This is a genomic window from Helicobacter salomonis, assembly GCF_017979425.1.
Classification (GTDB): Bacteria; Campylobacterota; Campylobacteria; order Campylobacterales; family Helicobacteraceae; genus Helicobacter; species Helicobacter salomonis.
Window position 1 is genome coordinate 1 of record NZ_JAERIS010000002.1, and the last position, 56,959, is coordinate 56,959.

Here is a 56,959-nt window from a genome sequence, read left to right on the forward strand (position 1 = left end):
GCCAGTAATGGCGTGCTCTATCCTTATAAAAAGTTTTTCCAAAACCTACAAACAAAACTCACCAAAGCGCAAAGGAGATTGTCTAAAAAAATCAAAGGTTCTAGTAATAGAAAAAAACAAGCCAAGAAAGTGGCACAAATCCACGCCTCTATTAGGCATAGCAGAGAGGACTACTTGCATAAAATCAGTAGCGAGATAACCAATCAATACGATTTGATCGCAGTAGAAACCTTGAAAGTTAGGAATTTAGTCAAAAACCACAAACTAGCTAAGAGCATTGCCAATGCTAGCTGGTCTAGGCTCATTAGTCTATTAGAATATAAGGCTGGTTGGAAGGGTAAAACCCTTATCAAAATTAACCAATACTTCCCTAGCTCTCAAATCTGCTCGACCTGTGGGAGCAACACGGGTAAAAAGCCACTGCATATTAGAAATTTTATCTGTCCTTGTTGTCAAACACACCACCACAGAGACCTAAACGCCAGTATCAATATTAGAAATTATGCTTTGGGTATGCTAGATGAACGACACGCTATCAAGGTAGATAAAACTAGGGTGGGAAACCCCCGAAGTTACGCTTGTGGAGATTCCGCTAACGGGGCTGTAACCAAGTATGGCTACATACTAGATACTGCTAGTTATGGATCGTTGAAGCAAGAAGCCCACCCAGCAAATGCGTCGCATTTGTTTTAGCGGGTGGGTGATTCACAATTAGTGACACATTCCTTGGCGGAATAGGCGATTGTGTTAACACATCGTTAATGTAGATAATATTATAATCGTGCATATCCGAATTTAAATTATACGAGGAGATGTCTGATGATCAAAAAGCTTTTTTTGGTTGGTTTGTTGGCAGCACAAGTATTTGCTCTGACGCCCAAGGATACCATTGTCATTGGGATTGAGAACGAAACGACGCGTATCAATCCGCTTTTCGACGAAGATCATGATAGTGCCCTAGATTTTGTCTTTAGTGGCTTGACACGCTTTTCAGCAGATATGAAAGTTGAACCTGATTTAGCTAAAAGTTGGGAGGTGAGTGACGATGGGCTTGTTTGGACCTTTCACCTGAGGAAGGACGCGCTTTGGCATGACGGGCAGAAGTTCAGTGCTGAGGATGTGAAATTCACCATTGAGCAAGCTCTCAATGAAAAGCTCAACGCTCCAGCGCGAGCTAGTTTTGAAGAGGTAGAAAAAGTGGAAGTGCTCGATCCTCTCACCCTCAAAATTACCCTCAAAACCCCCTTCCCACCGCTCTTGGATGCACTCAGTATTGGTATGTTGCCCAAACATCTTTTGGAGGGCAAGGATTTAAACACCGATGCTTTCAACCAACACCCCATTGGGACAGGACCCTTTAAATTTGTCAAGTGGCAAAAGGGAAGCTATATCAGCTTTGCAGCTAATGAGAAATTCTATCGCGGCAAGCCCAAGGCGGAGAAAATGATTTTAAAAATCGTGCCTGATTACAATGTGCGCACCTATGAAATTAAGAATAACTCTTTAGACGTAGCTTTAGTAGAAGCCAATTTAGTAAAGAGTTTAGAACGCGATAAGCGCATCAAAATCATGGATATGAGCAGTGCAGATTACCGGGCTTTGATGTTTAACTTCCACAACGATCTCTTGAAATCTCAAGCAGTAAGACAGGCGATCAACTACGCGATCAATCGCTCCTTGATTGCCAATAAAATTTTGCATGGCTATGGCTTTGCAGCCAACAATCCTATTCAGGTGAGTTGGGCCAATGATAAGAATGCTAAGGGTTATCCCTATGATCCCAAAAAAGCCAAGGAAATTTTGGCCAAAGATGGTTGGAAACTCAAGGGAAAAGTTCTCTATAAAAATGGCAAGCCTTTAGAGTTTGATATTTACGCCTTCAATAACGATCCTCTCCGAGTGACTCTAGCCAATGTTCTACAGAGTGAACTAGCTAAAATTGGAATCAAGGCGCATGCCATTGCCAAGAATAGTGGGGCTTTTGAAATAGACAAGGTAGATAGCTTTATCATTGGTTGGGGTAGCCCACTCGATCCTGATGTGCAGACTTATCGGGTGTTTAGCTCTAAAATGGATGCGAGCACCAATGAGAATGGCTGGAATTACAATCATTATAGTAACAAAGATGTGGATGAAGCCTTATTGAAAGCCCGCACTACGGATAAGATTGAGCAGCGCAAATTTTGGTATGCCAAATTCATCAACGCTTTACACAAGGATCCTCCCTTTGCGTTCTTGGTGTATCTACGCTACCCCCTAGCCTACAATGTTAAGGTTCATGGTATTAAGCCCACTATTCTAGGCCACCATGGGGCACGCTTCACGCACAATGTTGAGGAATGGAGCAAGGAATGAGCTATAAGAGTTCTCTTGTGCGCAAATTATTGCTAGCTGCTTTGCTAGCTACCCATGTTTTCGCCGCCACACCCAAGGATACGATTGTGATTGGGGTGGAGAATGAAACCAAGCGCATCAATCCCCTATTTGATGGCGACCACGATCCTGCACTTTATTTTGTCTTTAGCGGATTGACCCGATTTGCCCCAGATATGAAAGTCGAACCGGATTTAGCTAAGAGCTGGGAAGTGAGCGAAGATGGGCTCAATTGGATTTTTCATTTGAGAGATGATGTGCTTTGGCATGATGGGCAGAAATTCAGCGCGGCAGATGTGGAATTCACCATCAGCCAAGTGCTCAATGACAAGATCAACACCCCTGCTCGGGCGAATTTTGAAGAGATCAAGGAAGTAAAGGTGGTGGACCCTCAAACCATTCAGATCGCGCTCAAAACCCCCTTTCCCTCGCTCTTAGATGTGCTCAGTCTTGGCATCTTACCCAAGCACCTATTGCAAGGTAAAGATGTGAGCACCGACCCCTTTAACCAACACCCTATTGGGACTGGACCTTTTCAACTTGTCCAGTGGCAAAAGGGTAGTCATATCAGCTTTGTAGCCAACCCTCATTTCTACCGGGGCAAGCCAAAGTCCCCTAAGATAATCCTAAAAATCGTCCCCGATCACAGCGTGCGCACCTACGAGATTAAAAACGGGTCGCTGGATGTGGCGTTAATCGAGCCTAATTTGGTGAAAAAGCTCAAGGATGATAAAAATATCAAGATTATGGATTTTAAAAGTGCAGATTATCGGGCTTTAATGTTCAACTTTCATAACCCCATTCTAAAGTCTTTGGCGGTGCGTCAAGCGATCGAATATGCCATCAACCGCAAGCTCATTGCCACTAAGGTGCTGCATGGTTATGGCTCTGTGGCAAACAACCCGATTCAAGTGAGTTGGGCAAATGACCCCCATGCTAAAACCTATCCCTACAACCCCAAAAAAGCCAAAGAAATCCTAGAAAAAGATGGCTGGAAGTTGCACAACAAGGTGTTTGTTAAGGATGGTAAACCCTTGGAATTTGACATTTACGCCCGTAGCCATAATCCAATCCGAGTAGCACTCGCCAATATCTTGCAAAGTGAGCTAAGCAAGGTAGGGATCAAAGCCCATGCTATTGCTAAGAATAATGGGGCATTTGAGATCAGCAAAGTAGATGCTTTTATCATCGGCTGGGGAAGTCCCCTTGATCCAGACATGCAAACCTATCGAGTGTTTAGCTCTAAAATGGACTCAAGCACCAATAAAGCGGGGTGGAATTACAGCCACTATAGCGATCCTAAGGTTGATGAGGCTTTGCTCAAGGCGAGAACGGCGACCAGTTTGGAAGAAAGAAAGACATGGTATGCCAAGTTTATCAATGCCTTGCACGATAACCCGCCCTTTGCATTTCTTGTCTATTTAAACTATCCACTAGCCTATAACACTAAAATCCATGGAATCAAGTCTACTATCTTAGGGCACCATGGGGCGCGTTTCACCCATAATGTCGAAGAATGGAGTAAGGATTAGTGCTTCTCTTTGCCACTAAACGAGTGGCGGGGGCTCTCTTGCTTCTTGTGATCTTTAGCTTTGTCATTTTTGTGCTCCTAGATATTTCCAGTGGGAGTGTTGTTTCTAGTATCTACGGAGATAGTATCCAGGCAGCCAATCCCATGGTTCAAGAGAGGGTTATGGCTAACTTAGGCTTGAATCGTCCCCTCATGGTGCGTTATGTAGAGTGGTTATGGCATGGCTTGCATGGAAACTGGGGTGAGAGTTTTGCCAGTGGAGAGAGGGTATTGGATATTATCAAGGAACGCTTACCCTATACTCTCATTTTAGGCCTCACGAGCTTTGTCCTAAGCTTTCTCTTGGCTCTCATTTTAGGGGGTTTGAGCGCTCTCTTTAAGGATTCTCTATGGGACAAGATGGTTATGATAACGACCTTGGGTTTCTTTAGCATTCCCTCCTTTTGGCTCAGTCTGATTTTTATCATGTTCTTCAGTGTGCTTTTAGGGTTTTTCCCCAGCTCTGGAGTCTATGATTTAGGCCATGAGAAGACTTTGGGAGATTTAGCCCACCACATGGCACTTCCCATAGCAGTGCTCACCCTCTCTCACCTGGCAATCTACACCCGCCTTGTGCGCAGTGTTGTATTAGAAACTCTCCAAGAGCCCTTTGTAACCAGCTATCGTTCTTGGGGTGTGGATGAGAAAACAATCCAGCTTAAATTAGTATTGCGTTATAGCCTATTGCCCATTGTGAGTTATTTTGGGGCCAATGTGGCAGGGATTTTGGGTGGGACTTATATTGTCGAGAGCGTGTTTTCCATCGGGGGGCTAGGTAGCACCACCATTAGTGCGCTGCTTGGCAAAGACTATCCTCTAGCACTTGCCATTATCTTGTTGAGCACGATCGTTGTCGTGGTGTTTAACCTCATCGTGGAAATTTTAGCAAAGGTTTTAAATCCCAAATGGCAGACTTAAAAAAAATCGGGTTGGGTGGCATTATTTTTTTGATCCTGCTTGTTTTATTGCCCTTATGTGCTCCTTTTGATCCTGCTCAAGTGGACTTAACCCAACTCAAACTCCCCCCCGACTCCGCGCATTTTTTAGGCACAGACTTCTTGGGGCGTGATGAATTATCCAGACTTTTATTTGCACTCAGAAACTCTGTCTTGATCGGACTTTTAAGTGGAATATTTGCCGTGCTGATTGCCCTGGGTTTTGCCTTCATCACCCTTAACGCCCCCAAGTTGATCCGATCTTCTTTACTGCGTTTTTTAGACGGCTTTTTATCCTTACCGAATTTATTGCTCATTTTGCTCTTCAGTGCATTCAGTCATCGAGGGTTTAATATCATCGCTTTGAGCTTACTCCTAGCCATTTTTTCCTGGGGGAGCATGGCCAAAGTCATTTACGACACTTTCTTAGATATTAGCACCCATGAATTTGTTGCCAATGAGAGGGCGTTAGGCGCTGGGCGTTTTGCGATCATGTTTGGCGAAATTTTGCCCGTAGCGCAACACAGCGTGTTTGTACTTTTTGTCAATATTTGCGCGCATGCCATCAGTACGGAAGCCTTGTTGAGTTTTTTTGGTCTGGGGTTGGCTGTGGGAGAGGCCAGTTTGGGCAATATGCTCAATGAAGCCTCGCAAGCGATCTTTACTGGGGCGTGGTGGCTTGTTTTGGTTCCGGGCTTGGCTGTTTTTAGCATTGTCTTTGCCCTCATGTTTCTGGGTGAAAAGGTGCAAGAGCGTGCTTAAGGTAGCTGATTTGAGTGTCTACACGCCCAAAAATCAGATTTTACATGGGGTGAGTTTTAGCACTTCTGCTCATTTGGCTATTTTAGGTAGCAGTGGCAGTGGGAAAAGCACGCTATGTAAAGCGATCTGTGGCATTTTACCTCCCAATCTCAAGGTCGTTTATACTGAGCTGTCTACACAGGGCCGTGCGGGCTATGTGTTTCAAGATTGCATTAGCTGTTTTTTTCCCTATCTGAAAATCCAAGATACCTTTAAAATGGTCTTAAAAGCCCAGCTAGAGAAAACTCTACCCATCTTCGAACAGCTCAATATCCCCTCTAAGGTGTGGAATCTCTACCCCTATGAATTGAGCCGTGGCATGGCTAGTCGGGTGCAAATCGCGCTCAACTTAGCCCTAGAAGCAAAAATCCTCTTATTAGACGAAGTGACAAGCTCCCTAGACGTAGCCAACACCAATAGCGTGATCGAATTACTCTTGCAACTCCAGACTCAAAGAATAGTCATCACCCATGATGAAGAGGTGGCTTTTAGACTTTGTGATAGTGTTTTAGTCCTAGAGAATGGGCATATGACTTACTTTGGAGACAAAGAGGGGTATTTCTCGTGAGCTTAGAAGTCGCTCATTTGCATAAATCCTATGGAGAACATTGCATTCTGCAAGATATTAACTTCTGCCTGCAAAGTGGGGAAAGCATAGCTCTCATGGGAACAAGCGGGAGTGGAAAAAGCACACTGGCCAAATGCATCGCTAGACTAGAGAGTTTTCAACAAGGACAAATTTTATACAACACAGAGGACATTTTAAGTATCAAAGAGCCTCACTTTAGAAAAACTATCCAATATGTCTTTCAAGACCAGCTTACTGCTCTTAACCCAGCTAAGCGGGTCAGAAGTCTTTTAAGCAGTGTGTGCAGGCGTTTTAAAAGTCACAGCGAATTAGAATCGATTTTGCAGAGTGCACGGATCAAACCCGCCCTCTTGGATAAGTTGCCCAGAGAATTAAGCGGAGGCGAGAGGCAGAGATTGGGGATTGCTAGAGCTATGTTGGTCAAGCCTCAAATTTTACTCTTAGATGAGATCACAAGTGCGCTGGATAAACGCTTGAAACATGAAATCATGGAAACCCTGATGGAGTATCAGGAAAATTTTCAAGTGAGCATGATCTGCATCACCCATGATAAAACCATCGCCCAGACCTATTTCTCCCGCCACTTACTGCTTGAAGCAGGCAGGTTAGTTCAAGATGAGAGACACTAATTGCAGGGATTGTTTTCATGCTGAATTGGCACCCATTTACCTATTTGCGCCATAAGGCGTATTTTGTGCTATAATGTCTTTCGTAGAGTGGGGGCATCCACTCTTGGAGTAGAAGTCGTAAGACCCGCTTGTGGGCAGACTTTGATGATACCAGAATCCCCTAGCTTTAGCTATGGGGAGTATGTCAAAATCTAACAAAATCGAGTAGCTTTAGTTAGAATACGCTAAACTGCTCTAATGAAAAACACCCTTCCTTTTGCAACCTTTATGCAGACCTTAAAAAAGACTAACCGCGCGTTGGATTTTTTTGTGGATTGGGATAAATGCTTGTTTCGGCGCGATCAGGTGCGCCTTTGCCTCCACCATCTCAACTTTCTATTAGGAGTCAAGGCGCAAGATTTGCCACAAAAAGTCGCCTTTTTATTCCAAGAATATCCTAAGGCGTTTCAGGTTTTACCCCTCTTGCTGGCCGTTAGAAACGCTCAAGAGATCGTTTTAACCCCCGCACAACAAGAAGTCTCTTTAGATAGTTACACCCAAAACCCAGAGGGTATTTGCGCTTTTCTCGCAGAAAGCGGATTATTAGCTATTTTAGCTCAGGGGCATATTAATGATCTCAATGACTTTGTGCTAGGGGTCGAGGTGGGATTGGACAGCAATGCGCGCAAAAATCGTAGCGGAACATTAATGGAGTCGCATTTAAGACAGGTTTTTAGTCAGGCAGGTTTGATTTTTAAAGAACAGGTGAGTGTTACAAGGTATCCCAACTTGCATGCCAAATTTGGCGCGGATATTAAGAAATTTGATTTTGTCATCACTGGCACGCACGCGACCTATTTTATTGAGTGTAATTTTTATAGTAGCGGAGGGAGCAAGCTTAATGAAGTGGCACGGGCTTATACGGAACTTGCCCTACATTTTGAAACTGAAATAAACCAATATTTTATTTGGATCACCGATGGACAAGGCTGGCTTGAGGCAAAAAACAAGCTCCAAGAGGCTTATAAAAGCGTCCGTCTCTATAATTTAAGCCAATTAGATTCCCTCATTAGCGAGATCACCCATGCCTAATTCTATCAGCCCTACTTTTGTGAGTGAGGATAGCAAATTCACGCTTTATCATCATGATTGTAGGGAGGTTTTGGCACGCATGGAGGGGTGTTTTGATTTGATCTTTGCCGATCCGCCTTATTTTCTCTCTAATGATGGTTTGACCATTGATAGTGGCAAAATTGTAAGCGTGAACAAGGGCACATGGGATCGCGCAGGGGGGATTGATGAAATCCATGCTTTTAACATGGAGTGGATCGCCCTAGCCAAACGCGCGCTCAAACCCCATGGGAGTGTTTTTATTAGTGCCACCCAACATAATCTCTTTTCCCTAGGACTGGCTTTACAAACTCTGGGTTTTAAGCTCTTAAACACAATCACATGGTATAAGAGCAACCCGCCTCCCAATTTTTCATGCCGCACACTTGTGCATGCGAGCGAACAGATTTTATGGGCTAGAAAAAGCCCTAAGCACGCCCACATTTTCAACTATGAGCGCATGAAGGAGTTGAATCAGGGTAAACAAATGCGCGATGTGTGGACCTTAAGTGCGATTGCCCCTTGGGAAAAGCATTTAGGCAAACACCCCACCCAAAAGCCCTTAGGCTTGTTATTGCGTTTGATTTTAATGGCTAGCCATCAAGATAGCTTGATCTGCGATCCTTTTAGTGGGTCGAGCACCACCGGGATTGCTGCCAACTTGCTGGGGCGATCCTTTATAGGCATTGAGCAGGAAAAAGAGTTTATTAATCTCTCCATCGCGCGTAAGCAGGATTTAGACGTGCGTTTTAGCGAATTTGCCAAACGCGCCCAAAAAATGGGAGTGATGGCTTGATGACAAAAATAAAAATCCCCTGTGTGATCTTAACTGGTGGCAAAAGCGCGCGCATGCGTGTGAAGGGGCAACAATGTGATAAGGCGTTGTTGCCCTTTGGCAATTATCCTAGCCTCCTAGCCTACCAGCACGCCAAAATGAGCGCGCTTTTTGAGCGGGTCTATATCAGTTGCAAAGAGTCCTATAACTTACAAGCGCATGCGTCCTATATTTTGGACTGCCGATCCGATTTTAGCCCCCTACTAGGCATCGTGCGCTCTTTGTATGCCCTCCAACAGACGATCTTTGTAATCCCTATAGACATGCCCTTAGTGTCTGCTCAAAGTATTTTAACACTCTGTAACCACGCCCAAGAGGCGGGGGTGGTGTATGCTAAGAGTTCCGAGTGTTTTTACTTGCTAGGGTGCTGGCAGATGGGCATGGCAGATGCCCTAGAGGACACTTTAGAGAGTGATGGCTCGGTAAGCTCCCTTTTAGAGGGAGGTTTGGCAATAGAGGTGCAGGAGGGCCCGGAGTTTAGTAATTGCAACACCTACAGGGCATACCAACGCACGTTGAAAATTTTAAATGGCTGAGGAAGAAAAGACCGAACTCCCCTCGGCTAAGAAGATCGAGAAAGCGCGCGAAGAGGGTAATGTCGCTAAAAGCTTAGAGGTGGTGGGGTTTTTGGGGCTGGTAGCAGGCTTTGGGGGGGTGATGGCTTTTTTTAGCATGTGGTTAGATCATTTTGAAAGCATTTTTAGGCAGAGTCTGCGCTGGATCGCCCTAGATTTCACGCCCCATAATCTCCACTTGCTCTCTTTACAATTACTTAAAGATGTGGCTTGGGTACTCTTGCCTTTTTTATTTCTCATGTTTGTGGTGGCGTTTTTGGCTAATGTGGTGCAATTTGGCTTGCTTTTCAGCCCGAAAGCGATTGTGCCTAAGTTTTCTAAGATCAACCCCATCAATGGGCTTAAAAATCTCTTCTCTCTTAAAAAGCTCTTAGATGGATTGCTCATCACGGCGAAGGTGTGTATCGCCTTTGTCTTGGGCTTTGTAGTGGTGAGTTTGTTTATCGGGGAGTTAGCCAAAATCGCGCGTGTTGAGATTAGAGATCAGGCGTTGTGGTTTGAACACAAGGCGTTAATTCTTATTGCAAGCTTGCTATTTCTCTTTTTGGTAGCCTCTTTATTAGATTTTCTGCTAAAACGCCGTCAATACATTAATTCGCTTAAAATGACTAAGCAAGAAGTTAAGGACGAATACAAACAACAAGAGGGTAACCCTGAAATCAAAGCCAAGATTAAACAACTCATGCTCAAAAACTCCATGAGCAAGATGATGGCGGCTATCCCTAGTGCGAATGTGGTTGTAACTAACCCTACCCATTACGCCGTTGCGCTCCGCTTTGAAGAAAAGGATGTCGCCCCTGTGGTGGTGGCTAAGGGGATCGAACACTTAGCGATTCGTATTAAGGCGATCGCCAGAGAACACGAGATTGAGATCATCGAAAACCCCAAGCTAGCGCGCGAGCTGTATAAAGAGGTGGATGTGGATGAGGTGATTCCTAAAATGCTCTTTGAAGCAGTGGCGATCGTTTTTGCCCAAGTGGCGCATATCGAGCAGATGAAAAACAAGCGTTAAAGGCCGCGCTGTTCCAGCCAAGCTAACAAAATCTGTAAGATCTCTTCTTTTTCGGGTTCTTCAAAGATTTTATGCCGTCCTTGCTCTAAGAGTTGTAAGGATACCTGTTTAAACCCTTGCGCGCGCAGGGCATTATAAGCCTTGATCACCCCCACTCCAAAACCTCCACACACATCTTCTAAACCACTCATGAGCAAGATAGGCAGGTTTTTATCCCCATAAGCATGCGCGCTAAAGACTAAATGCGCTCCCTCCAGCAGGCAGGCAAAGCTATTCATACTAAAGGTAAAACGGCTTGCTTTGTCTGCGTGGTAGCGTTTAAGGGCTTTGGGGTCTTTGCACAGCCACGCGCCCCTAAATCCAAAGGCGCGCACGCGCGGATGCAAGCTAAAAAGCACGCTCAAATTCCATCGAGGCGAGCAATGCAGAGTGCTTAGCCCTCTAGCAAGGCGCGCGCACCATTTTAAGCCCCTAAAGGGGCTGGGTGTGCCCGTGAGAATGAGCGCGTCTAGGGAGGTGTAACCATGTTGGATTAAACGGCGCGCTAGTAGTGAGCCCATGCTATGTCCTAATACGACCAACTTATGCCCCTTGCAAATCCCGCGCACCACGCGGATAAACTTGGCTAAGTCCAACACGGCATGCTCAAAACCATTTTCTCCCATCTCTCCCCAAGCAATCTCAGAGCTATCCTTTAACACGCTTTGTCCATGCCCTCTGTGATCGAGCACAAAGACATCATAACCGCATGCACACATACGCGAAGCTAGCCATGTGTAGTGTTTGCGGTGTTCCACCATGCCCGTAGCAATCACCACCCCCACGCCTTTAGGGCGATCGGGCACATAGTGATCGTAGTGTAAATCTAAATAACTGGGGTGATCTGAGCTAAAACGCGCGCTAACCATGGCTTTAAGAAAACCTGAGTTGGTGGTAACGCTCGGGGATGAGGTAATCTTGTGTGCGCAAAGGGGCGGGGTAAAGACCATGTTTAAAGCCTAGATCAAAAAGGGCATTGAGTCCTTGAATTTGTGCGTCATTTAGACTACTCGCATTAGCATAGAGATTTAAATAGGTAGCTAGATTTTGCTTTTGCACGCGCACCAGACCCCGCTCTAAAAGCATGGAAGAGAGCAGCTCCGAGTGGGCTAGGGCTAAGTCGATGGCTTGGGTTAATTTCTTCTCTAAAGTGATGGCTTGAAGCAGGGGGATAGAACGGCGTAGTACCATACCGCCCAAAGGCAGGGGCAATTCTGAGTTAGAGAGATCACACCACACCTCCCAAATCTCTTTTTCCACCACTAGATCGAGGTGAAAATCTAAAATACTCTCATGGATGAGCACCCCCGCATCTACCTCCCCACTCAATACCGCCCCTTCAATTTCTAAGAAGTTTTTATACACCACGCGCGCATGGGGGTAGTAAAGCCTAAAGAGTAGAGCATTAGTAGTGTAACGCCCACTTAGAGCGACTTTAAAATTCTTTTTAAGCTTTGTAGAGGCTTTGCGGATGAGCTTGGGTCCATACCCTTCTCCAAAGCTAGCCGCACAGCGCAGGAGGGCGTATTGATCAGCGATGAGGGGGTAGAGAGCAAAGGAGATCGCGCTGATGTCATGCACGCCCTGCAGGGCTTGGGTGTTGAGGGTTTCAATGTCTAAAGCATAGTGGCTGAAAGCTTTTGGCAAATCCACCCAGCCAAAGGCGATCGCATAGAACATAAAAATATCATCCGCATCTGGGCTATGGGCGATGCTTAACACGCAACTCCTAGTTTTTCTTGACTGAATCTCGTTTAACCAAGACTTATCTATTGCACTCGAGTAGTTAACTCTTCGAGAATGCTAACAAATACAATAAAAACTCTTAACTTTTGGCTACGGAGGTATTGGTATTTTCATTTGTATTGTGTGTTATAATGCCCGCCGTAGATTTGAAATGGGGGATATTCGCAAAGGGGGGTTATGCCGTTACCATTGATTGCTGTGGGTTTGGGATGTCTGTTGGTGGGAGGGTTGGTTGTCTTGGGGGTTAGGGAATTTCTTAGCTATATCCAAAAGCAGAGGGTAGCCAAAGAAAAACAACTACAACAAAAGCTCTCTGCCCAAATTAGAGGAATGCACCGCACAAAAGATTATGTGGAGGTGGATGTCGGTTTAAGGAGTAAAAGAGGGCGCGTGGTGCATACCCTACAATGCAAGGTCGATAAGAAAGACGCCAAACAGCTCCATCTAGGACAAGTGCTATGAAACAGGAAGTGCTGGTACTTGAAAATGCATTATTACAGGATGTAAATGGCACACTGTTAGAAAAATTTTGTGAGGAGGTGCGCGGGGTCTTAGCTCGAGAGGATTACGATTTTAGCGGGGTGCACGAACTGGCCTTATTTGTCGTATTGGATCACACAGGGACTAACCGCGTTGAAGTGAAAACATCTTACACTCCCACACACAGGGAGGAAGTGGGTATCTCTTTGCTGCTCTCACGCTTAAGACACCCCATCCAGCGTGCTATGCTCGAGGATAGGTTTTTGGGCATCAACGCGCGTTTTTACTTAGGGCTCAACTACACGCAGACCCTGCGTGCTTGGTTAAAAACCAAGTCAGGTGAACGCCAAAAAGCCTTGAAACAGGAGCAAGAAAACGCTCCGAACCTAAATCTCAAATTAGAAGAACCCCGCTATCATATGGCACAGATTGAGCTGGGCAAAAAGACAAAAAACGCCCTGCTTGAGACCATCTTGCTAGTGCAAAAACAAGCCCTCATTTATGAGGAATGGGGGTTTTATGAGGTCGATAGTGTAGTCAAAACGATCATCAATTTGCATGGCAAGCCAGGCACAGGCAAAACCATGAGCGCCCATATTATCGCTAAAGAATTGGGTAAGAAAATTATCCATAGCAATTACGCCGACATCGAATCGAAATTTGTCGGGGATGCGCCCAAGAATCTCGTAGCAGCCTTTGATTTAGCCCAACAGCATAGCGCGATTTTATTCTTCGATGAAGCCGATAGCTTCTTGGGCAAGCGCATTTCTAACATCACCCAAAGCGCGGATCAGGCGTTAAACTCGCTCAGGAGCGAACTTTTAAAGCTCTTGGAAGAACGCCCGGTCATTGTCATCTTTGCGACCAATTTGCTAGAAAATTACGATAAAGCTTTTCATAGCCGCATTTTGCGCTCGATTCACTTTGACTTGCCCAATAAAAAGCAACGCAGGGCGATTATTCTCAAACACATCCCTTCTAAACTTTACAGCCTAGGGATGCCCGAATTGAGCACAGAAGAACTGACACTTTTAAGCCGCCTTTCTAAAGGTTTTTCAGGACGTGAGATTAAAAATGCGATTTTGAATGGGCTCATCATGGGGGCTAAAGAGGAGAGCTTACCTTGTTTTAAACACTTCCAAAAAGCTTTTAAAGCGTCTAAAAAAGCCTTTATGCAAAACTATGCAGAGGGAAATCATCAACCTTTGAATCGACAGATCAAGAAGAACCTGAAGAAAGGGAATTTTAAAACCATCAGGAGGAAGAAAAATGGCCAATGAGGACAAATACGGCAAGAGAGAAAATAAAGTCGATGTGGATTGGTTGCTCAAACAAATCCAAGAGGACCCAGATTTAAGACAGCGGATCGAGAGCGTGCTGAACAAAAAGGCGCTTGAAATGGCGTGGAATCACGAAGAAGTGAAAAAACGCCAGTACACCTTTAAAGAGGCACTCGAGTGGATTCAGAAAAACTTTGATTCGCGCATCTATAGCGCGGCTAATATCATGCGCGAACAAATTGAAGAACATCAAATTGTGCTTTCTTGCTGTTTTTTAGATAAAAACGGGAATCCCTTGGTGGGTTCTGAAAATCCCTTTTTAAGGGTGGAAACTTCCGAGCTCGATCAGGATTTGGTGGAGAATTTCGGGGATGAAAATTTAATCGTCGTGAAGTGAAGGATGGACAATGATCGAGGATATACACGCGCTTTTTGAAAAGTTATGGGACTTTATTACTCACATTATTACAAAGATTCTCAATTTCTTTAAGCATATTGTCGAGTGGTTTCAAGACCCCTACAGACTTCAGAAATTGGAAAATGATCGCCACCTTGTCGCGGTGGCAATCAAAGAGAACTTGCGCACGGGGAGGTATCGGGTAATTGATTGTCTTTACAACAAACAAACCGGGGATGTTGTGGACCAACAGGCTAGAGGTGTGGAGAGCGAAGAACTCGATCGTGAGACCAAAAACCAGTTTGGCGGTAGGAATATGATTATCTTAAAATAAGGAAATCTATGGTGGAGAATGCAGACAACACGGTATGGATTGTCCTTGCCGCCCTCGTGATGCTTATAGGGCTAGGGGCGTTGTTATGGTTTAAGAAAAAATTTAGCACCGACCATCTCAAACCCATTGAACAAGAAGTGTTGAGCATGAAAGAGGTGCTCACCTTTTTTAAAGAGCCACAGGTTTCTGCTCTGCTCCAAGAAAATCAAGACCTAGTGTTGGTCGCCCTGCGCCAAAAGCACCATGACGGGCGAATCCGAATCGTGCTCACTCTCTATAACCACGAAAAAGAGAGCATTAGCAATTTTCCAGGAAGTCGCTTTTATCTTGTCAAGCGCATCGATGAGGACTTAAAGGCCACCTTTGGCGGTAAGGAAATGGTAATTTTAAAGTAATTACCGCTGCTGGGAGCTTCGTTGTTCTGATGCACTCTTTGGTGAAACCAATCTGATTTGCAATGACATCCTAGGGCCTACGGCGTGCAATTTCAGCGCAACTAGCAAATTAGACGGCTTTTGTGTCAGATGTAGATGGTGGAGTGTAGGGGGCTCGAACCCCTGACCTCAACGCTGCCAGCGTTGCGCTCTCCCAAACTGAGCTAACACCCCAAAAGCGCCCATTCTAGCATTTTTTATTTAAAATTTCAAGCCCTTGCGTTTTATTGTATAATGTAGATATGAAAAGCGTGGATTTGAATAGTGATATGGGCGAGGGTTTTGGGGTTTATCAAATGGGGGATGATGGGGCTATCCTCAGGTGTGTGAGCAGCGTCAATGTGGCATGTGGCTGGCATGCTGGAGATGCGCTCATCATGCATGATCGCGCCCGCGAAGCTAAGGTATTAGGAGTGGGCTTGGGGGCGCATGTGGGTTATCCAGATTTGCTGGGCTTTGGACGGCGCAAAATGGAGATCAGTCCTAAAGAAGCGCAATGCTACACCCTCTATCAAGTGGGTGCTCTTGCAGCTTTTGCTAAAAGTTTTGGATTTTCTCTCCAGCATGTCAAATTGCATGGAAGTTTTTACAACCAGGCCAACCACGATGCGCAATTAGCTAAAGCTATTTTGGAAGGTATTCAAGCCTATAACCCTGACCTCATCATCCTCACTCTGAGTCAAAGTGTGATGGCTTTAGAAGGGCAAAGAATGGGTTTGCGCATCGCCCAAGAGGCCTTTATCGATCGCCGCTACCAAGCTAATGGGCAACTAGTCCCTAGAAGCCACCCCCAAGCCCTTATTAAAGAACCCAGACAAGCTGTTGATCAAGCTCTGAACATGCTCTTAGAGGGCAAGGTTTGCACCATAGAGGGAGAGGAAATAGCAATTGAAGTGGATTCACTCTGTGTGCATGGCGACACCCCCAAAGCCCTAGAATTTGCCAAGCAGGTGCGCGTGGCCCTAGAGACCCACGGGATTACGATCCAGCCTTTAAACACTCTGATAAGGTCTTCCCATTAAACCCCGATCTTTCTTGTGGGGTGTGGCATTTTTTAGCGCGACTTCCACCATTGGGCCGGGTTTTCTCACTCAGAGTGCACAATTCACCCAAGAATTAAAAAGCTCTTTTGCCTGCGTGATCGCCATCTCTGTTATCGCCTCCCTAGTTGCCCAACTCAATGTCTGGCGGGTTTTGAGTATTGCTAAACGAAGAGGGCAAGATGTTGCCAATACTCTTGTTCCGGGTCTAGGGCACTTCCTGACTTTTCTTATCACGCTAGGAGCGTTGGCGTTCAATATCGGCAATGTGGGGGGCGCGGCTTTAGGTCTGCAGGCTCTGATAGGGCTGGATATAAAAAGCGCGGGATTTTTGAGTGCTTTGCTAGCTATTTTAATTTTTATCTCCAAGCGCGCAGGACATTGGATGGATAGGTTGGCGCAGGTCCTAGGCGTGCTGATGATCCTTTTAATTGCCTTTGTTGCATTCTTTACCCACCCTCCTCTCGTTCAAGTGTTCCAAGAAACTTTTATGCCTAGCCAATTTTCTATGCCCGCTACAATCACACTCATAGGTGGCAGTGTAGGGGGTTATATTGTCTTTGCTGGGGCGCATCGCTTAATTGATTTAGGCATTGTGGGGGAAAAAGAGCGCGCTCAAGTGGATCGTGCCGCTTACCTAAGCATGGGCGTGGCCACTTTGGTGCGTGTCTTGCTGTTTTTGGCTGTGCTGGGTGTGGTGGAAGCGGGACATTTATTGGATTCTAGTAATCCAGCAGGGAGTGCTTTTGGAGTGGCTTTAGGTGACTTGGGATATAAAATCTTTGGATTGGTTTTTTTAGCCGCCAGCCTAACTTCCATTGTGGGTGCGTCCTACACGAGTGTGTCTTTTTTGAAGAGTTTTGCATGGGTGCAACACCATGAACGAGCTTGTATCATCACTCTTATTGGACTTTCTACACTGATCTTTATTACCATTGGTAAGCCTGTAGCGTTGTTGATCATGGCTGGAGCGCTCAATGGTCTAGTTTTGCCCATCACCCTAGCAGTGGTGTTGATCGCAGGCTATTCAAAAAACATCGTGGGCGTGTACCGACATTCTAAGGTCTTAGCCGCCCTAGGTTGGGTGGTAGTGGGTTTGAGCGCGTATTTGGGAGTGCTCTCTTTAAAACCCTTAATTGCTATGTTTGGCTAGGAGTGCATCGATGAAAGGTGTGAAGTATCGCATTTGTGGGGAAGGCGCGTTGTTATTAGAATTTGGCACGCAGATCGATCCCCAACTCAACGCCCAAGTGCGGTGTGTAGAGCGCGTTTTAGAACAAAGGGCTTTAAAGGGTGTCCTAGAGTTCGTGAGTGCTTATGCGAGCTTGCTCATCCTCTATAATCCGCTCATCCTAAGCCATGCGCAATTAGTGGATATTCTAGAGCAAATAGAATGGGACATCCCAAGTACCCTAGAAGAACCCCACTATTTAGTGGAAATCCCCACATGCTACCACCCTAGTTTGGGGCTTGATTTAGAATTTGTTTCTGCACACACTGGGCTATCCCTAGAAGAGATTATCCAGCGTCACAGCGCGCCAGATTACCTGGTTTATATGCTAGGTTTTTTACCTGGTTTTGCTTATTTAGGCGGGCTAGACCCCAGCCTTGCTGTGCCCAGATTAGCCCAGCCCAGAGCACAGGTGAGCCCTGGGTCAGTGGGCATTGCCCATACCCAAACTGGAATCTACCCTCTCAGCTCACCAGGGGGTTGGCAGATTATCGCTAAAACTCCCCTTAAGCTCTATGACCCGACTAAAAATCCCCCCGTATTGCTCCAAGCGGGGGATTTTGTACGCTACAAACCCATTTGTTTGGAGGAATACATGCACTTAGAGCAGATGGTTTTAAAGGGTCATTACACCCCTAGATGCAATTTGATTGATCCAAAGGCTTTGCGTGGCTAATGTTCGGGTGCTAGAGGGCGGATTATGTAGCAGTGTTCAGGACTTTGGGCGGGTGGGGTTTTTGCGCTATGGGATTCCTACCTGCGGAGTTATGGATGAATTTAGTGCCTCTGTGGCTAATTTACTTGTGGGTAATGCTAGAGATCAGGCCCTCTTAGAGATGCTCTACACAGGAGCGCGCTTGGAATTTTTAGAACCCATGTACATAGCCATTGGTGGGGCGGATTTGAAGCCTCAGCTCAATGAAGTGGCGATTTTTAATTGGGAATCCTATGAGGTTAGACCTGGAGATGTCTTGAGTTTTGGGGGTCTTAGAGCGGGCGTGTGTGCGTATTTGGCTTTTTCTGGAGTCTTGGAAGTGCCTCAAGTGCATGGGAGTAAAGCGACCTTTATGCGTGGGCAGATGGGGGGTTTTGAAGGGCGCAAGTTGCAAAAGGGAGATATGTTGCATGTCCAGGTGCGCCCCGAGTCTAAAAAGAGACGTTTAAGCAAGCATGGCCGCCCTGCTTACCACCCCCATGCCACTTTACATGTGATCTTGGGACCTCAGGAACATTATTTCAGCTCTCAAACGATTAATAGCTTTTTGCAAACCCCTTATCGTCTCAGCAGGGGCGATCGCATGGGTATTTTCTTAGAGGGGCCTGTTTTAGAGTGGCAAGAAAAGAGCGAAATGATCTCTGAACCCTTAGTGTTGGGCAGTGTGCAGGTACTCCCCAATGGCCAGCCCTTAGTTTTGATGGCCGATCGACAGACTATGGGAGGGTATCCTAAGATTGCGACCTTAATCAAAGAGAGTGTAATCGCCCTAGCCCAACTGCGTCCTCAAAGCAGTGTGCGCTTTGTGGCCTGTAGCATAGAGGAAGCACAAAAGAAATACTGCGCCTTTTATGAGAATCTAGCCCATATCGCTGCGAGTCTTTAGCCATTGAGTTGATGATAATGCGTGCTATAGACGGAGTGCATGCGTGCTGCTAATTCTGCGTACCAATCTGTATTGAGGTCAGGTTCATAGGCTTCCAAAAGCACCATGCGCATGGGTACGCGGTGCGATTCGAGGGGTTTTGTGTTGAGAACTTGGCGCGTGTTGATGAGCACAATGGGTTGAATCTTGAGCTTGAATCGTTCAGTCAAAATCTTGGCCCCCGGTTTAAAGGGCAAAAACTTGTCCTCCCCTCGCCCCCTTGTGCCTTCTGGAAAAATCACTAAGGGTCGTTGTTGATCCAGTTTTTCTTTTGCCATTTTTAAGAGATAGGCAAGACCTCTCTTATCTTCGCGATCGATTAAGATCATCTGTGGAGTTTTAAGCGCATAGCCGTAATAGGGAATTTCGCCTAATTCCTTTTTAGCGATCCAGCAGATATTTTGGGGATGGTAGGCTTCTAGGCAAACAATATCAATAATGCTTTGGTGGTTGAGTACAATGAGCGTTGCGCTTTGGTCGAATTCCCCCACTTTCTCTAAGGGAGTTCCCATTAACCAAAAAAAGGAGCGGCACCACTTGCGTGTGGCCCTGGAATTATTATGCTTGCGGGTTAAAAAATTCATCAGAATAATAAAGCCCAGTCCTAAGCCCACCACCAAGAGGGCATAAACCCCCCGCAATCTACTCCACATCGCTCTTTTTCACCCAGCCGATCTTCTCATCTTGAGTCATGATTTTATAATACCCATCGTGCGCGCCGATGATTTCTACTTTCAAAGCATTTTTAGAAATTTCCAATAGGGTAGAATTAGCAGTGGGTAGAATTTTGATCTCCTTATTGGCTAACAAAATCCCACTGCGATAAGTGAAAAAGACATTCCACAGCAATACCCCTACTAAAACCACTGCCACTCCCAACGCGCTTTTCTTGTAGGGGATCAAGAAAGATAAGACCAAGGCAAGCAGGACGAAAAAGAGCAGCACAAAGTTAGAGAAGAGCAAGAAATTATTTTTAGGCTTGAGTGTGCTCTGGGTGCTAATGGTTTCTTCAACGGGATTGATCGCAAAACGCACCTCTTTGAACTGCCCATTTTCTAAGGAAAAATAGTTAAAGGATAGCTCACGCCAACTCTTGGGCACGATGCAGTAATAAATCCCTTGTGCGGTGTCTAAGGAAAAATGCGCGCTCTCAAAGCCTTGTTTCATGCCACCCACAATCTTTAAATCTTCCAGATTAGACCCTTTGGCCTCTATCTCAAAGACGACAATATTATGCGTGCTGTCATACTCTTTGGCTTTATAGCCCACTACACTAAAGGCGCGCGCGACTACCCCTACATAATTGGGGTGGGCTGAGAGATCGAGCACATTCAGGGGCAAATCGGGTGTATTGGCGGTATCTAAATAGCCTTGGCTCTCTACAAAAGCACTCACTTTTAATCCAGGAATCACAGCCCGTGTACCCATCACTTTATACAGATAGGTAGCACTTAAATTCCCATCTTCCCCCGCTTTCCATGGAGGATTAAAATTGAGGCGTTTGAGTTGTTTTTCATCCGGATTGCGCTCCAACTCTGCTCCTAAGAACTTAGCCTGAGAAAAGAGTAAGGCCTGGTATTGCACAGAAACGACCTGCCCCACATAGAATCGTTGTGCGCTAAGCTCCTCTGCATTGAGGACCTTGAGATAGACTACTTTACTTTGAGCCTCTTGTGTGTCGGCATGCAAGACACATAGCCAGCACAACAGCACTCCTAGAAGTGTACGCAAATATTCCCTTACTTACTAGCTTCTTTAGACATCATGATAATATCCCACACCTTGAGCGTGTCGATGGCAACCTTGAGCTGGATATCTGCGTTGATGTCCTTAGCTGTGATGGATTTTTCACCCTTGCTAGTTCCAGTAGATGTGTCCTTAATGTCTTTTTTCTGATCTAATTCCTTGAGCTCCTGCTCTAAATGGTGCTTTAAGTCTGCCTCTTTGATATTGAATTTATTTTCATCTTGAGGCACACTTCCGGGGTGAATTACAATATCAGGCTTGATCCCTACAGCCTGAATGGTGCGTCCGCTAGGCAAATAGTAGCGTGCAATGGTAATTTTAATGGCTTCCTCCCTACCTACAGGGAAAGTGGTCTGCACACTGCCCTTTCCGAAGGTGTCTTCCCCAATAATGATAGCCCGCTTGTGATCTTGCAGGGCTCCAGAAACAATTTCACTCGCGCTCGCCGTACCGCCATTCACAAGAACAGCAATGGGTAAGTTCGCATAGGGTGCGCGTCCTGTGGCACGATAAGCAATATCTTCAGATTTAATACGCCCTTTTTGTGAAACAATCAAGCCCTGTTTGATAAAGAGATTGGAAAGATCGATAGCCTGGTTGAGTAATCCGCCCGGATTAGAGCGCAAATCTAACACAATCCCCTCTAATTTAGGGACTTTTTTTAATTCTGCAAGCACGCCTTTAACCACATTGCGATCAAAGGAATTCACCCGCACATAGAGATAATCCGTCCCTTCTATCTTCTTGGCATGCACGGATTTAATTTTGATGATATCGCGCAACATCTTAATCACTAAGGGCTTACTTTCGGATTTGCGCACAATCGTGAGCTCGATAGGAGTTTTTGGCTTGCCCCGCATTAAATTCACGGCGTTATCAATGGTCATATTCAAAGTGCTCTCAGAGTTGATCTTCAAGATCACATCTCCAGCCTTAATGCCCGCCCTGAAAGCGGGAGTGTCATCTAGGGGCGCGATCACCGTGAGTGCACCATCGCGAATCCCCACGGTGATTCCCAACCCACCAAATTCGCCCTCTGTTTGCGCCCTAAAGTCTCTAAATTTTTTGGGAGTGAGATAGGAAGAGTGCGCGTCTAAGTTGGTGAGTAAACCATCAATAGCCTTGTCTACAATGTCATTAATACTCACTTCATCCACATAGTAATGCTCGATTTGTTCTACAACGCTAGAAAACTTTTTTAATGCATTGATGCGTTCTTGAGTTGTGGGCTTATAGTTCTTCTTAAGGTTTGGCTGGGCGGTCTCACTTTGGCTCGCCTCTAACGCATTCACCACCAAGAAGACGCTCAACACAGAAGAAACCACCCCCGCCATGAAAAACTTGTTCATCACTGCCCTTTATGTGCTTTAAAGCCTACGATTCTAGCTAAAACTCCATGATTTTACAATGATCCCTAGGTGTTATGCTAGAAGGCGCACTTGGTATTTCAGCCCATCCATGCTACTATACCCCCCATTCTACAAAAAATAAGGAGGTCCTGTGCAAACAGCACGCAATCACTTAAGCCAACAACTCAAAACTACCAAACGATCCTGATCCTATCGTTTGTTCCAATCTCTAGCCCAAGATGTTGCGGGGGGGGGGGGGGTGAAGCCCTTCAAGAGGAAGTTAGCGATTTAAGCACTAAGTTTAGCCAACTCTTAGACGCACTCAGTGTGTTTAATAAAACCCTGGAAGAAGTTTATCACCAAAGCACAGAAGACGATCCAGAGTTAGAAAACTCTCTCACTCAGTTCAAGAAAGTTAAGGTGAAGATGGGCACCCATCTCAATGCCCTGAGCAATGTGCAAGCAGGAGATCAATCTCTAGAACATATCACACGATTAACTAAACCTCTCAGAAGCTTTTCAGGCTAGTTTTAGTTCTTTATTTGAAACTAACCAAAATACCCATTCAAGCCAAACTAGCTCCACCCAAGAAGAGAGCGCACCTAAGCCAGCCCCACAAACCACCCCTAGCAATGCCCCTGAAGTCAAACCCCTATGGAAATATGGACCTAATACTCTGCAAGCCTTTCAAGATTACATGAAAGCCAAAGACTTGGGGAGTGCTGGGGCTTGGCTAGAGCTGGGCAAGATGAGCGCACAAGGCATTGTGCTTTACCCAGATAACAATGTCGCTATGCGTTGTTTTGAAAAGGCGATCGAGTTAGGTTCTGTGGGGGCTTTGGTAGCATTAGGTAAACTTTATAACGCATGGAGTGATGATGACAACCAAATCTTGACTCATGGCTGTGGAGAGCCTCTAAGCGAGCAAGAAGTCACCAATGCCCTTCAACCCTTAAGCGATGATGTGGAAAGTGAGGATTATTTAGAGATTCTTAAAGCTTGCCAAGTCTTCAGAGACAAAAGCACTTCTGGTTGCTACCAAAAAGCCAAAGAACTCTTTGAAAAAGCGGTGAGTTTAGGCGAGGGGAGGGGGTGTTTCGAGTTAGCAGAATTGTACCTATTTGGAGATCGAGAAAAACGCCTGAAATACCGCCAAAAAGCCATTGAGCTTTTAAAGCTTCAAGCTCAAAAGGGTGATGGAGAGGCTTATGTGCTGATGGGAAGGGTGCTGCTAATGAGTCGCGGTGATGAAGTTAGGGATGAGGTGGAGCAACTCTACCAAAAAGCCATTGATTTAGGTTATGCGGACGGGTATGGGTTTTTAGCCTCCATGTATAATCTCTCAGATCATCAAGACAGAAAATTCAACTACTCTAAACAAGGAGCTAAACTAGGCAGCGAGGAAGCTGCGCGCGGGTTGAGTGTTTCTATGGATGAGCTCCGCCATAAAGGCACAAGTGATTTAGATGATTTTGAGCTGGCAGTCGAGCAATCCATAGGCCTCATGGATCGACTCATGGAGTGTCTTAAATGGCAAGAATTTGTCGCGCTCCGTTGTAGACACTATGGTTTGCTCCCACATTTTCTAAAAAACCTAAGTTTAGCGAAAGCGATCAATTCCCGCGTTGGCTTAGATCAAATTGAACGTTACAAAGCGTTTTTAGAACCTGATTATGATATTAGCGATATTATAGACGCTTTCGTCATGCGTCCAGACACTTGGTTAGTCCAAAGACTAGCAGACAGCCAAAACCTTTTTGATGGATTTATCTTTGAGGCATCACATCTTAGAGCGTTTGCAACACCCTATAAGAGTGAGTTTAAAATGGTAACACCCGATGGTAGAGTTGAGATTGATATTAGTTGATAACCCCACTAAAGCCCCATCCTCCCTCATAGCTTTAAGTGTAAGGCTGCAACATTAGTTATAAGACTAGACCCCCTACTTATTGGGGGTAGATCGCCCATGCCCTTTAACCTGTGTTCCATCCTTTTTTGTATAGGGATGCACACGCACTATCTTTTTACCACCATTAGTTTTTGCCATGAATTAGCACCTTTCTAAATTTTTGCAATCATTCGATTATAGCATTGGTTCACAGAGTTCAACACTTCATACCCCTATCACCAAAAACTAGGAGCTGTGGTGCGTGTATGTGAACATGCGACTACATGCGTGATGGTAAAAAGATTAGGTAGCTATCTTGGGTTGTAAAAAAGACAAAGCCTGTTGTAATTGCTCGATAGAAAAAAGTCGCTCTTGTGGTGTGCATGATTTGTGGTCTGTGAGCCAAAGATTTGTGCCAATCTCTCCTTTTAGTCCAAATTCCATGTCGCTATACTTGTCGCCTATCATCACGCTTTGGCTCAAATCAAGGCGAAAATCCCCCAACGCTTGCTTTAACATTCCTAATTGGGGCTTACGGCATGCACAGCGCGCCTCTGGAGCATGGGGACAATAGTAGATTTGATCTAGGCCAAAACCTAAATTGGTCTGCAAAAGGGTTTGCATATAGGCGCTCAGGGTCAAAAAATCCTGCTCGCTGTAATACCCCCTAGCGATCCCTGATTGGTTGGTAACTAGCAAGAGTAAAAAATCTTGCATCTTGGCATATTCCAAGAGTTCTAAAATGCCCGGCATTAACTCAAAGTCTGCAGGACGATGGACATATCCCTTATCTACATTGATGACCCCATCGCGATCTAGAAATAACGCTTTGCGCTTCAAGGCATCGATTCCATGTGCGTGTGCATATGGGAGTGGTGAGCATGGCCTTGCCACATGTTGAACCCCTTGTAGAGATCGTAAGCCCCAAACCCCAACATCAAGACAAAGGCCAATTTAGAGAAAAGGGCGCGTGCGGGCGCGCTCAAAAAACGCCCCGAGAGCAGACCCATGACAAATAGAGGCGCAAAAGTGCCCAAAGAAAGTATGAACATGGTCATGAGGGCATGGGGCAAGTCAGGGCTACCTAGCGCATTGAGCAGAAAATAATAAACTAATGAGCATGGCAACGCCCCATTGAGCAAACCCAGTAAGTAGAAACTAAAAAGTTTAGAACTCCCCAAGGTGACTTTAAAAAGTTTTGAAAACACGCTCAAATTCAAATGCCACTTAAACACGAAGCCAAAGGCAAGTAAGATGATGAGCGCGCCCACGCCCATGATCACAATCCCTTGCAGTTTGGGGCGTGCGATTGCGCTATGCTGTGCTACAAGCTCCAAGAGGGTATGACCCAAGAATGCCACAACAAGCGCGGTGAGCATGTAAGTGCTTACCCGCCCTAAATTATAAAAAAAATGCCCGAGTATTTGTGCTTTTAAGGGCAATTGAGGACTAAACTTGCTTTGGGAATAAGCTAGGACAATCCCTCCACACATGCCAACACAATGCCCCAAAGACATAAGAGAGGCACTTAAAAAGAGATAGAGCCACTCCATTATGCGAGCGCGCGTTGCATGCCTTCAAATACCAGCCATTTGTGATAAACCCCACGGGTGAAAAAGGCGCTCAAAAATTCCCCATCCCCCCCCGTGAAAACCACTCTCTTCTCCCCAATTATTTCTTTGAGCACTAAAATCACGCTCTTAAGCACGCCATAACTCAAGGCTTGTATCGTGTTTTGGGGCAGAATTTCCAGCTCTACACGCACATTAATGGGGTGGTCTAACACTGGAGAAATACTCTTGTATGCCATGTGATAGGCTCTAAGACCTGGTAAGATCACTCCACCCAAATGCACCCCCTGCTCCATGACATCTACACTGATCGCGCTTCCTGCATCCACGACTACCCCATTGTCCCCCAATCCTAAGCATGCCGCTTTGCGATCCACGCCCAATCCGTTATAAGAGCTCTTTAATTTAATCTGGGGTTCTAAATTGTGTGCATGGGGGCAAATTTCTAGCAAGGCGCGCTCAAAAACAGGATTAACGCTGATGTAGTGCAGGGGTTCTGTAAAGGACTCCAAAGCGTCTGGAGTGCGGTGCCAGCCCTTTTTGCCATTGAAGAAATGCAGCGCGCTATTTCCAATATCACATAAAATCATGGGTTATGACTCAAATCCATGTAGTAGCGATCGTAATAAATGGTATCTGCCGTGTAAAAGCTCATCTTGTCTAAGCGCCCTCCCCAATTTTTTGAAACATTGCTGAGTTTGTAAACCCTATAGTCATCAAAGTGATCCAGATTGACTTCCACCAAGTAACCCCGCTTCTCTAAGGTGTAGAGTTTTTTATCCGTAACCACTAGACTTGTCAGCATGGCAAAGGGGAGTTTTACAATGCCCATGCTCTGATCGTTGAGAGTCTTATCCATCTCCAAGATACGCCCATCTAAAGTCAAGACATAGAGATGGTTGTTTTTATAGAGCACATCGACAATGTCTGCATCAAAATTGAATTCCTGCCCCGAGATGACTGATACCAATCTCTTGGTGGTGGCAGCAAACATGTTTTCCCCGTCCACTCTCAAGTAGATTACATTATTAAAAAACTTTTCGCTATTGAGCACGATATTGCGCACGACTTTGGGGGTGTCTGTACTGACATCTACTACTAAGAGCCGTCCATCCAGCATGGGGAAGACAACCACAGTGTCTAAAAACACTGGGGCGGCCATTAGAGAGTTGATCGCTGTGGTAGACGCACCTTTTTCGCTAAAAATGAGCTTACGGGTGGTGATGTCATAGATATTGGCCGAATTATCTGCCATCACGACAGCGAGGCGTTTGTCCTGCACGCTTGCGCTCAAAGGGTAGGTGTCTATGGGGATGAAGATAGAAGGCTTGGTTTGGAGGCTGGTGCTGACAAGTTCCAGATGGTGGCAGTGATCGTTTAACACCACCTGTTCGTCTATCGATTCGATATTTTCGATGATTTCCTGCTCTGCTTGTTGTTGGGTTAATTTAACTTGTTTAGGTTTCTTGGGCTTAGGGCCATTTTGCTTATGACTACGCCAGCAATCCTCAGCTAAGATGTAGTAATCCTGGCTTTGGTTAAGAAATGAGCTTTCTTTATACTCTTTCTTGGTCAACCTCAAGGGAGTAACTCCTTGAGTGTCGATTACACCCCCATCCTTTAAAATAGCCCCGTAGCGGTTAGTGAAGGTGATGGGGTTTTTGAGTTCTTGCTGAAAGCGCAACTCGCCCTTGATTTTGGATTTGGGGGGTTCAAAGTTCTTCCTAGAGCCACAGCCCAGACATACCAATACAACCAATAACCATGTAATTCTGAGACTCACTTGGCATCCTTAGAAGAGGGTTTGAGCGCACCATAGTGTCTGAGCAAGGAAGCAATTTGGTGTAGGTTAGAAGTGGGGGTAATGGGAGCCAAAACCGGTTTGATATCGCTTTTAGGGTCTTTTTGAAGCATCAAATAGGCTTTTTGTAGGGCGATCCAACCCTCCAGACCCTCTAATTTGAGTTGCTGCAATGCTTGCAAATCCTCATCGTAAGAAGCACTATAGTAGCGCGCGAACGCACTCACTAAAGTGTTAGACGATGTGCTGAGTTCCCTAAGTGTCTTAATATCCTTGTTCTCCAGTGCGTGCGCGTAGGCATATAGACTATAAAGATCGGGGGCAAGGCGTTTAAGCTTATCGAGCAAGGCTAGATTATTGGGATTTTGCAAAACTTCATTGTAAAGAGCTGTGATTTCTTGGGTGTGCACAGCCTTTCTATGTTCCAAAAACTGGACCACTCCCCACCAAATGGCCACAAGCGCAACTAACGCCCAAAGCACAAACTTGTACTTATTGTAAAGTTTTTCGATTCTAAAAGCACTTTCTAAGAGCTTTTCGTCACTCCTAAATTCTTCTTGGATTTGCTGGAGATTCTCTTTAACTGCCATTTAAACCCCGCTACTCCCAAACCCCTCGCTCCCGCGCTCCGTTTTGTCTAGCTCTGCGCTCCACTCAAATTGCGCATGGCAAACCTGACACAACACCCCCTGAGCGATACGATCCCCAGATTGGATATGAAAGACCCGCTCAGAAAAATTCATCAAAACCACCTGCAACTCGCCCCGATAGTCGCTATCAATGGTGCCCGGAGAATTGAGCACCATAATCTGATGCTTAAGCGCTAGACCGCTGCGAGAACGCACCTGCACTTCAAAACCTTTTTCTAGGGCAATTGCTAAACCCGTGCGCACTAAGGCAACATTTTTGGGTGCGATCTGCAAGGACTCAAGGGCATGCAAGTCAAAACCGCTTGCGCCCGTACTCTGGTAAGCAGGGATATGGGCTTGGGGGTGGAGCTTTTGAATCTTAATTTTTAGCATAGGCGATGTCTTGGTAGCAAATGTCCAAAATCTCAAACTCACTCTCACCCGCAGGCAAGATCACGCTCACCTCATCTCCCTTTTCTTTGCCCATAAGACTCCTTGCCATGGGGGAACTGCACGAGATCAAGCCCCTAGCTGGATCGCTCTCCATGCTCCCTACAATGGTGTAGACCATTTCTTTGTCGGTTTCTAAATTGAGAATTTTTACCGTGCTCCCAAAGCTTACTTTTTTATGGCTCAAGGTGGAAGGGTCAATGACCTGAGCATTGGCTAGAATGCGACTGAGATCATTGATGCGCGCTTCAATAAACGCCTGTTTCTCTTTAGCGGCATGGTATTCAGCATTTTCTTTTAAATCTCCATGCTCGCGCGCACGATCGATCTCTTTGACAATTTGTGGACGCTCTTCTTCTTTAAGGCGCTTGAGCTCCGTGCAAATCTTTTCATAGCCATACATACTCATAGGTTCTTTCATCCACATCTCCTTAATGAATCCCGCATTATATAGCAAGCATGCTTAATTTGGGGTGGTTGTGCTAGCATGCGCTCTATGGTAGCACTCACCTCTAAAATCCAATTCCGCACCCTATGCAAACAAACCCTCTTGGCGCGACGGGGTTGGGATATTAAAGATCACAAAATCACCATGCAGCTCAAACCCTTGCTCAAAAAGTGTCAACGCGTTTTACTCTATTGCCCCTTGTCCCATGAAGCTAATCTCATGCCTCTGATTAAATGGGCGCGCCAACGGGGTATAAAAATTTTTCTACCTATCTTGCATCAGGGTAGTTTGCAAGCCACTCCCTACCGCCTGCCATTGGCGCGCAAGGCTTACCAAATCTTAGAACCTGCACCTTCATGCATTTATCAAACACCCTTAGATTTGGCCATTGTACCCGTATTGGGCATTGATGCCATGGGAAGACGGATAGGCTTTGGAAAGGGATATTACGATCGCTTCTTTGCTAAACGCCCGCAAGTCCCCCTCATTTTTGTTGCGCGGCAAATTCTCCGGAGTCAAAGTGTGCTAGGTGAGAACCATGATATAGTAAGCTCGCGCTTTATCGATCAACGCACTTTAAATAAAATAAACAAAAGGATTATAAATGGTGTATTTACTGGAAATTTTTCTCCCGTGCACGCTCACGGGTTTTTGCGTCTTTTGGTTCACCAAGAAATTTATGCGCGCCCATAGTCAGCAATATGTGCATCAGGCTAAGGCTAAGGCAGACATGCTGCTCTACCAAGCGCAGGTGCTCTACCAGGCCAAAGAAGTGGAATCCCAAACTCTGCTCGAACAATTACAGAGCGAATTCGATCAAAAGATGCGCTATTGCACTCAAGAATACCAGCACAAATTAGACGCACTCCGCTCGCAAGAGCTCCAACAAACTCAGTATTTAAACAGCGAACAAAAACGCCTTAACCAAGTCCGCCAAGACCTAGAAATCCAGCAACAAGACCTAGAAAATCAAAGGAGTGCTCAAGCACAATTGCAAAGCGAATGCGCAGAACTCAAAACACAAATGTTAGAAGCCTTAATGCAAACTTCTGGTTATACTCAAGAGGAGGCCAAAGCGCTGATCTTGCACCAAATGGAAGAAGAACTACTCTTGCAAAAAGCCGCCTTAGTGCGCCGTTACGAAAAAGAGGCTAAAAAAGAGGCACGTGTGCGCGCAAATTTTGTGATTGCGGATGCTACTGCGCGTTTTGCCAGCCATTTCGCGATGGAAAATCTCACCAGTGTGGTCAGTTTGCCTGATAGCGAATTTATCGGACGCGTGATTGGTAAGGAGGGGAAGAACATCGACACCTTTAAACGCATTAGCGGGGTGGAAGTGATGATTGATGAGGAATCCAAGACTATCACTTTGAGTTGTTTTAATCTATACCGCCGCGAGATTGCTAGACGGACTCTCGAGCAACTGATTCAAGATGGACGAATCCAGCCCGCACGCATTGAAACCACCTATCAACGCGTGGAAACACATATGGAAGAGGCGATGTTAGAAGATGCTCAAGAGGTGTTATTAGAACTCAAACTAGATTCCATGCACGAAGAACTCAGACGCTTAATAGGCAAGATGCGTTACCGCACTAGTTACGGACAAAACGCGTTGATTCACTCCATAGAGGTGGCGACTTTAGCTGGTGATATTGCCATGCAATTAGGCGGAGATTCTAAACTCGCACGCCGTGCAGGGATTTTACACGACATTGGTAAAGCACTTACCTACGAATCTGGGAGCGATCATGTGGAATTAGGGGCAGAGGTGTGTGCACGCCATCACGAACACCCCGCCGTGTTGAATGCCATTTATGCCCACCATGATCGTGAGGAAATCAAAAGCATTGAATGCGCAGCCGTATGTGCTGCTGATGCGCTTTCAGCTGCGCGCCCGGGAGCGCGGCGCAAGGATTCTCAAAACTTTTTGGCGCGCATGCATGACTTGGAGCGCATTGCTAGCAAGAAGAAGGGGGTTAAAAAAGTCTTTGCAATGGATGCAGGGCGGGAGGTGCGTGTGATTGTCTGCCCTGAGCGAGTCAATGACGCTAAGATCACCTTGCTGGCTAAGGATATTGCCAAAGAGATCGAAAACACTTTACAATACCCTGGCGAGGTGGTGGTGCATGTGATTCGCGAGAGAGTTGCCCAAGCCGTCGCTCATTGATGCGCGCTCTCACACATCTAAAGGGTCCATCACAATGGTAAAGAGAGGGGTGTTGTCGTCTTGGAGATGGTGTAAGAGACTCAAAAGATTAGAAGTAGAGGTAGCAGAAAGAAGGATTTCATAGCGGTGATTCTTGGCAACTTTGGCGATACGCGCTACGCCTGAGCTTAAGATTGCTACACCCTGCAGATGGGTTAGTTGGCTTTGGATGATTTCCAAAACAGCGTGCATGGCTTCTTGAGCCTTGTCCTCACGAGAATGCTTAAACTCCAGTAAAGCTAAACGCATGAAAGGAGGAAAGATTTGCATGCGTGTTTTGAGTTCGTCCTTGAGAAAGTCTTCGTAATCCTCCAGGTAATTTTCTAAAAAAGCTCGGTTACGGGATTGAATCAGCACTTTTCCATGGGTCTTGCGCGCACTGCGTCCGGCAATTTGGTGCACCAAGCTCACCCCTTGTTCAAAACTTGCGTAACTTCCATTGTGCAACACCTCATCAATGCCCAATACAATGGCCAAATGCACCCCATGGTAGTCATGCCCCTTGGCGATCATCTGTGTGCCAATTAAGATGTCTATTTGCTGTGTATTGAAAGCATCTAAAATACGCTGGATTTGCCCATTTGTGTGAGTATGATCTTTATCTAAAATTCCAATGCGCGCTTGGGGTAACAAGGCTTCCAGCTCTTTTTTGAGTTGCTGTGTACCCATGCGCTTACCCTGCAAAGAGTCATTGTGGCAAGTTGGGCAGATTTTGGGAATGTTTGCTTGGTGTTGGCAGTAATGGCAACGCATGCACTGATCTTTGAGGTGTAAACTCATGTTCACGCTGCAAAAGGGGCAACACACCCCCTGTCCGCACACTTGACATAAAAGTTTTTTAAAATGTGCGCGGGTGGGCATGAAAATCACGCTCTGTTGTTTTTGGACCAGAGTATTCTCTAAGGCATTTAAAATAGCCGGACTGAGAGTAGTGGGGCTTTCATCAAAGTCAATGGCTTGGTCAGAACCATAGAAACGCCCCTTCAAGCGCACGAGGCTTTGACTTTGTTGGGCTAAAGAGTAACTGCGGATACTTGGGGTTGCTGAACCTAGCACAACTTGTATGGGCGTTTGACGTGCTAAATATACACTGAGATCACGGGCATTGTAAAAGGGAGCTTGGTTAGCCTTGTAGGCCTGATCGTGTTCTTCATCTACGATCACCAAACCCAAATGCGCCATGGGCAAAAACAAGGCACTTCTAGTGCCCACCACCACGCGCACCTCTTGAGCATAGAGTTTATCCAAAAGGGTATTTCTCTGGGTGGTGTTGAGCTTGCTATGCCACAGCCCCACCAATGAACCAAAACTATTCAAGAGGACTTTGTAAATTTGGGGAGCTAAGGCAATTTCGGGCACAAGCACCAATACACTTGAGGATTTTTGGAGTTTCTGTGCAATCAAGTGGGTATAGATATGTGTCTTACCACTGCCCGTATCCCCAAAAAGCAGGGCACTTTTAAGGGCACAAATCTTCTCATATGCTATTTGTTGAGAATCGTTGAGTGGACTTAAATATGGAATGTGCTCGAGCGCAATAGGGGTGGGCATGGTTTTAAAAGGCTGAAATACAGGCGCGATCATGCCTATAGGGGCGCAATAGTAAGACGAGATGAAGCGTAATAAAAGCATTTGGTGGGCATTGAAGTAGGTCCCTGTGGAATTTGCCTTTTTACACACAAAGTGGGGCTTGGCGCACTCTTGTAACACCACTCCTAAAACATAGCGCGATCGCAGGGGAACCTTCACCACCAGACCCGGCTTCAAGGTGGTTGGACTCTCATAAGTCAGGGGCTTGGTTTTAGCAAAGGGCGCGATGGTATAGAACAGAAACAGCCTTATATGTTGCAGGGGCTGGTGTTAGAATCCCAGCAACCGCACTCACTCAAAAATGACGCTCTTAGGATCGACCTCATCTCCATAAACAGGTTTAAGAGTAGCGTCATAAGCCTCCTTGATAAACCCGTTCTTAATGAGAGTGTCTATTTCCTTGTTGAGCCACTCCAATAAAACCTTATCACCTTTTTTTACCGCTGGGGCAATAACATCTTGATCCCCTAGACTAGGGATGCCCACTTTAAATTCAGGATTTTTCTTAACCCATGCAAATAAAAGCGTGTTGTCATGGGCTAGGGCTGCCCCGCGGTTGTTTTTCAACGCTAAAAAAGTTTCGGTGTTTTGATCATATTTCAGCAAAGATACCTTAGGGTAATTTTTGGAGAAATAAAAATCCGCCGTAGTGCCCTTGTTTACGATCAGAGGTTTATCCTTGAGATCGTCAATACTTTTGATCTCTCCATTTTTAGACACCACTCCCAGAGCGACCTTCATATAGGGCTTGGCAAAATCCACGACAGCCTCTCTCTCCTTAGTTTTGGTAAAATTTGCCATGATCACATCTACCTTATTAGACTTCAAAAACTCCACCCGTGCGGCCGCCTCTACAGGGATAAACTCTACTTTTTTCTCATCGCCCAGCAAATCCTTAGCCATGCGTTTGGCGATATAGACATCAAAACCAGCAGGCTGCCCCTTGCTATCCACGAACCCAAAGGGGGGCTTGTCGCTGAATACGCCCACTCTAAGAACACCGCGCTTTTTAATCAACGCGATGCTATCCTCTTTGCTTTCCGCTTTGTGGTCATCTCCACATCCAGCCAAAATCAAACCCAAAATTACCCACAAAATTCCAAAACCCTTAGCCCATGCCCGCATATGCACTCCTTAAATTAAACTAAAAACCTACTTTCTATCACAACAACATCAACAATCCCCTAAAAAATTAAAAATTTCTAAGAATTTCTGGGCACGCTCAGATTGAGGCTGCTCAAAAAAGCCTTGCGGGCTATTCTCTTCCACTACCACGCCCTGATCGAAAAACACAATGCGGTGTGCCACTTTTCTAGCAAACTTCATCTCATGGGTTACAATGACCATGCTCATCCCCTCGTGCGCCAGCTCTAAGATCACCTCCAAGACCTCTTTGACCATCTCTGGATCGAGACTGGCAGTAACCTCATCAAAGAGCATCACCTCTGGTTGCATGCACAGCGCGCGTACAATGGCCACGCGTTGCTTTTGCCCCCCGCTGAGTTCTCTAGGGTGGGCGTTCTTTTTGTGCTCCAATCCCACGCGTTTTAAAAGTGCGATCGCCCTCTCTTCTACCTCCTCTTTAGCGCGTTTTTGCACCTTAAGGGGAGCTAGCAGGATATTTTGCAACACGCTTAAATGGGGAAAGAGTTCATAACTTTGAAAAACCATTCCAATTTTTTGGCGCACAGCATTCCAATTAGTCTTGGGCACGCTGATCTCCTCTTGGTTGAAAAAAATCTGCCCGCTTTGAATTTCCTCCAAACCATTCAGACATCGTAAAAAAGTACTTTTACCACACCCACTAGGTCCTAAAATCACCACCGCCTCCCCCTTGTGCAAACTAAAATCAATACCCTTTAACACCACATGATCGCCATAATACTTTTGTAATTGGATGGTTTGCAAAATTGCCATTTAGCCCCTATTGTGTTGGTATTTTTTCTCTAGGCGTTGGCTCAAATAAGAGAGGGGATAGCAAAGCACAAAGTAAAGCACAAAGATCAAGCCATAGACATAGAAACTCGCATTAGGTATTTTTAAAATATTGATCTCAATGAGTTGTTGGCCTACTTTTAACAACTCCACTGCGCCAATAAGACTCATCAAAGCAGTTGTCTTGATCATGCGGCTAAACAGATTAATGCTGGCAGGCAAGAGGGCTAAAAAGGCTTGCGGGAAGATGATGAGCCAAGTGGTTTGTGCCCCACTTAGTCCCAAGGCGCGCGCGCTTTGGATTTGATGCAGGCTGGTAGAAGTGAGCGCGCCGCGTGTGAGATCCATCATCTCAGCCGCTCCCCACACCCCAAAGACGATAATGCTCGCCCCAATGGCAGGCAAATGCCAATCAAAAAGAGTGGCCGATCCAAAAAAGACTAAAAAGAGCCACACCAATAGCGGAATAATGCGCACACTCTCTAAATACACACGGCATAAAGCACGCGCGATCCTACCCCCAAAAGCCATCACCACCCCCAAGCCCACCCCACCTATTAGCGCGATGGCAATAGAAGCCAAAGCCACTTCCAAAGTGGTGAGTAAGCCCTCAGCTAAGCGCGCTAAATTATCTGGGGCAAAGACTTCCAAGACCTCTAGCATACACGCCTCTTATAATACTTCTCTAAGGCTACAAATAGCCCGCTTAAAGGGAGTAAAACCACCAAATAAGAGAGCACCAATAACACCAACGCCTCGTTAGTTTTATAATAAATCCCTATCAAATCCTTAGCTACGAACATGACATCGACTAAAGCAATGGCACTCACGACAGAACTCTCTTTAAGCAAAAAGATCACATTGGCCCCCAAAGAGGGTAAAGAGATCGCTAAACTTTGAGGGAATAAAACATGTCTTAATGCCTGCAGGCGGCTTAAGCCTAGAGCGAGCGCAGATTCTAGTTGCACCTTAGACAGAGCTTTGAGCCCGAGTAAAAAACTCTCTGCCATATACCCTCCACCCAAAAATGCAATGCCAATAATTGCACACGCCTTAGCGCTCAAAGAAAAGCCGATTTCATTAAGTCCATAATAGAGAAAGAAGAGCTGAATGAGCAGGGGTGTGTTGCGCGCGATTTGGATATACCAAGCTAGGGGTCTGCTCCAAAAACCCTTAAAATAGAGTCCCAAGCTTACCCCAAAGCCCACTACTAGCGCGCAAACAATACCGACCACCGAAATATAGAGAGTGAGCCAAAGCCCCCACCCAAAGGCGGGCAGGGCGTGGCGCATAAACTGCCAATCCAAATCCACAACGCAACCTTTTACAAGCCTTAAAGCCTGCTAAAAGCCTCTATCTTAGAGAAAAAAGCTTAAGGTCGCGCTTAAAAGCCTCTTAAAGCGCCATAGGCTCCATCAGGTGGAAATTCATGTAACGATAAATCTCCTCTCTGCGGGCTTCTAATTTGCTAGCCACCAAATCCAAATACTCTTTTGGAGTGGGGATTCTGCCCAAGAGCGCACACACTGCGCCCAATTCCGCACTGCCTAAATACACCTGTGCCCCCTTGCCCATGCGGTTGTCAAAATTGCGTGTAGAAGTGGAGAATACCACCGCATTATCGCGCACCCGTGCTTGATTGCCCATGCACAAACTACACCCGGGCACTTCTGTGCGCGCCCCTGCGGCCCCAAAGATGGAAAAATAACCCTCTTTGATCAGTTGCTGTTCGTCCATTTTAGTGGGGGGCACAATCCAAAGGCGAATGGGTGATGCTCCCGCTCCCTTGACAATCTCCCCAAAGGCTCTAAAATGCCCAATATTGGTCATACAACTGCCTATAAACACCTCATCGATCTGTTGAGGGCGTTTGGGATTGCTCAACACCTCGCTTAAAGTCGCCACATCGTCCGGGTCATTGGGGCAGGCCAAAATGGGCTCTTTGATCTCATTAAGATCGATCTCAATCACAGCGGCATACTCCGCATCTGGATCGGGCTCAAGCAAGAGAGGGTTATCAATCCACGCCTGCATTTTTTGTGCCCGCCTTCTCAAGGTTTCTTTGTGCTCATACCCGCTAGCAATCATCTGTTCGATGAGCTGGATATTAGAGCTTAAATATTCAATGATAGGCTCTTTATCTAGGCGCACGGTGCAGGCAGCTGCGCTTCTCTCCGCACTCGCATCGCTGAACTCAAAAGCCTGCTCAATCTTGATGTTGCCCAAACCCTCGATCTCTAAAATCTTGCCATTGAAGATATTCTTCTTGCCCTTTTTCTCCACGGTGAGTAAGCCCTGTTTGATCGCATAGTAGGGGACAGCATTAACTAAATCCCTCAGCGTAATGCCCGGCTGCATCTCTCCCTTAAAGCGCACCAAGACAGATTCGGGCATGTTCAAGGGCATAGTGCCCGTAACTGCAGCAAAGGCCACAAGTCCGCTACCAGCGGGGAAACTAATGCCAATGGGAAAGCGGGTGTGGCTATCCCCACCTGTGCCTAGAGTGTCGGGTAAGCCCATGCGATTGAGCCATGAGTGGATGATCCCATCTTTGGGCTTGAGTGCGACTCCTCCCCGAGAGGTAAAAAACTGGGGCAAGGTGGCTTGTAAACTCACATCAGAGGGCTTAGGATAGGCCGCTGTGTGGCAAAAGGACTGCAAGACAAAATCGGCCTCAAAACTCAAGCTGGCTAATTCTTTGACCTCATCGCGTGTCATCGCTCCGGTAGTGTCCTGACTGCCCACAGTGGTTGTCATAGGCTCGCAGTAAGTGCCCGGGCGTACACCCTCCAGCCCACATGCGCGCCCCACCATTTTTTGCGCCAAAGTATAACCCTTCTTACTTTCTGCAGGTTGTTTAGGTTTAGCAAAAACTTCAGAGGGCTCTAGCCCTAAGAATTTGCGCGCCTTATTAGTCAATCCACGCCCAATAATTAAGGCAATGCGCCCCCCCGCGCGGTATTCATCGGCTAGTGTGGTAGGCTCGAGTTTAAAAGTGCTCACCACTTGCCCTTGTTTGCAAATCTCGCCCTTATAGGGATAAACTTCAATGATGTCTCCCTCTTTTAAATCCTTGACATCGGCTACAAGGGGCAAAGCACCACTATCCTCACATGTTGCAAAGAAAATGGGGGCAATGACCCCCCCGATCACCACGCTCCCACTGCGCTTATTGGGCACATAGGGAATATCTGTGCCAAAATGCCACATGATGGAATTAGTCGCGCTCTTGCGCGAACTCCCCGTACCCACCACATCGCCCACATACACGACTGGCACGCCCTTAGATTTGATGTTTTTTAGGCGTTCTTGGTAGTTTTCTATGCGGTTTTTGAGCATGGCATTGGCATGCAAAGGAATATCGCTACGCGTAAAGGCATCGCTAGCCGGACTCAAATCGTCCGTATTAGTCTCCCCATCAATTTTGAGCACGCATAGCTCTAGCTTTTCGGGCAAAGCGGGCTTATTTAAAAACCATTCTGCATTTGCCCAAGATTCTAGCACTTCTTTAGCTAAAGGGTTGGTGTTGCTTAAGTTAGCAATGCTCTCAAAGGCGTTATAGACTAAAAGCGTGGATTTTAAGGCTTGGCAAGCGGCTTTACTAATCTGCTCATCGCTACTCTGCAGAGCTTGCATTAAAGGCGCGACATTATACCCCCCTAGCATCGTGCCCAAATACTCCACCGCTTCTAAGGGGCTAAAATGCGCGCACTCATGCTTTTTAAGTGCTAAGTTGCCTAGAAACTCTGCCTTGACCTGTGCCCCCTCGTCCACGCCCGGACTCACTCTGTGGATTAATAAATCCTTAGCAAAGGCGCATTCTGCACTATCTTTAGAGTGCAATAAAATGTCCACCACACCCTCTACCTGTTTAGCACTCAAGGGCAAAGGGGGGATGTTTTCTTGCGCGCGTTGCGCCTCAATCTCTCTGTATTCTTGGATAAATGTCTGCATACAACTCCTTAAAGAAATGATCGCGATTGTAGTATATAATAATTTAGAGTTATTTACTATTTGCGCCGTAAAGCCCCTAGCTTTAGCTATGGGGATATAAGGCGTATTTTGTGCTATAATGTCTTTCGTAGAGTGGGGGCATCCACTCTTGGAGTAGAAGTTGTAAGACCCGCTTGTGGGCAGACTTTGATGATACCAGAATCCCCTAGCTTTAGCTATGGGGAGTATGTCAATTAATTTGCCTAGTTTAATAAAGAAGGGGTACACCACCCCAAGAGATGCGCCAGACCCGGGTGCCTATATGAAAAAGCCTCTCTTAAGGCTAGGCGTCTTTAAAAAAAGCTATAATAACTGATCACAATTCTCAAGCGCACAACACACCCAGTGGACACATGTATCAAACCAGTTAAACCTCCATCCCGCTTGCGACTCTGCTACCAGCTACTCTGATCTCGTCCATTAAGTTTTTACTTTCACAGGAGAGCTCAACCGTATGTGTAGATTCTTGAGCTCCTGCTGTGATATTCACAACAACTTGTGAAGTGATTTCTCTAATAGCACTGATAATGGCGGCAATTTCTGCAACAGATTTGGTGGTGCGCTCGGCTAGCTTTCTAACTTCATCAGCCACCACCGCAAAACCTCTTCCGTGCTCTCCTGCTCGTGCGGCTTCAATGGCCGCATTCAAGGCCAATAGATTAGTTTGATCGGCAATATCTTTGATGGTTTGTGTGATGGAAGAGATGGAATCAGATTGAGCGTTAAGGGTATTGATTTGATCTGCGCTATTTCTGATCGTGGTGGCTACTCCCTGGATGCTTTGCGTGGTTTTCTCAATCATTTCACTTCCCCGATCAGTGAGTGTTTGGTTTTCCTTGATAAGACTCAATGTCATCAGAATCTTTTCTTCTTTGGAGGTAACATCCAAAGCGATTTTAACGAACTTGTAAATATGGCCATCATCATCAAAAACGGGGTTATAACTCGCCTCCAGGTAAACCTTTTTGCGGTTTTTAGCTAGGCGCGTGAAAGTCCCACGCGTAAAATGCCCTGCTTGAAGCCGTTCCCAAAATGCTTCGTATGCAGCACTTTTGACATATTCAGGCTCACAAAAGAGTGCGTGCTCTTTTCCCTTAATTTCGTCCAGAGTATAACCCATTAGGTTGAGAAAGCTTTCATTGGCGTTGAGAACCTTTCTATCGGTGTCAAATTCAATGAGAGCCATACTGGCTAGTGTGGCTTTGTGAATAGCTCTGAGTTCTTGGAGTTCTAGGATTTGCTGAGTAATATCGTTAGCAAATTTAATCACCTTGTGGACTTCACCATTAGAGTTCAGGATTGGGGTGTAGGTGGACTCTAAATAGAGCGTTTCTCCTTTCTTATTGACACGCTTAAAAGCGCCCTGTTTAAACACACCTGAACGCAGATCACTCCAATGCTTTGTATATTCACTAGACTGCACGAGTTGGGAGGTGCAAAATAAAGAATGGTGCTTGCCCTTGATTTCCCCTAAAGTGTAGCCCATCAAACTTAAGAAGTTTTCATTGGCATGCAAAATCATACCATTGGTATCAAATTCAATCATAGCCATGGAACGATTGATGGCATCGTAAAACTGCCTTAGTTCATCAGATTGGTCGTTCAGGGCGGCTTGTGTGCGAATAGTCTCATTTGGTTGTTCATGTCTGAGACGAAAAAATTTCATGCAATCTCCTCGAGTTGTTAAACTACAACACTTGCATTGTAACCAAGGGTGCCAATTCCTTTTAACTTATTTTGCTACCATGCGCAGCAATCTTTTTTTAAGGAATAAGCATGCGCTTTGGTATCATTGGAGTGGGAGGGTTTATCGCTCCCAAACACCTGCAGGCAATTCAGGAATTAGGGCATATACTCGACTGCGCTATGGATATCCATGATAGCGTGCGAGTTTTGGATCAATACGAATTAGATTGTGAATTTTTTAGCAACCTGGAGGATTTGCATTTATATTTGCAGGATTGCGAGGCGCAGGAAAAATGCCTAGACTACATGGTCATCTGCAGTCCTAATTACTTACATTTCGAGCATATCAAATTTGCGCTCTCCCATGGCATTCATGCTATTTGCGAAAAACCCCTTGTTTTAGACCCTGGTGAAATTGATGAGATCAACGCTTTAGAAAAAAAATACAACAGGCGGGTTTTCAATATCTTGCAACTACGCTTACACCCTAATCTCATCCAACTTAAAGAGAATGTACAAGCGGAATTGCTCAAAGAACCAGATAAGGTTTATGAAGTTTCTCTGACATATTTAATTTTGCGCGGGAAGTGGTATTTAAATTCCTGGAAAGGCGATGAAGATAAGAGCGGGGGTCTAGCCAGCAATGTGGGTATCCACTTCTTTGACATGTTGCTAGATATTTTTGGAGGGGTAGTGGACAATGTGGTGCATGTACATCAAAATGATTGTGTTGGGGGGTTTTTGACCTTAGAGCATGCTAAAATCTCATGGTTTCTCTCCATCAATCCCGAGCATTTGGGAGTGCACCGCGATAGCGCGTATCGTTCTCTAGTTTTAGAGGGCAATGAGGTTGATTTTAGCGAGGGTTTTGACGATTTGCACACGCAAAGTTATAAGCAAATTTTAGATGGAGAGGGGATAGGTATTGAGAGTGTGCGCCCGGCAATTGAATTAGTCAATGCTATTAGGTGTATGACACCCGAAGATTTAGACGAAACATGCCACCCCCTATGTCATAAGGCTCTCCACGCTGTGCCCGCAGAGTGAGTCGAAGTTAAAGTAATCTGAGTTGTTGTTGTTCAAGTAAATAGACACGCGTGCAGTCGCGCGCCATTTTTTCATCATGGGTAGCTAGAATAAGCGCGCCTTTTTGGGCATAGGTATAGTTATGCATGACTTGCATTACCGCTATTGCCGTGGCGTTGTCTAAATTGCCCGTAGGCTCATCTGCAAAAATAATTTTTGGCTTCTTCGTGAGAATACGAGCAATAGAGAGTCGTTGTTGTTGCCCACCACTCAGTTCTCCCACATTTTGAGATAGGACATGCGCGATGCCTAGAGTTTCTAAGAGTGCGGTGTCGAGAGGTTGTTGACTGAGTACAGAGGCCACTTGCAGATTTTCTAGCGCATTGAAGCCTTTAAACAAGTAGTGTGCCTGAAAGATAATGCCGATTTGGTAGCGGCGGATGTGTAGTAGAGTTTTCATGGGCAGGGCATAGATATCCTCGTGATCGAGCAGGCGCACAACTCCCTCTAGGGGCTTTAACATGGTAGAAAAATGGTTGAGTAAGCTGGATTTTCCACTCCCACTTACTCCCAAAAGGGCGATGGATTCCTGAGATCGCACATGCAATTGTAAATCCCTGTAGAGCCAATGTTCGAAACGATGGCCAATGTGAGTGGCTTGTAACATCTAAATCCCCTTATTTTGATCACCCCGTAAGGTGGGTGCGAGGATGTAAGAGGGGGAGAAGTTAGTGCTGTGGATAATGCTCTTGTAAAAACGGCGTGCATAATATTTGAGCAACATTCTTTGCAAGAAAGGCTCAATACTAGGCACAAACCAAGCATTGTTGCTGAGGATGACAAAGGTATCTGGGCTATGTGGGTAGGCAAGCGCAGAAGTACCTTCGTAGCACACAAGAGGGCGGAACTTAAAACCTTGCATATCAAAGTCTCTAAAAGAGTCTCCACTCCCTAGCTTTAAAGAAGCAGGCCCAAAGAAGAGGTTTTCAAAGTAGTCTGCTAGGGCTTTGGGCAGAGGCATGGTTTCCCCAAAAGGAGCTAAGATCACCTTGTGCGCGTATTGGTATGTATTGCGATCAAATACATAGGTGGAGTTGTAGAGGGTGTTGTGCTCTTGATAGAGCGCACCGGTGATAATGGTGATGTGGGCACTCAATTCTAGCAATGTGGAGATGAGTGGGCTGGTGTTAAGCACAAAGGGAAAGGCGGTTTCTGGGAGAATAACCACTTGTTTGTGTTGGGCAATTGCCTCGTGAATGAGAGCCAAATTATGCTTGACAATGTCTTGTAGGTGATCATGTTGCCACTTGAGATTTTGATCGGTGTGGGTAGTGGCGATTTTGATCTGATCAAAAGCATTGGTGGGCAAACTAGAGGCGCGCCAATCAATACTCAAAGCCAATAGGGAACAAGCTAGGAGCTTGAGATAGACATGAGTGGAGTTTTTAAAAAATAAAAAGCGTTCGCTCTCATGAGGTCTGAGCAAGGCAATGGCAATGAGGATGCATAAAAAACTCAGTTTGTCGACTCTAAAAACTGAATAAGCAAAGAAAGACTCGGGCACAAACCAATCAAAGCCAAAGGGGTGGATATAACTGGCTAACCATAGGGCGCAAACACGATAAATCAGGGAAGAGCGCCAACATAGCAGATAGAAAATTCCCCCATAGCATAGCGCAATCAGAATCATCATCAATGGGATCAAAAAGACATAATCACTGTAGCGAAAACTGAGCGCGCACCAATAAAAAAGCCCTAAACCCACCAAAAATCCAAAACCAAAGGCTCTATTTTTCTCAACCTGCAGGCAGGCAAGCATACTTAGAGGAGCGAGTAAACTCTCTATACTGATAAGCAACAATGGGTGTTTCACGAGCATGGAGCCCACATACAAAGGTGCTAGAAAAAGGAGGGCTAGTCCCCAATGTGTGCGCGATATGAGCCAGCCCCACGCAGAATCCCTAATCTCTAGCGACGGCAACCATGCTCCTTGTGTATTCCAATATGTCTATAATTTTTAAGCTTACAGAGTTTATAATTCTAGGATAGATTGTCTTAAATTCACTTGGAAATGTGCACGGATGGACTACATTGATTTGATCTTAGTGGCTGTTATTCTCATTGTGGGAATTCGCGGGTTTTACAATGGGTTCATCGATGAGGTGGCGGGCATTTTAGGAATTGTATGTGGTGTGTATTTGGGTTCTAGGCTCGCTTCTGATGTGGGGGCGTGGTTTTCTGCTCGTGTGCACGATTTCCATAGCCCCTCTGTGGAAAGTTTGATTGGCTTCACTTTAGTGCTTGCGGGTGTGTGGATTTTGTTCTTGATGGTAGGGGTTGTGGTGAGCAAAGCAGTGAGTTTCAGCAATTTGGGTGCTATTGATAAAGTCTTGGGATTTCTCTTTGCCTGCGCTAAGATGTATTTAGTTTTTGCGTTTTTGTTACATGGCGCGTCCCGTTTTAGCTTTATGAAATCTATGGATACCTACTTGCGTGCTCACAGCCAACTCTACCCTACCATGCAAGAGATTGCCTCCTATGTCATGCAGCGTCCAGAAGTTCAAGAATTGGGGAAAGTCATCCAGAGTAGAACACAAGACATGAAAGCAAATCATCCAGAGATTCCACACAGCCCAAGTGAGTGAGCCACATGTTTGAAAATGCCTATATCCAGCAGCGTCTTCAGAAAGCAGACCAGCTGCGCGCACATGCCCTTAATCCTTATGAAAACCGCGTAACCCGTTCTTTGAATAACGCGCAATTTTTGCAGAGCTTTAGCGCATTGGGGGAGGGACAAAAAGATACCAAGAGCACGCATGCCTTGGTGGGGCGTGTCAAGTTTGTACGCCTGATGGGTAAGGCGTGTTTTATCAAAATCGAGGATCAAAGTGCACTCCTGCAGGTCTATCTCTCTCAAAACGATCTGGGGAAAGACGCTTTTGATATTTTTAAAAAATGTGTAGAAGTGGGGGATATCCTCAATGTAGTTGGCTATCCCTTTGTAACCAAAACCAAGGAGCTCAGTTTACATGCACTCTCCTACAAAGTGCTGACTAAAGCTATCGTGCCTTTGCCCGAGAAGTTTCATGGCTTGAGTGACATTGAGTTACGCTACCGCCAACGCTATGTAGACCTCATCGCCAACCCAGATGTTAAAGAGGTGTTTAAAACCCGTAGTCAGATTGTGGCTACTATCCGTCACTTCTTTGAAAAACGAGGGTTTTTGGAAGTCGAAACCCCCATGATGCACCCTATTGCCGGAGGAGCTAATGCGCGCCCTTTTGTAACCTACCACAATGCCCTAGAAGTGGAGCGTTATCTACGCATTGCTCCTGAATTGTATCTAAAACGCTTGGTAGTAGGGGGTTTTGAGGCGGTCTTTGAAATCAACCGCAATTTTAGAAATGAGGGCATGGATCACTCCCACAACCCCGAGTTTACAATGCTAGAGTTTTACTGGGCTTATAAGACCTATGAGGACTTGATCGCACTTACTCAAGAACTCTTTAAGGAACTCTTGCAAGCCTTAAACTTACCCAGTCAAATCCCCTATCAAGAGCATACCATTGATTTTAATGCGATCAGAGTCGTGCGCTTTAAGCAGGCCTTGATGGAAATTGGGGGTTTAGAGACTGGTGTAGTTGAGGATAGCGCAGCACTCCAAGCTTTCTTGGAACAACAAGGGGTCAAGCTCGAGGGGCTCATCACACATGGCAAACTCTTGGCCGAGGCCTTTGATCTATGCGTAGAATCTCGGTTAATCAACCCTACTTTTATTACTGAGTATCCCATTGAAATCAGCCCCTTGGCACGCCGCAGCGATACGCACCCTCACATCGCCGATCGCTTTGAACTCTTCGTCGCAGGTAAAGAGATTGCTAATGGTTTTAGTGAACTCAACGATCCCCTGGATCAATACCAGCGTTTTGAGGAACAGGCTAAGGCCAAAGAGCATGGAGATGAGGAGGCGCAGTTTATGGATAATGATTATGTGTGGGCATTAGGGCATGGCATGCCTCCCACAGCTGGGGAGGGGATTGGAATCGATCGTTTGGTAATGCTGCTCACCAATGCCAGGAGTATTAAGGATGTCATCTTCTTTCCTGCCATGAAACCTTTAAAATCCAATCAAAGTGAATAGAATGTCCAGAGTTTTTCATTTACAGGCCCACGACGCGCAACTCTTCGATCTCATCTGCGAGGAGTTGCAACGCCAAACGGATCATTTGGAGATGATCGCCAGTGAGAATTACACTTTTGAGAGTGTGATGGAAGCGATGGGGAGCGTTCTTACCAATAAATATGCTGAAGGTTATCCTTCTAAACGCTACTATGGAGGCTGTGAAGTGGTGGATCGCATTGAAGAATTGGCCATAGAGCGTGCTAAAAAGCTCTTTAAATGCCAATTTGCCAATGTGCAACCCCACGCGGGCTCTCAGGCCAATATGGTAGTCTACCACGCCTTGCTCAAACCTTATGATCGCATTTTAAGCATGGAGCTCAACAGCGGAGGGCATTTAACCCATGCCTCTCCCGTGAGCTTGACGGGGAAGCATTTTCAGGGCTTTCACTATGGTCTAAATGCGGAGGGGTGGATCGACTATGAGGAGGTGTTGCGCATTGCAAAAGTGGTGCGCCCTCAGCTGATTGTATGTGGGTATTCTGCCTATCCTAGAGAAGTGAATTTCAAATACTTCAGAGAGATTGCCGATGAAGTGGGTGCACTCTTAATGGGAGATGTGGCGCATATCGCCGGATTGGTGGTGGCTGAGGAACATCCCCACCCCTTCCCCCACTGCCATGTCGTTACAACCACCACACATAAAACGCTGCGAGGCCCCAGAGGGGGAATGATTTTGAGCAATGATGCCCAGCTCGCTTCCAAGATCGATCGTGCCCTATTTCCCGGCATGCAGGGTGGTCCCTTAATGCATGTGATCGCGGCCAAAGCTGTGGGGTTTTTGGAAAACCTCAAGCCTGAATGGAAGACCTATGCGGTGCAAGTTAAGCGCAATGTGCAGGCATTGGCTCAAGTGCTCTTAGAACATGGGTTTGAATTGCTTAGTGGAGGCAGTGATAACCACTTATTGGTGATCCGACTTAAGGATTTTAGCGGAAAAGACGCCCAGCTCGCCCTAGATAGCGCAGGCATCACTACGAACAAAAATAGTGTGCCTGGAGATACCAGAAGTCCTGTTCTGACAAGTGGGCTCCGATTGGGTTCGGCCGCACTTACCAGTCGAGGCATGCAAGAGGCGGATTTCACCTTTGTAGGGAATAAGATTGTAGAAGTGCTCAATAATATCCACGATCGCGATTTCCATGCCCGCACTAGAGGGGAGGTCGTGGCATTTTCTAAACAATTCAAAACTTATGATGTGCCAATTTTCTAAAGGAGTGGCATGGTAGAGATGGATTTGAGCCTCATCAAACTGCAAACAGATCACTACTACACGCAGCAAGTCGGCTTGGGAAGACGCGTGACCTATTTAGGGCGCTGCTTTTACGACAAATTTGAAAAGATCAACGCCACTCTGACATCTATGCTCATTCAAAAACATTGGCGCAAAGAGATCACCATTGCCCATAACTTGATTTTACCCAACAACAAGGTAGAAAATATTGTCTTAGACTACAATGGCCGTAGTCCGGATCGCTTTTATCATAAAGCCCAACTCCTTCTGCGTGAAGAAGGATTCATCAATTTTACAGCCTACGAGAGCAAAACCCCCGGACATTTACATCTTTACATACACAAGGGACATACAGAACTAGGAGAAGGTTGCAGATTGGCTAAAACTCTTTCTATGAAGCTTGCCCAAAATTTGCCCAACGAATGGCGTATTTTTCCTAATGGGGATCTTCCGCCAGATTTCAATATTCTAATTCTGCCCTATGCAGTCTTTGCTAAAGAGAGGGGGGCAAGCTGGGCAAAGCATATGTAATGGGTTTAATACCTAAAAAAGGACGATTTAATGGATAATTCAGATTTTAGTAAAGACCTCAATAAAAGGCTTGATGAGGCGTTGAACGAACATGAAGCCAAGGGTTCAAAGCTCAAGAAAATCTTGCTCATTGCTGCGATAGGACTCATTGTTTTGGGAGTGGTGTTGGTGGTTTTTTATAAAAGCACGCGTGAACCTCTCAAAAGTGCATCTATGCCCCATGAAGAACACTTGCAAAAAGTGGGCAATCTCCATGACAACACCTTTAACAGCAATAATTTTGAGAACCTAACCTTAGAGCCTTCTACTAATGCTAAAAAAGAAGAAGATAAATTCGATCAAATTGTCAAGGATATCCAGGCTAAGCAGGCACAAAAGGTCCCAGAACCCTCTATTGTCCTCCCTACAAGTCCTTTGGACAAACCTGTGGCCCCTCCGCCACCACCCACCCCCGTGTCTAAACCAGAACCCAAACCCAATGAGAAGAAGTCCTCAGAGAAACACAAAGAACATGCCGCCAAATCCAAGCATGAAAAACACGAAAGGGAGAAGCACGAAAAGGTAGCTCAAAAAACTCCAGAGAAAAAGACTGCACCCAAACCTGAACCTAAAAAAGCTGTGGCAGAACCCAAGAAAGCTGTGGCAGAAAAAGCTCCAGAAAAACCTAAAGAAGCGCCTAAAGTAGCTAAGGCAGAACCAACTAAGGTGTCCCCCAAGAGCGAACCTAGCAAGAGTGCACCTCCTACTCCTCAGCCCAAGAAAATGGAAGAAGTCGCCTTTGATCATGCCAAGGGAGAAAAAGAGAATACGACGAAACCGCAAAAACCCACTATTCCCAAAGGGTTTTACCTACAGGTAGGTGTTTTTAGCAAGACTCCTAATCCAAAATTCATGGAGGCCTTTGTCAAGTATCCCCATCAGATTCAAGAGCTCAACGGGCAAAAGCGTTACTTGATTGGCCCTTACCCTACCAGAGAGCAAGCAGATACTAAATTGGAAGAAGTGAGCCACAACATCGCTAAACCCGTGCATGTGGAGATCAAATAGTTTAAATCTTGAAAAAGGAGTTATGATGTCATCAGCAAAGCAACAAGTGCACACAGATCACGCCCCCAAAGCTATTGGTCCTTATTCGCAAGCCATTAAGAGCACGGATCTGCTCTTTGTTTCAGGGCAGTTGGGCATTGATCCTCAAAGCGGAGAATTGCGTGAGGGCATTCAAAATCAGACAAAGCAAGCCATGGAAAACATGCGTGCTATTCTCAAAGAGGCAGGTTTAGATTTTAATGCAGTGGTCAAGACGACCATTCTGTTGAAAAACCTCGAGGACTTTGCCGCGGTGAATGAAATTTATGGAAGTTATTTCACACAGCCTTACCCGGCGCGCGCCACCTACCAAGTTGCTAAACTCCCTAAAGATGGCCTTGTGGAAATTGAGGCAATCGCACAGGCTTAAGGCATGCAAAAGGATATTTTGATCATTGGTGGAGGCATTGTGGGTTTGAGTTGTGCTTACGCTTTACACCATGCAGGCAGGAAAGTTACGCTCATTGAACAAAATGACGGGAGTAATGGAACCTCTTTTGGTAATGCTGGCCTCGTTTCAGCCTTTAAAAAAGCCCCACTTGCAAGCCCAGGTGTGGTGTGTGATACCCTAAAACTCATGCTCAAGGGACAGGCTCCCCTAAATATCCACTGGGGGTTCAATTTCCAACTCTACAAGTGGCTCTGGAAATTTATTAGAAGTGCTAACGCCAAATCTCTCAAGCGCACTTTAGCCCTTTTTGAACGCTATGGCTGGATGAGCCTGGAAATCTACCATGAAATGTTAGATAGGGGCATGGATTTTTGGTTTAAAGAAGACGGTCTTTTGATGATCTACACCCTCAAAGAAAATTTTGAGAAAAAACTCAAGGCCTGCGCGCATTATCCCTCTCACACTTATGAGATTTTTGATCCCAAAGCAACACTGGAGTACATGCCCATTGCTAAAGAGGAGAATATTTGCGGGAGTGTGCTGCTCAAAGAAAATGCCCATGTAGATGCTAAAGAAGTGATGGAGAGTTTACAGAGCTATCTCAAGAGTGTGGGTGTAGAATTCTACTACAATGAGGAAGTCCTCGACTTTGAATTTGGCGCTCAGAAAATCAGTGGCGTGATCACCAATCGCGAGAAGTTCGAAGCACAAACTATCATTTTAGCCACAGGGGCTAACTCTTATTTGCTCAAAAAAACCCATAATGATTTTTTAATGATGGGCGCAAAGGGCTATAGCCTCACTTTTGAAATGCCCGAAGAGCTCAAACCCAAAACTTCCTCTCTTTTTGCAGATATTTTCTTGGCCATGACTCCACGCCGTAATAGTGTGCGTATCACCTCCAAGCTCGAACTCAACACGAGTGATCCAGGGATTGTCCGCGCTCAAATTGAAAATATTCAGAAAAATTTTGCAACCTTTACACGCCCCTTTGACATGCAAAATGTCCAAGAATGGAGCGGGTTTAGGCCCTTAACACCCAATGATATCCCCTATTTGGGCTATGATTCTCGCTATCAAAATCTAGTGCATGCCACAGGATTGGGTTGGCTGGGAATCACTTTTGGACCTGCGGTGGGGAAAATCATCGCCGAGCTCATTGCGTGTGGGTGTAATGAAAAGAGCGCAGATATCATGCTCTTTTCTGCCTTTTTTAGAGAATGAACGCCCTTGATTGCATTATAAAGATCGCTTCAAAATGGGTTTGGAAATTGTCTTTACCCATGCCACGAGAATTCTATGCTTCCCACGCGCGCTAGTTATGTAGAGATTAATACTCAAGCTTTGGCGCATAATTTTCAAGTGATGCGCACTCTTCTTGGTCCCCAAATGGAAATCATGGCGGTAGTCAAGGCCAATGCTTATGGATGCGGCGCGCTGGAGGTTAGCCGTGTATTCATTGAGCAGGGGGCAGCTTATTTGGGGGTGGCCACTTTAGATGAAGCGCTCGAGATACGCCAGGAATTTAAAACAATCCCCATTCTGATATTGGGCTTCACTCCCGATCACATGGCAGAGAGCCTGATTAAGGCCAATATCACCCAGACCTTGTTTTCTCAGAAACAAGCGTGTCATTTCTCTGATATGGCGCTCAAATTAGGGCGCAAACTCAAGGTTCATATCAAGGTCGACACAGGCATGAGTCGTTTGGGTTATTTTCCAACCCCTAAGAATGCGCGCATCATCGCTAAGATCGCACAACTTGAGGGCTTAGAAGTGGAGGGTATTTTCACGCACCATAGCAATGCCGATGCGCTCTATCATAATTACGCCCAGCAGCAGGCTGTACGCTTTGTAGACTTTCTAGCCCGTCTTGAGCGCGTGGGACTAGAATTTAAGTATAAGCACATGGCCAATAGTGCAGCTGCTATCTGCCTACCCTCTTTTGGTATGAACTTGGTACGCATTGGTTTAGCACTCTATGGCCTGCATCCCTCTATTTACACAGAGCATGCCCTGCAACAACGCCATTTGGCTTTGCGCCATGTGCTCACGCTCAAAGCGCACATTGTTTCTTTGAAGAGCATTCCTGCGGGAAGATTGGTAGGTTATGGGGAAGATTATTATTGCATCAAGAAGACGCGCGTAGGTGTCTTGCCTTTGGGCTATGGAGATGGATTTTCCAAAATCTTAGGCAACAAAGCTTGGGGGCTCTTACATGGACAAAAAGTACCTGTCATTGGGGGAGTGTGTATGGATCAATGTTTTATCAAACTCGATTCCATGCGTGCGCAAGAGGGAGATGAAGTGGTGCTCCTGGGGGATCCGCTGAGTGGAGCCATGGGTGCGGGAGATATTGCTAAAATCTTGGGGATTATCAATTATGAAGCCATCACCATGCTCACCAAGCGCCTGCCTCGTGTGTATTACACCTAGTTGGTCTTCTAAGACATGGAGATTTTCTAATCTAGCTACGGGAGGTCTACAATCCTGGACACAACTTTAGAAGATATTTTGACCCAGCTTTATGATAAAAAAAGTCTGACAGAGGCGCAGATTGTGAGACTCTTTGAGGCGATAACGCAGGGGAGTTTAAGCGCAGTGAAGATGGGGGCAGCTCTCATCGCACTCAAAATGAAACCAGAAAGTGTACATGAGATCGCTAGCGCTGTGCGCTTTTGTCTACGCCTACATTCCCAGCAGAGCACACTTTTGTGTTATGACAATTGTGGCACAGGAGGTGATGGAGCTAACACCATCAATGTGAGCACTATTAGCGCATTAGTGTGTGCTTCTATGGGCATTCCTATGGCCAAGCATGGCAATAAAAGTAGCTCACATGCTGGAGGGAGTGCGGATTTACTCGAATTCTTAGGTGTGAATACCAACATGGACTTTAAGCAGGCTCTAGCTTGCTTGCAACACACTAACTTCACCTTTCTATTTGCCCCTCTTTACTATCCTCACTTCGCCCGCGTGGCTCCAGTGCGTAAAGAACTCAAAACCCGCACCATCTTTAATCTCATTGGACCACTCATCAACCCCCTAGCTCCCAAAGCCCAGTTGCTAGGAGTTTACGATCCCAAATTCTGTTTACCCATGGCAGATGTGCTTTTGGACTTGGGCGTAGCACGCGCGTTAGTGGTGCACGGAAGGGGCTTGGATGAAATTGCTCTCCATGGAGAAACTCTTGTCTGTGAATTACAAGATCAAGAAATCCGACAATATAGGCTAAATCCTAGAGATTTGGGTTTACCCTCCTACACTTTGGAACAATTGCACTCTGAAAGCATAGAAACTAGCGCGCGCGCCTGCTTAGACCTCTTACAAGGACGAGGTTCTGAGGCACACCAAGCTAGCGTTGCGGCCAATAGCGCAGGGGTGCTCTACCTAGCGGGCAAGGTCACAAATTTCAAAGAAGGGGTTGAGATGACCTTAGCGCATTTAAAGAGCGCACAGGCTTATACACATCTGCAACACATCATTAAGAGCAGCCATGTCTAAGTATTTACAAGATATTCTCGCGCATAAACCCCAAGAGATCGCCCTTTTAGAAAAAATCTACACTTTGCCCAGCAACTTGCCCCTCAGTCTTCGAGATTTTAAACAAGCCCTTTTAGAAAAGCGCACTAGCTTTATTTTAGAGTGCAAGAAAGCTTCGCCTTCTAAGGGACTGATCCGTGCAGACTTTAATTTGAAGCAGATTGTCAAAGTCTATAATAAATTCGCCACCTGCATTTCCGTACTCACTGACATGGCGTATTTCAAAGGCTCCTATGAAAATTTGCGCTTTGTGTCTGAGCACACCTGCAAACCTGTCCTATGTAAGGATTTTATTATTACGCCATTCCAGGTCAAATTAGCAAGGCACATGGGGGCAGACGCAATTTTACTCATGCTTAGCGCCCTAGATGACACACAATACCACAAACTTGCCACTCTAGCACACTCTTTAAATATGGCGGTGCTGTGTGAAGTGAGCAATGCCCAAGAAGTGTACAGGGCATTAGGATTGGGCGCGCAGATCATTGGCATTAATAATCGCAATCTACACACCTTACAGGTAGATTTAAACACCACGCACACCTTACGCGCGCTCATTCCTGAAGAGCATGTGGTGGTGAGCGAATCAGGCTTACACACGCATGCTCAAGTGAAATCCCTCGCGCCCAAAGTGCATGGTTTCTTAATAGGTAGTGCATTAATGGGCCAATCTAATCTACACCAAGCATGCGTAGAGCTCATCTATGGTCCCCATAAACTCTGCGGACTCACACGACTTAAAGATGCTAAACGCGCCTATAAAGCCCATTTTCTTTATGGAGGTTTGATCTTTTACCCAAATTCACCCCGCTATATCACGCCTCAAAAAGCTCTTAGATTAGTGCGCAAAGTGCCTGGACTTAAATTTGTAGGGGTTTTTGTAGACCAAGACATTGCTAGCATCATCCATATCACGCAACGCTTACGCCTAAGCGCGCTCCAGCTCCATGGCAATTATAGTGTAGAGCAGATTGGCGCACTCAGGCGCTTTTTAGATTGCGCTATTTGGCAAGTGAGAAGTGTTGATCCGCAGGCGTGCACGCTAGAGAATTGGGAGAATAATGGTGCGGACCTTATCCTATTTGATAGCAAAGGGGCACAAGCAGGGGGCAATGGAGTGAGCTTTGCGTGGGAACTCTTAAGCGCGTGTCAAGAACCCTTCATGTTAGCAGGAGGAATTGGAGTGCACAATCTTAAAGCCGCTCTGAGTGCGGGCGCGCTGGGCTTGGACATCAATTCCGGGGCAGAAAGAGCCCCAGGCAAAAAGAGCTACGCCAAAATCCAAGAGCTCGCCCAGCTTTTGAGAGATTTAACCTAAACAACGGCCCAATACACCACGCATAGCTAAAGTTAAGGGTTTTAGCGCACGATCACTTCGTAGCTCAAACCTTGTTTAGTGAGTTCTTCTAAAAAGGGATCGGGATCGAGCTGTTCCAGATTGAACACTCCCTTAGAATTCGCCCCTCCCCAAATGCCTTTGCAAATCATCATGGCCCCCACCACAGCAGGCACACCAGTGGTGTAGCTAATGGCTTGCGAACCCACTTCTTCATAACACTTTTGATGGTCACAGACATTGTAAATGTAGAGTTTTTTCTCCTGCTTATTTTGGCTACCATGGATGTAGCAACCAATATTGGTTTTACCCGTCGTCTTGCCCGCAAGACTGGCTGGATCGGGCAAAAGTTGTTTTAGTACCTGAATAGGCACGACCTGGGCGCGTCCTCCCTGTGCTGTGGGTACCTCCACGGGGTCGATATTGAGCATACCCACGTTGGCCAAACAACGCATATGATTTAAGTAATTCTCTGAAAAGGTCATGAAGAAACGAATCCGTTTCAGACCCTTGATGTGCTTGACCAAGGACTCCAATTCTTCATGGTAGAGCAGGTAAGAATCGCGCTCGCCAATCCCTGGATATGCCCATGTTTGCTTGATTTCCAGAGGTTTGGTTTCCACCCATGCGCCATTTTCGTAGTAACGCCCCAGCGCACTTACCTCTCTTAAATTGATTTCAGGGTTAAAATTGGTCGCAAAGGGATAGGGATGGTTGCCCGCATTGCAGTCTAAAATATCGATGTTATAAATCTCGTCAAAATGGTGTTTTTGAGCGTAGGCGCAAAAGACATTGGTAACTCCCGGATCAAAGCCACTCCCCAGTAAACCAAAAATCTGGGCTTCCTTGTAGGCCTTATCAAAAGCCCATTGTTCCTTATACTCAAATTTAGCCACATCAGGGTGCTCGTAGTTGGCAGTGTCCAGGTAATTGGTTTTGGTTTCCAAGCAAGCCTGCATAATCGCTAAATCCTGATAAGGTAGAGCGACATTGATCACCACTTTAGGGCGGTATTTTTCTATAAGGGCTATTAATTCTGGCACATTATCCGCATTGACCTGCTCACAAACCACCTCGCCAAAATTTCTCGCCTTGATATCCTTAGCGATCTGTTGACACTTGGAGAGAGTGCGGCTAGCCAACACCACTTGGCTAAAAACTTGGCGGTTTTGGCACAGCTTATGGGCAACTACGTTACCAACTCCCCCAGCCCCAATTTGCAAGACAACGGACATCTCTTCCCTTTTATAATAACACGATGATATATGCTATTATAGGCTAAATATTTTAACGCTTCAATTAAACGGGGTTGCTGATGCAAACGATCACTCTTGATATTTACGGGACTTTAGTGTGCATGGTGGGGGTGTTGTTGTTAGGGCGTTGGATCATCTCCAAAGTTAAGTTCTTGCGCGATTATGACATCCCCGAGCCCGTGGTGGGAGGGGTGTTGGTGGCCCTGGCGATCATGATTGCTCATAAATTTTACGATTTTAAGTTAGTCCTCGATTCGGGGCTGAAAACCCCCTTGATGCTCATTTTCTTTATCACCATTGGATTGAGTGCGGATTTTGCTTCCTTGAAAAAAGGGGGAAAAATGTTGGGCATTTTTGTAGCAGTGGTGGGGGTGTTTGTGGTGATTCAAAATGCCGTAGGGGTAGGGATTGCTAGTCTGATTGGGGCTAATCCTTTGATGGGGCTTTTAGGAGGTTCGATCTCCTTGATTGGAGGGCATGGCACTAGCGCGGCATGGTCAGATGTTTTTGTTAAAACCCCCTATAATTTTGCAGAAAGCTTAGAAGTGTCCATCACCTGCGCGACCTTTGGCCTGGTGAGTGGGGGGCTCATTGGGGGACCTGTAGCGCGCTATCTCATCAAGAAATACAAGTTAGAACCCAGTCAGCAAGACAAAGAACGCATGGAACAAGAACCTCCCAGTGCTTTTGAAACTCCTAAAAAAGAGCGCCTCATCACCGCGAGCAGTTTTGTAGAGAGTCTGGCCCTAGTGAGTATTGCCCTATTGGTGGGCACTTTGATCTCTAAAATGGCGCATGTTAAGGTGGGCGGAGTTACTTTACCCACCTTTGTGTGGTGTTTGTTTGTGGGGGTCGTGTTGCGCAATATGCTTTCTTATTTTAAAATCCACAAGGTTTTTGATCGCGAGGTGAGTGTGATTGGGAATGTGAGCTTGAATCTCTTTTTGGCCTACGCCTTGATGAGTATTGATTTAGTCAAACTCGCTCATTTAGCTTTGCCCATTATCATCATTTTGAGTGTGCAGGTGGTAGTGATGATTCTTTATAGCATTTTTATTACCTTTAGAGCTTGCGGTAAAAACTACGATGCGGCGGTCTTAAGTGCCGGGCACTGCGGCTTTGGCTTGGGTGCAACGCCAACCGCCATGGTGAACATGCAAACCATCACCACCCACTATGGACATAGCCATGTCGCCTTCCTAGTCGTGCCCTTAGTGGGGGCATTTTTTGTGGATATCATTAACGCCGTGGTGATCAAGAGCTTTTTAGCTCTGCCTTTTTTTCATTAAAGGTGAGCCTTGTTTTCTCTTTTAATGCATGCTTGCGTAAAGAGGGCGTGGGAGGTACAAACTTTGGCCTTGCCTAATCCCAGTGTGGCGTGTATGGTGTTAGATCAAAACTTCCAGCTTTTAAGTCTGCAAACCCATGTCAAAGCCCACACCCCTCATGCCGAAGTGCACGCCCTAAGAGAAGCTTTTAATGCCCTTTCTCCCACCCCCTTCCCTAAAGACATCGACCCCCTAGACAAGAAAGCCAATTACAACTTTCTAGCCCACAATCATAATGATCTCTTTGAAGGGTGCACCATTCTAGTAACCCTAGAACCCTGCAACCACTTTGGCAAAACCCCTCCCTGCGCAGCATTGCTATGCGCGCTCAAGCCTAAGCGCGTGGTTGTGGGTGCGCGCGAACAACACCTCCAAGCGATGGGTGGACTAAAACGCTTACAAGAAGCAGGGATTGAAGTCATGGTGCTAGACTTACCCGCTTGCTACGATTTGCTCTACCCTTTTAAATGCCTCTCTACTAAGGGGGTGTTCAACCTCTTTAAGATTGCCACAAGGTTAGATGGAAATTATCAAGGTAAGATTTCAGGGGACAAAAGCCTAGCCTTCACACACAACCAACGCGGGGTCGCCCAAACTCTTATTATCTCAGGGCAGAGCGCGCGCACCGATCGCCCCCTGCTCGATCACCGCTTCGCTGATCCACTTTATCAAGAACGCCTTTGCGATGTAGCGATTTTGAGCCGTAACCCCATCATCGATCGCA

At 45.9% G+C, this 56,959-nt stretch carries 59 protein-coding genes, 1 tRNA gene and 1 pseudogene (1 of these 61 cut by a window edge); 37 read left to right on the forward strand and 24 right to left on the reverse strand.

Annotated elements, in window-relative coordinates:
- The 11 genes from KCO92_RS00530 to flhB form a co-directional block, all read left to right on the forward strand.
- The coding region (locus KCO92_RS00530) for an RNA-guided endonuclease TnpB family protein (RefSeq protein ID WP_210647441.1) at window positions 1-693 on the forward strand (693 nt) is incomplete at its 5' end.
- A gap of 126 nt (window positions 694-819) precedes the next feature.
- On the forward strand, window positions 820-2,355 hold the full coding sequence (locus KCO92_RS00535) for an ABC transporter substrate-binding protein (protein WP_104695959.1): 1,536 nt from the start codon (window positions 820-822) through the stop codon (window positions 2,353-2,355).
- A complete protein-coding gene (locus KCO92_RS00540; protein WP_104695958.1) occupies window positions 2,352-3,905 on the forward strand; it encodes an ABC transporter substrate-binding protein in 1,554 nt (517 codons plus the stop codon). The genes KCO92_RS00535 and KCO92_RS00540 overlap by 4 nt, the downstream gene beginning before the upstream one ends.
- On the forward strand, window positions 3,905-4,861 hold the full coding sequence (locus KCO92_RS07610) for an ABC transporter permease (RefSeq protein ID WP_104695957.1): 957 nt from the start codon (window positions 3,905-3,907) through the stop codon (window positions 4,859-4,861). The genes KCO92_RS00540 and KCO92_RS07610 overlap by 1 nt, the downstream gene beginning before the upstream one ends.
- Window positions 4,849-5,640 carry an ABC transporter permease gene (locus KCO92_RS00550; RefSeq protein WP_104695956.1) on the forward strand — a complete coding sequence of 264 codons (792 nt, stop codon included), beginning with the start codon at window positions 4,849-4,851 and terminating at the stop codon, window positions 5,638-5,640. Before KCO92_RS07610 ends, KCO92_RS00550 begins: the two co-directional genes overlap by 13 nt.
- A complete protein-coding gene (locus KCO92_RS00555) occupies window positions 5,633-6,247 on the forward strand; it encodes an ATP-binding cassette domain-containing protein (RefSeq protein ID WP_104695955.1) in 615 nt (204 codons plus the stop codon). Before KCO92_RS00550 ends, KCO92_RS00555 begins: the two co-directional genes overlap by 8 nt.
- Window positions 6,248-6,342: 95 nt before the next feature.
- Window positions 6,343-6,897 (forward strand): ATP-binding cassette domain-containing protein, encoded by a 555-nt coding sequence (locus tag KCO92_RS00560; protein ID WP_425591273.1) that lies wholly within the window; start codon window positions 6,343-6,345, stop codon window positions 6,895-6,897.
- Window positions 6,898-7,134: 237 nt separating this feature from the next.
- Entirely contained in the window at window positions 7,135-7,968 is an 834-nt protein-coding gene (locus KCO92_RS00565) for a type II restriction endonuclease (protein WP_104695953.1), read from the forward strand.
- Window positions 7,961-8,782 (forward strand): DNA-methyltransferase, encoded by an 822-nt coding sequence (locus tag KCO92_RS00570; RefSeq protein WP_104695952.1) that lies wholly within the window; start codon window positions 7,961-7,963, stop codon window positions 8,780-8,782. Before KCO92_RS00565 ends, KCO92_RS00570 begins: the two co-directional genes overlap by 8 nt.
- Window positions 8,782-9,357 carry an NTP transferase domain-containing protein gene (locus KCO92_RS00575; RefSeq protein ID WP_104695951.1) on the forward strand — a complete coding sequence of 192 codons (576 nt, stop codon included), beginning with the start codon at window positions 8,782-8,784 and terminating at the stop codon, window positions 9,355-9,357. Before KCO92_RS00570 ends, KCO92_RS00575 begins: the two co-directional genes overlap by 1 nt.
- Window positions 9,350-10,408: a flagellar biosynthesis protein FlhB gene (flhB, locus tag KCO92_RS00580; protein ID WP_013468698.1), complete on the forward strand. Its 1,059-nt coding sequence runs from the start codon at window positions 9,350-9,352 to the stop codon at window positions 10,406-10,408. The genes KCO92_RS00575 and flhB overlap by 8 nt, the downstream gene beginning before the upstream one ends.
- Here flhB and KCO92_RS00585 read toward each other — a convergent pair.
- Complete coding sequence (locus tag KCO92_RS00585) at window positions 10,405-11,397, reverse strand: alpha/beta fold hydrolase (protein WP_233710498.1); 993 nt, start codon at window positions 11,395-11,397, stop codon at window positions 10,405-10,407. The genes flhB and KCO92_RS00585 overlap by 4 nt on opposite strands.
- Window positions 11,321-12,169 (reverse strand): menaquinone biosynthesis family protein, encoded by an 849-nt coding sequence (locus KCO92_RS00590; RefSeq protein ID WP_104695949.1) that lies wholly within the window; start codon window positions 12,167-12,169, stop codon window positions 11,321-11,323. Before KCO92_RS00590 ends, KCO92_RS00585 begins: the two co-directional genes overlap by 77 nt.
- A gap of 201 nt (window positions 12,170-12,370) precedes the next feature.
- On the opposite strand from KCO92_RS00590, the gene KCO92_RS00595 reads away from it, so the two are divergent.
- The 5 genes from KCO92_RS00595 to KCO92_RS00615 are packed head-to-tail and all read left to right on the forward strand — an operon-like array spanning window position 12,371 to window position 15,079.
- Complete coding sequence (locus KCO92_RS00595; RefSeq protein WP_104695948.1) at window positions 12,371-12,655, forward strand: hypothetical protein; 285 nt, start codon at window positions 12,371-12,373, stop codon at window positions 12,653-12,655.
- Window positions 12,652-13,953: an ATP-binding protein gene (locus KCO92_RS00600; protein WP_104695947.1), complete on the forward strand. Its 1,302-nt coding sequence runs from the start codon at window positions 12,652-12,654 to the stop codon at window positions 13,951-13,953. The genes KCO92_RS00595 and KCO92_RS00600 overlap by 4 nt, the downstream gene beginning before the upstream one ends.
- Window positions 13,943-14,350: a hypothetical protein gene (locus KCO92_RS00605; RefSeq protein WP_104695946.1), complete on the forward strand. Its 408-nt coding sequence runs from the start codon at window positions 13,943-13,945 to the stop codon at window positions 14,348-14,350. Before KCO92_RS00600 ends, KCO92_RS00605 begins: the two co-directional genes overlap by 11 nt.
- 10 nt (window positions 14,351-14,360) lie before the next feature.
- The gene (locus KCO92_RS00610) at window positions 14,361-14,684 is read left to right on the forward strand and encodes a hypothetical protein (RefSeq protein ID WP_104695945.1); all 324 of its coding nucleotides are present in this window, start codon (window positions 14,361-14,363) and stop codon (window positions 14,682-14,684) included.
- Between the two features lie 8 nt (window positions 14,685-14,692).
- A complete protein-coding gene (locus KCO92_RS00615) occupies window positions 14,693-15,079 on the forward strand; it encodes an LPXTG cell wall anchor domain-containing protein (protein WP_104695944.1) in 387 nt (128 codons plus the stop codon).
- Between the two features lie 136 nt (window positions 15,080-15,215).
- Here the strand turns inward: KCO92_RS00615 and KCO92_RS00620 are convergent.
- A tRNA-Ala gene (locus KCO92_RS00620) sits at window positions 15,216-15,292 on the reverse strand.
- 68 nt (window positions 15,293-15,360) lie between these two features.
- Here KCO92_RS00620 and KCO92_RS00625 point away from each other — a divergent pair.
- From KCO92_RS00625 to KCO92_RS00640, 4 genes are read left to right on the forward strand one after another with little or no spacing between them, the layout of a single operon-like run.
- The gene (locus KCO92_RS00625; RefSeq protein ID WP_104695965.1) at window positions 15,361-16,140 is read left to right on the forward strand and encodes a LamB/YcsF family protein; all 780 of its coding nucleotides are present in this window, start codon (window positions 15,361-15,363) and stop codon (window positions 16,138-16,140) included.
- A 22-nt stretch (window positions 16,141-16,162) separates the two neighbouring features.
- Window positions 16,163-17,311 carry an NRAMP family divalent metal transporter gene (locus KCO92_RS00630; protein WP_104695964.1) on the forward strand — a complete coding sequence of 383 codons (1,149 nt, stop codon included), beginning with the start codon at window positions 16,163-16,165 and terminating at the stop codon, window positions 17,309-17,311.
- A gap of 10 nt (window positions 17,312-17,321) precedes the next feature.
- The gene (gene pxpB, locus KCO92_RS00635) at window positions 17,322-18,065 is read left to right on the forward strand and encodes a 5-oxoprolinase subunit PxpB (protein ID WP_104695943.1); all 744 of its coding nucleotides are present in this window, start codon (window positions 17,322-17,324) and stop codon (window positions 18,063-18,065) included.
- On the forward strand, window positions 18,058-18,990 hold the full coding sequence (locus KCO92_RS00640) for a 5-oxoprolinase subunit C family protein (protein WP_104695942.1): 933 nt from the start codon (window positions 18,058-18,060) through the stop codon (window positions 18,988-18,990). The genes pxpB and KCO92_RS00640 overlap by 8 nt, the downstream gene beginning before the upstream one ends.
- On the opposite strand, the gene KCO92_RS00645 is transcribed toward KCO92_RS00640, so the two are convergent.
- From KCO92_RS00645 to KCO92_RS00655, 3 genes are read right to left on the reverse strand one after another with little or no spacing between them, the layout of a single operon-like run.
- Window positions 18,987-19,682 carry a 1-acylglycerol-3-phosphate O-acyltransferase gene (locus tag KCO92_RS00645; protein WP_104695941.1) on the reverse strand — a complete coding sequence of 232 codons (696 nt, stop codon included), beginning with the start codon at window positions 19,680-19,682 and terminating at the stop codon, window positions 18,987-18,989. The two genes, KCO92_RS00640 and KCO92_RS00645, sit on opposite strands and share 4 nt — an antisense overlap.
- On the reverse strand, window positions 19,672-20,742 hold the full coding sequence (locus KCO92_RS00650) for an SH3 domain-containing protein (RefSeq protein WP_411710063.1): 1,071 nt from the start codon (window positions 20,740-20,742) through the stop codon (window positions 19,672-19,674). Before KCO92_RS00650 ends, KCO92_RS00645 begins: the two co-directional genes overlap by 11 nt.
- Window positions 20,743-20,768: 26 nt before the next feature.
- On the reverse strand, window positions 20,769-22,124 hold the full coding sequence (locus KCO92_RS00655; RefSeq protein WP_104695940.1) for a S41 family peptidase: 1,356 nt from the start codon (window positions 22,122-22,124) through the stop codon (window positions 20,769-20,771).
- 327 nt (window positions 22,125-22,451) lie between these two features.
- Here KCO92_RS00655 and KCO92_RS07325 point away from each other — a divergent pair, with 327 nt between their 5' ends.
- Both KCO92_RS07325 and KCO92_RS00660 read left to right on the forward strand, forming a co-directional pair.
- Complete coding sequence (locus KCO92_RS07325) at window positions 22,452-22,652, forward strand: hypothetical protein (protein ID WP_247598877.1); 201 nt, start codon at window positions 22,452-22,454, stop codon at window positions 22,650-22,652.
- 169 nt (window positions 22,653-22,821) lie between these two features.
- Window positions 22,822-23,991, forward strand: coding sequence for a tetratricopeptide repeat protein (locus KCO92_RS00660; RefSeq protein WP_233710496.1), 1,170 nt, complete (start codon window positions 22,822-22,824; stop codon window positions 23,989-23,991).
- Window positions 23,992-24,315: 324 nt separating this feature from the next.
- On the opposite strand, the gene KCO92_RS00665 is transcribed toward KCO92_RS00660, so the two are convergent.
- From KCO92_RS00665 to greA, 7 genes are read right to left on the reverse strand one after another with little or no spacing between them, the layout of a single operon-like run.
- Complete coding sequence (locus KCO92_RS00665) at window positions 24,316-24,852, reverse strand: D-glycero-alpha-D-manno-heptose-1,7-bisphosphate 7-phosphatase (RefSeq protein WP_104695939.1); 537 nt, start codon at window positions 24,850-24,852, stop codon at window positions 24,316-24,318.
- Complete coding sequence (locus KCO92_RS00670; protein WP_199766012.1) at window positions 24,849-25,565, reverse strand: sulfite exporter TauE/SafE family protein; 717 nt, start codon at window positions 25,563-25,565, stop codon at window positions 24,849-24,851. The genes KCO92_RS00665 and KCO92_RS00670 overlap by 4 nt, the downstream gene beginning before the upstream one ends.
- Window positions 25,565-26,173: a type III pantothenate kinase gene (locus KCO92_RS00675; protein WP_104695937.1), complete on the reverse strand. Its 609-nt coding sequence runs from the start codon at window positions 26,171-26,173 to the stop codon at window positions 25,565-25,567. Before KCO92_RS00675 ends, KCO92_RS00670 begins: the two co-directional genes overlap by 1 nt.
- Window positions 26,170-27,366 carry a hypothetical protein gene (locus tag KCO92_RS00680; RefSeq protein WP_104695936.1) on the reverse strand — a complete coding sequence of 399 codons (1,197 nt, stop codon included), beginning with the start codon at window positions 27,364-27,366 and terminating at the stop codon, window positions 26,170-26,172. The genes KCO92_RS00675 and KCO92_RS00680 overlap by 4 nt, the downstream gene beginning before the upstream one ends.
- Entirely contained in the window at window positions 27,363-27,974 is a 612-nt protein-coding gene (locus tag KCO92_RS00685; RefSeq protein WP_104695935.1) for a hypothetical protein, read from the reverse strand. Before KCO92_RS00685 ends, KCO92_RS00680 begins: the two co-directional genes overlap by 4 nt.
- Complete coding sequence (dut, locus tag KCO92_RS00690; protein WP_104695934.1) at window positions 27,975-28,406, reverse strand: dUTP diphosphatase; 432 nt, start codon at window positions 28,404-28,406, stop codon at window positions 27,975-27,977.
- Complete coding sequence (gene greA, locus KCO92_RS00695; RefSeq protein ID WP_104695933.1) at window positions 28,393-28,884, reverse strand: transcription elongation factor GreA; 492 nt, start codon at window positions 28,882-28,884, stop codon at window positions 28,393-28,395. The genes dut and greA overlap by 14 nt, the downstream gene beginning before the upstream one ends.
- A 75-nt stretch (window positions 28,885-28,959) precedes the next feature.
- Here greA and KCO92_RS00700 point away from each other — a divergent pair, with 75 nt between their 5' ends.
- Entirely contained in the window at window positions 28,960-29,604 is a 645-nt protein-coding gene (locus KCO92_RS00700; protein WP_158653577.1) for a 5-formyltetrahydrofolate cyclo-ligase, read from the forward strand.
- A complete protein-coding gene (rny, locus tag KCO92_RS00705; RefSeq protein ID WP_104695931.1) occupies window positions 29,516-31,081 on the forward strand; it encodes a ribonuclease Y in 1,566 nt (521 codons plus the stop codon). The genes KCO92_RS00700 and rny overlap by 89 nt, the downstream gene beginning before the upstream one ends.
- Before the next feature lie 9 nt (window positions 31,082-31,090).
- Here the strand turns inward: rny and priA are convergent, their stop codons facing one another.
- From priA to KCO92_RS07545, 8 genes and pseudogenes are all read right to left on the reverse strand, one after another.
- A complete protein-coding gene (priA, locus tag KCO92_RS00710) occupies window positions 31,091-32,950 on the reverse strand; it encodes a replication restart helicase PriA (RefSeq protein ID WP_104695930.1) in 1,860 nt (619 codons plus the stop codon).
- A gap of 51 nt (window positions 32,951-33,001) precedes the next feature.
- A complete protein-coding gene (locus KCO92_RS00715) occupies window positions 33,002-33,841 on the reverse strand; it encodes a cysteine ABC transporter substrate-binding protein (RefSeq protein ID WP_411710210.1) in 840 nt (279 codons plus the stop codon).
- A 42-nt stretch (window positions 33,842-33,883) separates the two neighbouring features.
- Window positions 33,884-34,627, reverse strand: a complete 744-nt coding sequence (locus KCO92_RS00720; protein ID WP_104695928.1) for an amino acid ABC transporter ATP-binding protein — start codon at window positions 34,625-34,627, stop codon at window positions 33,884-33,886.
- The gene (locus tag KCO92_RS00725) at window positions 34,628-35,308 is read right to left on the reverse strand and encodes an amino acid ABC transporter permease (RefSeq protein WP_104695927.1); all 681 of its coding nucleotides are present in this window, start codon (window positions 35,306-35,308) and stop codon (window positions 34,628-34,630) included. It lies immediately after the preceding gene.
- A complete protein-coding gene (locus tag KCO92_RS00730; RefSeq protein WP_104695926.1) occupies window positions 35,302-35,958 on the reverse strand; it encodes an amino acid ABC transporter permease in 657 nt (218 codons plus the stop codon). Before KCO92_RS00730 ends, KCO92_RS00725 begins: the two co-directional genes overlap by 7 nt.
- A gap of 82 nt (window positions 35,959-36,040) precedes the next feature.
- Window positions 36,041-38,599, reverse strand: coding sequence for a bifunctional aconitate hydratase 2/2-methylisocitrate dehydratase (gene acnB / locus KCO92_RS00735; RefSeq protein WP_104695925.1), 2,559 nt, complete (start codon window positions 38,597-38,599; stop codon window positions 36,041-36,043).
- A gap of 406 nt (window positions 38,600-39,005) precedes the next feature.
- Window positions 39,006-39,494, reverse strand: a complete 489-nt coding sequence (locus KCO92_RS07540; RefSeq protein WP_267892211.1) for a methyl-accepting chemotaxis protein — start codon at window positions 39,492-39,494, stop codon at window positions 39,006-39,008.
- Window positions 39,495-39,515: 21 nt separating this feature from the next.
- Window positions 39,516-40,304 (reverse strand): annotated as a pseudogene (locus tag KCO92_RS07545) (PAS domain-containing protein); the annotation flags it as partial.
- Between the two features lie 110 nt (window positions 40,305-40,414).
- Between KCO92_RS07545 and KCO92_RS00745 the strand changes: the two are divergent.
- The gene (locus KCO92_RS00745; protein ID WP_104695923.1) at window positions 40,415-41,371 is read left to right on the forward strand and encodes a Gfo/Idh/MocA family oxidoreductase; all 957 of its coding nucleotides are present in this window, start codon (window positions 40,415-40,417) and stop codon (window positions 41,369-41,371) included.
- Window positions 41,372-41,378: 7 nt separating this feature from the next.
- Here the strand turns inward: KCO92_RS00745 and KCO92_RS00750 are convergent, their stop codons facing one another.
- Together KCO92_RS00750 and KCO92_RS00755 are read right to left on the reverse strand one after the other, a co-directional pair.
- A complete protein-coding gene (locus tag KCO92_RS00750) occupies window positions 41,379-42,017 on the reverse strand; it encodes an ATP-binding cassette domain-containing protein (protein WP_104695922.1) in 639 nt (212 codons plus the stop codon).
- Window positions 42,018-43,331: an apolipoprotein N-acyltransferase gene (locus tag KCO92_RS00755; protein WP_104695921.1), complete on the reverse strand. Its 1,314-nt coding sequence runs from the start codon at window positions 43,329-43,331 to the stop codon at window positions 42,018-42,020.
- A 100-nt stretch (window positions 43,332-43,431) separates the two neighbouring features.
- Between KCO92_RS00755 and KCO92_RS00760 the strand changes: the two genes are divergently transcribed.
- From KCO92_RS00760 to trpCF, 10 genes are all read left to right on the forward strand, one after another.
- Window positions 43,432-43,995, forward strand: a complete 564-nt coding sequence (locus KCO92_RS00760; protein WP_104695920.1) for a CvpA family protein — start codon at window positions 43,432-43,434, stop codon at window positions 43,993-43,995.
- A gap of 5 nt (window positions 43,996-44,000) precedes the next feature.
- Window positions 44,001-45,491 (forward strand): lysine--tRNA ligase, encoded by a 1,491-nt coding sequence (lysS, locus tag KCO92_RS00765; protein WP_104695962.1) that lies wholly within the window; start codon window positions 44,001-44,003, stop codon window positions 45,489-45,491.
- A 1-nt stretch (window position 45,492) separates the two neighbouring features.
- Window positions 45,493-46,743: a serine hydroxymethyltransferase gene (locus KCO92_RS00770; protein ID WP_104695919.1), complete on the forward strand. Its 1,251-nt coding sequence runs from the start codon at window positions 45,493-45,495 to the stop codon at window positions 46,741-46,743.
- A 9-nt stretch (window positions 46,744-46,752) separates the two neighbouring features.
- A complete protein-coding gene (locus KCO92_RS00775; protein ID WP_104695918.1) occupies window positions 46,753-47,295 on the forward strand; it encodes a DUF1882 domain-containing protein in 543 nt (180 codons plus the stop codon).
- 30 nt (window positions 47,296-47,325) lie between these two features.
- Window positions 47,326-48,342, forward strand: coding sequence for an SPOR domain-containing protein (locus KCO92_RS00780; protein WP_199766050.1), 1,017 nt, complete (start codon window positions 47,326-47,328; stop codon window positions 48,340-48,342).
- 25 nt (window positions 48,343-48,367) lie between these two features.
- Window positions 48,368-48,751, forward strand: a complete 384-nt coding sequence (locus KCO92_RS00785) for a RidA family protein (RefSeq protein ID WP_104695917.1) — start codon at window positions 48,368-48,370, stop codon at window positions 48,749-48,751.
- Between the two features lie 3 nt (window positions 48,752-48,754).
- Window positions 48,755-49,996 carry an NAD(P)/FAD-dependent oxidoreductase gene (locus KCO92_RS00790; RefSeq protein WP_104695916.1) on the forward strand — a complete coding sequence of 414 codons (1,242 nt, stop codon included), beginning with the start codon at window positions 48,755-48,757 and terminating at the stop codon, window positions 49,994-49,996.
- Window positions 49,997-50,071: 75 nt separating this feature from the next.
- Entirely contained in the window at window positions 50,072-51,208 is a 1,137-nt protein-coding gene (gene alr, locus KCO92_RS00795) for an alanine racemase (protein WP_104695915.1), read from the forward strand.
- Window positions 51,209-51,283: 75 nt separating this feature from the next.
- A complete protein-coding gene (gene trpD / locus KCO92_RS00800; protein WP_411710211.1) occupies window positions 51,284-52,276 on the forward strand; it encodes an anthranilate phosphoribosyltransferase in 993 nt (330 codons plus the stop codon).
- Entirely contained in the window at window positions 52,269-53,633 is a 1,365-nt protein-coding gene (gene trpCF / locus KCO92_RS00805; protein ID WP_104695913.1) for a bifunctional indole-3-glycerol-phosphate synthase TrpC/phosphoribosylanthranilate isomerase TrpF, read from the forward strand. The genes trpD and trpCF overlap by 8 nt, the downstream gene beginning before the upstream one ends.
- Window positions 53,634-53,674: 41 nt before the next feature.
- On the opposite strand, the gene KCO92_RS00810 is transcribed toward trpCF, so the two are convergent.
- A complete protein-coding gene (locus tag KCO92_RS00810) occupies window positions 53,675-54,886 on the reverse strand; it encodes a saccharopine dehydrogenase family protein (protein WP_104695912.1) in 1,212 nt (403 codons plus the stop codon).
- Between the two features lie 80 nt (window positions 54,887-54,966).
- On the opposite strand from KCO92_RS00810, the gene gltS reads away from it, so the two are divergent.
- Window positions 54,967-56,196 carry a sodium/glutamate symporter gene (gltS, locus tag KCO92_RS00815; RefSeq protein WP_104695911.1) on the forward strand — a complete coding sequence of 410 codons (1,230 nt, stop codon included), beginning with the start codon at window positions 54,967-54,969 and terminating at the stop codon, window positions 56,194-56,196.
- 24 nt (window positions 56,197-56,220) lie between these two features.
- Window positions 56,221-56,959: the 5' portion of a dihydrofolate reductase family protein gene (locus tag KCO92_RS00820; RefSeq protein WP_210647442.1), read on the forward strand. The gene runs 278 nt beyond the window's last position; only the first 739 of its 1,017 coding nucleotides appear in the window; its start codon is at window positions 56,221-56,223; its stop codon lies beyond the right edge, outside the window.

Excerpts from the sequence above, each read along its gene's own strand:
- KCO92_RS00745 (WP_104695923.1), top strand. The coding sequence starts at position 40,415 with ATGCGCTTTGGTATCATTGGAGTGGGAGGGTTTATCGCTCCCAAACAC.
- KCO92_RS00685 (WP_104695935.1), bottom strand. The coding sequence starts at position 27,974 with ATGGCAGTTAAAGAGAATCTCCAGCAAATCCAAGAAGAATTTAGGAGT.
- KCO92_RS00725 (WP_104695927.1), bottom strand. The coding sequence starts at position 35,308 with ATGCTAGAGGTCTTGGAAGTCTTTGCCCCAGATAATTTAGCGCGCTTA.
- KCO92_RS00535 (WP_104695959.1), top strand. The coding sequence starts at position 820 with ATGATCAAAAAGCTTTTTTTGGTTGGTTTGTTGGCAGCACAAGTATTT.
- KCO92_RS00790 (WP_104695916.1), top strand. The coding sequence starts at position 48,755 with ATGCAAAAGGATATTTTGATCATTGGTGGAGGCATTGTGGGTTTGAGT.
- KCO92_RS00675 (WP_104695937.1), bottom strand. The coding sequence starts at position 26,173 with ATGATTTTATGTGATATTGGAAATAGCGCGCTGCATTTCTTCAATGGC.
- KCO92_RS00775 (WP_104695918.1), top strand. The coding sequence starts at position 46,753 with ATGGTAGAGATGGATTTGAGCCTCATCAAACTGCAAACAGATCACTAC.
- KCO92_RS00615 (WP_104695944.1), top strand. The coding sequence starts at position 14,693 with ATGGTGGAGAATGCAGACAACACGGTATGGATTGTCCTTGCCGCCCTC.
- trpCF (WP_104695913.1), top strand. The coding sequence starts at position 52,269 with ATGTCTAAGTATTTACAAGATATTCTCGCGCATAAACCCCAAGAGATC.
- lysS (WP_104695962.1), top strand. The coding sequence starts at position 44,001 with ATGTTTGAAAATGCCTATATCCAGCAGCGTCTTCAGAAAGCAGACCAG.
- KCO92_RS00575 (WP_104695951.1), top strand. The coding sequence starts at position 8,782 with ATGACAAAAATAAAAATCCCCTGTGTGATCTTAACTGGTGGCAAAAGC.
- alr (WP_104695915.1), top strand. The coding sequence starts at position 50,072 with ATGCTTCCCACGCGCGCTAGTTATGTAGAGATTAATACTCAAGCTTTG.
- gltS (WP_104695911.1), top strand. The coding sequence starts at position 54,967 with ATGCAAACGATCACTCTTGATATTTACGGGACTTTAGTGTGCATGGTG.
- KCO92_RS00720 (WP_104695928.1), bottom strand. The coding sequence starts at position 34,627 with ATGGCAATTTTGCAAACCATCCAATTACAAAAGTATTATGGCGATCAT.
- rny (WP_104695931.1), top strand. The coding sequence starts at position 29,516 with ATGGTGTATTTACTGGAAATTTTTCTCCCGTGCACGCTCACGGGTTTT.
- KCO92_RS00605 (WP_104695946.1), top strand. The coding sequence starts at position 13,943 with ATGGCCAATGAGGACAAATACGGCAAGAGAGAAAATAAAGTCGATGTG.
- flhB (WP_013468698.1), top strand. The coding sequence starts at position 9,350 with ATGGCTGAGGAAGAAAAGACCGAACTCCCCTCGGCTAAGAAGATCGAG.
- KCO92_RS00645 (WP_104695941.1), bottom strand. The coding sequence starts at position 19,682 with ATGTGGAGTAGATTGCGGGGGGTTTATGCCCTCTTGGTGGTGGGCTTA.
- KCO92_RS00585 (WP_233710498.1), bottom strand. The coding sequence starts at position 11,397 with ATGGTCTTTACCCCGCCCCTTTGCGCACACAAGATTACCTCATCCCCG.
- KCO92_RS00540 (WP_104695958.1), top strand. The coding sequence starts at position 2,352 with ATGAGCTATAAGAGTTCTCTTGTGCGCAAATTATTGCTAGCTGCTTTG.
- KCO92_RS00570 (WP_104695952.1), top strand. The coding sequence starts at position 7,961 with ATGCCTAATTCTATCAGCCCTACTTTTGTGAGTGAGGATAGCAAATTC.
- acnB (WP_104695925.1), bottom strand. The coding sequence starts at position 38,599 with ATGCAGACATTTATCCAAGAATACAGAGAGATTGAGGCGCAACGCGCG.
- KCO92_RS00655 (WP_104695940.1), bottom strand. The coding sequence starts at position 22,124 with ATGAACAAGTTTTTCATGGCGGGGGTGGTTTCTTCTGTGTTGAGCGTC.
- KCO92_RS00810 (WP_104695912.1), bottom strand. The coding sequence starts at position 54,886 with ATGTCCGTTGTCTTGCAAATTGGGGCTGGGGGAGTTGGTAACGTAGTT.
- KCO92_RS00560 (WP_425591273.1), top strand. The coding sequence starts at position 6,343 with ATGGGAACAAGCGGGAGTGGAAAAAGCACACTGGCCAAATGCATCGCT.
- KCO92_RS00600 (WP_104695947.1), top strand. The coding sequence starts at position 12,652 with ATGAAACAGGAAGTGCTGGTACTTGAAAATGCATTATTACAGGATGTA.
- greA (WP_104695933.1), bottom strand. The coding sequence starts at position 28,884 with ATGAAAGAACCTATGAGTATGTATGGCTATGAAAAGATTTGCACGGAG.
- KCO92_RS00750 (WP_104695922.1), bottom strand. The coding sequence starts at position 42,017 with ATGTTACAAGCCACTCACATTGGCCATCGTTTCGAACATTGGCTCTAC.
- pxpB (WP_104695943.1), top strand. The coding sequence starts at position 17,322 with ATGAAAGGTGTGAAGTATCGCATTTGTGGGGAAGGCGCGTTGTTATTA.
- KCO92_RS00610 (WP_104695945.1), top strand. The coding sequence starts at position 14,361 with ATGATCGAGGATATACACGCGCTTTTTGAAAAGTTATGGGACTTTATT.
- KCO92_RS00550 (WP_104695956.1), top strand. The coding sequence starts at position 4,849 with ATGGCAGACTTAAAAAAAATCGGGTTGGGTGGCATTATTTTTTTGATC.
- KCO92_RS00780 (WP_199766050.1), top strand. The coding sequence starts at position 47,326 with ATGGATAATTCAGATTTTAGTAAAGACCTCAATAAAAGGCTTGATGAG.
- dut (WP_104695934.1), bottom strand. The coding sequence starts at position 28,406 with ATGCTAAAAATTAAGATTCAAAAGCTCCACCCCCAAGCCCATATCCCT.
- KCO92_RS00595 (WP_104695948.1), top strand. The coding sequence starts at position 12,371 with ATGCCGTTACCATTGATTGCTGTGGGTTTGGGATGTCTGTTGGTGGGA.
- KCO92_RS00625 (WP_104695965.1), top strand. The coding sequence starts at position 15,361 with ATGAAAAGCGTGGATTTGAATAGTGATATGGGCGAGGGTTTTGGGGTT.
- KCO92_RS00565 (WP_104695953.1), top strand. The coding sequence starts at position 7,135 with ATGAAAAACACCCTTCCTTTTGCAACCTTTATGCAGACCTTAAAAAAG.
- KCO92_RS00700 (WP_158653577.1), top strand. The coding sequence starts at position 28,960 with ATGGTAGCACTCACCTCTAAAATCCAATTCCGCACCCTATGCAAACAA.
- KCO92_RS00770 (WP_104695919.1), top strand. The coding sequence starts at position 45,493 with ATGTCCAGAGTTTTTCATTTACAGGCCCACGACGCGCAACTCTTCGAT.
- KCO92_RS00670 (WP_199766012.1), bottom strand. The coding sequence starts at position 25,565 with ATGGAGTGGCTCTATCTCTTTTTAAGTGCCTCTCTTATGTCTTTGGGG.
- KCO92_RS07540 (WP_267892211.1), bottom strand. The coding sequence starts at position 39,494 with ATGACATTGAGTCTTATCAAGGAAAACCAAACACTCACTGATCGGGGA.
- KCO92_RS00660 (WP_233710496.1), top strand. The coding sequence starts at position 22,822 with ATGAAAGCCAAAGACTTGGGGAGTGCTGGGGCTTGGCTAGAGCTGGGC.
- KCO92_RS00785 (WP_104695917.1), top strand. The coding sequence starts at position 48,368 with ATGTCATCAGCAAAGCAACAAGTGCACACAGATCACGCCCCCAAAGCT.
- KCO92_RS00760 (WP_104695920.1), top strand. The coding sequence starts at position 43,432 with ATGGACTACATTGATTTGATCTTAGTGGCTGTTATTCTCATTGTGGGA.